The sequence below is a fragment of the Nonomuraea sp. NPDC003707 genome, assembly GCF_053587055.1.
Window position 1 is genome coordinate 224,300 of the sequence record NZ_JBSFNK010000015.1, and the last position, 50,130, is coordinate 274,429.

Annotated in this window: 48 protein-coding genes and 1 tRNA gene; 22 read left to right on the forward strand and 27 right to left on the reverse strand. The window is 69.3% G+C overall.

Going from position 1 to position 50,130, the window contains the following annotated elements; translation table 11 throughout:
- Positions 1 to 2 precede the first annotated feature (2 nt).
- Positions 3 to 671, reverse strand: coding sequence for a response regulator transcription factor (locus ACWDRB_RS34830; RefSeq protein ID WP_449900907.1), 669 nt, complete (start codon positions 669 to 671; stop codon positions 3 to 5).
- The gene (locus ACWDRB_RS34835; protein WP_449900909.1) at positions 668 to 2,071 is read right to left on the reverse strand and encodes a sensor histidine kinase; all 1,404 of its coding nucleotides are present in this window, start codon (positions 2,069 to 2,071) and stop codon (positions 668 to 670) included. Before ACWDRB_RS34835 ends, ACWDRB_RS34830 begins: the two co-directional genes overlap by 4 nt.
- Before the next feature lie 205 nt (positions 2,072 to 2,276).
- On the opposite strand from ACWDRB_RS34835, the gene ACWDRB_RS34840 reads away from it, so the two are divergent.
- Complete coding sequence (locus tag ACWDRB_RS34840; RefSeq protein WP_449900912.1) at positions 2,277 to 2,801, forward strand: hypothetical protein; 525 nt, start codon at positions 2,277 to 2,279, stop codon at positions 2,799 to 2,801.
- A 305-nt stretch (positions 2,802 to 3,106) separates the two neighbouring features.
- Positions 3,107 to 3,895: an SDR family oxidoreductase gene (locus ACWDRB_RS34845; protein ID WP_449900915.1), complete on the forward strand. Its 789-nt coding sequence runs from the start codon at positions 3,107 to 3,109 to the stop codon at positions 3,893 to 3,895.
- Between the two features lie 293 nt (positions 3,896 to 4,188).
- On the opposite strand, the gene ACWDRB_RS34850 is transcribed toward ACWDRB_RS34845, so the two are convergent.
- Entirely contained in the window at positions 4,189 to 4,854 is a 666-nt protein-coding gene (locus ACWDRB_RS34850; protein ID WP_449900917.1) for an alpha/beta fold hydrolase, read from the reverse strand.
- Positions 4,855 to 4,890: 36 nt separating this feature from the next.
- The gene (locus tag ACWDRB_RS34855; protein WP_449900919.1) at positions 4,891 to 5,841 is read right to left on the reverse strand and encodes a quinone oxidoreductase family protein; all 951 of its coding nucleotides are present in this window, start codon (positions 5,839 to 5,841) and stop codon (positions 4,891 to 4,893) included.
- Between the two features lie 80 nt (positions 5,842 to 5,921).
- Here ACWDRB_RS34855 and ACWDRB_RS34860 point away from each other — a divergent pair, with 80 nt between their 5' ends.
- From ACWDRB_RS34860 to ACWDRB_RS34870, 3 genes are all read left to right on the forward strand, one after another.
- Positions 5,922 to 6,527 (forward strand): TetR/AcrR family transcriptional regulator, encoded by a 606-nt coding sequence (locus tag ACWDRB_RS34860; protein WP_449900921.1) that lies wholly within the window; start codon positions 5,922 to 5,924, stop codon positions 6,525 to 6,527.
- A 176-nt stretch (positions 6,528 to 6,703) separates the two neighbouring features.
- Complete coding sequence (locus ACWDRB_RS34865; protein WP_449900923.1) at positions 6,704 to 7,648, forward strand: hypothetical protein; 945 nt, start codon at positions 6,704 to 6,706, stop codon at positions 7,646 to 7,648.
- A 149-nt stretch (positions 7,649 to 7,797) separates the two neighbouring features.
- Complete coding sequence (locus ACWDRB_RS34870; RefSeq protein ID WP_449900926.1) at positions 7,798 to 8,634, forward strand: hypothetical protein; 837 nt, start codon at positions 7,798 to 7,800, stop codon at positions 8,632 to 8,634.
- A 16-nt stretch (positions 8,635 to 8,650) separates the two neighbouring features.
- Here the strand turns inward: ACWDRB_RS34870 and ACWDRB_RS34875 are convergent, their stop codons facing one another.
- Positions 8,651 to 9,352, reverse strand: coding sequence for a TetR/AcrR family transcriptional regulator (locus ACWDRB_RS34875; protein WP_449900928.1), 702 nt, complete (start codon positions 9,350 to 9,352; stop codon positions 8,651 to 8,653).
- A gap of 114 nt (positions 9,353 to 9,466) precedes the next feature.
- Between ACWDRB_RS34875 and ACWDRB_RS34880 the strand changes: the two genes are divergently transcribed.
- Positions 9,467 to 10,624, forward strand: coding sequence for an FAD-dependent monooxygenase (locus ACWDRB_RS34880; protein WP_449900931.1), 1,158 nt, complete (start codon positions 9,467 to 9,469; stop codon positions 10,622 to 10,624).
- Between the two features lie 18 nt (positions 10,625 to 10,642).
- Here ACWDRB_RS34880 and ACWDRB_RS34885 read toward each other — a convergent pair whose 3' ends face one another.
- On the reverse strand, positions 10,643 to 11,338 hold the full coding sequence (locus ACWDRB_RS34885; RefSeq protein ID WP_449900933.1) for a class I SAM-dependent methyltransferase: 696 nt from the start codon (positions 11,336 to 11,338) through the stop codon (positions 10,643 to 10,645).
- A gap of 84 nt (positions 11,339 to 11,422) precedes the next feature.
- On the opposite strand from ACWDRB_RS34885, the gene ACWDRB_RS34890 reads away from it, so the two are divergent.
- From ACWDRB_RS34890 to ACWDRB_RS34905, 4 genes are all read left to right on the forward strand, one after another.
- Positions 11,423 to 11,617: a hypothetical protein gene (locus tag ACWDRB_RS34890; RefSeq protein WP_185079465.1), complete on the forward strand. Its 195-nt coding sequence runs from the start codon at positions 11,423 to 11,425 to the stop codon at positions 11,615 to 11,617.
- 3 nt (positions 11,618 to 11,620) lie between these two features.
- Positions 11,621 to 12,721: a sensor histidine kinase gene (locus tag ACWDRB_RS34895; RefSeq protein WP_397373443.1), complete on the forward strand. Its 1,101-nt coding sequence runs from the start codon at positions 11,621 to 11,623 to the stop codon at positions 12,719 to 12,721.
- On the forward strand, positions 12,718 to 13,350 hold the full coding sequence (locus tag ACWDRB_RS34900; RefSeq protein WP_449900937.1) for a response regulator: 633 nt from the start codon (positions 12,718 to 12,720) through the stop codon (positions 13,348 to 13,350). Before ACWDRB_RS34895 ends, ACWDRB_RS34900 begins: the two co-directional genes overlap by 4 nt.
- Positions 13,351 to 13,434: 84 nt before the next feature.
- Complete coding sequence (locus ACWDRB_RS34905; RefSeq protein ID WP_449900939.1) at positions 13,435 to 15,981, forward strand: ATP-binding protein; 2,547 nt, start codon at positions 13,435 to 13,437, stop codon at positions 15,979 to 15,981.
- On the opposite strand, the gene ACWDRB_RS34910 is transcribed toward ACWDRB_RS34905, so the two are convergent.
- Complete coding sequence (locus ACWDRB_RS34910; RefSeq protein WP_449900941.1) at positions 15,957 to 16,325, reverse strand: hypothetical protein; 369 nt, start codon at positions 16,323 to 16,325, stop codon at positions 15,957 to 15,959. The genes ACWDRB_RS34905 and ACWDRB_RS34910 overlap by 25 nt on opposite strands.
- 148 nt (positions 16,326 to 16,473) lie before the next feature.
- On the opposite strand from ACWDRB_RS34910, the gene ACWDRB_RS34915 reads away from it, so the two are divergent.
- A complete protein-coding gene (locus tag ACWDRB_RS34915; protein ID WP_449900943.1) occupies positions 16,474 to 17,187 on the forward strand; it encodes an expansin EXLX1 family cellulose-binding protein in 714 nt (237 codons plus the stop codon).
- A gap of 6 nt (positions 17,188 to 17,193) precedes the next feature.
- Here the strand turns inward: ACWDRB_RS34915 and ACWDRB_RS34920 are convergent, their stop codons facing one another.
- Positions 17,194 to 18,183: a GlxA family transcriptional regulator gene (locus tag ACWDRB_RS34920; RefSeq protein ID WP_449900945.1), complete on the reverse strand. Its 990-nt coding sequence runs from the start codon at positions 18,181 to 18,183 to the stop codon at positions 17,194 to 17,196.
- Positions 18,184 to 18,314: 131 nt separating this feature from the next.
- Between ACWDRB_RS34920 and ACWDRB_RS34925 the strand changes: the two genes are divergently transcribed.
- Positions 18,315 to 18,956 (forward strand): DUF2238 domain-containing protein, encoded by a 642-nt coding sequence (locus ACWDRB_RS34925; protein ID WP_449900948.1) that lies wholly within the window; start codon positions 18,315 to 18,317, stop codon positions 18,954 to 18,956.
- A 59-nt stretch (positions 18,957 to 19,015) separates the two neighbouring features.
- Here ACWDRB_RS34925 and ACWDRB_RS34930 read toward each other — a convergent pair whose 3' ends face one another.
- The 3 genes from ACWDRB_RS34930 to ACWDRB_RS34940 form a co-directional block, all read right to left on the reverse strand.
- Entirely contained in the window at positions 19,016 to 19,846 is an 831-nt protein-coding gene (locus tag ACWDRB_RS34930; protein WP_449900950.1) for a maleylpyruvate isomerase family mycothiol-dependent enzyme, read from the reverse strand.
- Between the two features lie 59 nt (positions 19,847 to 19,905).
- Positions 19,906 to 20,814 carry an MBL fold metallo-hydrolase gene (locus tag ACWDRB_RS34935; RefSeq protein WP_449900953.1) on the reverse strand — a complete coding sequence of 303 codons (909 nt, stop codon included), beginning with the start codon at positions 20,812 to 20,814 and terminating at the stop codon, positions 19,906 to 19,908.
- Between the two features lie 99 nt (positions 20,815 to 20,913).
- Complete coding sequence (locus tag ACWDRB_RS34940) at positions 20,914 to 21,801, reverse strand: helix-turn-helix transcriptional regulator (protein ID WP_449900956.1); 888 nt, start codon at positions 21,799 to 21,801, stop codon at positions 20,914 to 20,916.
- 59 nt (positions 21,802 to 21,860) lie between these two features.
- Here ACWDRB_RS34940 and ACWDRB_RS34945 point away from each other — a divergent pair, with 59 nt between their 5' ends.
- Complete coding sequence (locus tag ACWDRB_RS34945; protein ID WP_449900958.1) at positions 21,861 to 23,432, forward strand: FAD-dependent oxidoreductase; 1,572 nt, start codon at positions 21,861 to 21,863, stop codon at positions 23,430 to 23,432.
- A gap of 12 nt (positions 23,433 to 23,444) precedes the next feature.
- Here the strand turns inward: ACWDRB_RS34945 and ACWDRB_RS34950 are convergent, their stop codons facing one another.
- The 9 genes from ACWDRB_RS34950 to ACWDRB_RS34990 form a co-directional block, all read right to left on the reverse strand.
- Positions 23,445 to 25,058, reverse strand: a complete 1,614-nt coding sequence (locus ACWDRB_RS34950; RefSeq protein ID WP_449900960.1) for an FAD-dependent oxidoreductase — start codon at positions 25,056 to 25,058, stop codon at positions 23,445 to 23,447.
- A complete protein-coding gene (locus tag ACWDRB_RS34955; RefSeq protein ID WP_449900962.1) occupies positions 25,058 to 26,170 on the reverse strand; it encodes a hypothetical protein in 1,113 nt (370 codons plus the stop codon). The genes ACWDRB_RS34950 and ACWDRB_RS34955 overlap by 1 nt, the downstream gene beginning before the upstream one ends.
- Complete coding sequence (locus ACWDRB_RS34960; protein ID WP_449900964.1) at positions 26,167 to 27,135, reverse strand: acetylxylan esterase; 969 nt, start codon at positions 27,133 to 27,135, stop codon at positions 26,167 to 26,169. The genes ACWDRB_RS34955 and ACWDRB_RS34960 overlap by 4 nt, the downstream gene beginning before the upstream one ends.
- 36 nt (positions 27,136 to 27,171) lie before the next feature.
- Positions 27,172 to 28,068: a carbohydrate ABC transporter permease gene (locus ACWDRB_RS34965; protein ID WP_449900967.1), complete on the reverse strand. Its 897-nt coding sequence runs from the start codon at positions 28,066 to 28,068 to the stop codon at positions 27,172 to 27,174.
- A complete protein-coding gene (locus tag ACWDRB_RS34970) occupies positions 28,065 to 28,904 on the reverse strand; it encodes a carbohydrate ABC transporter permease (RefSeq protein ID WP_449900969.1) in 840 nt (279 codons plus the stop codon). Before ACWDRB_RS34970 ends, ACWDRB_RS34965 begins: the two co-directional genes overlap by 4 nt.
- Before the next feature lie 147 nt (positions 28,905 to 29,051).
- Positions 29,052 to 30,416: an ABC transporter substrate-binding protein gene (locus ACWDRB_RS34975; protein WP_449900971.1), complete on the reverse strand. Its 1,365-nt coding sequence runs from the start codon at positions 30,414 to 30,416 to the stop codon at positions 29,052 to 29,054.
- A gap of 44 nt (positions 30,417 to 30,460) precedes the next feature.
- Positions 30,461 to 31,726 carry an enolase C-terminal domain-like protein gene (locus ACWDRB_RS34980; RefSeq protein ID WP_449900973.1) on the reverse strand — a complete coding sequence of 422 codons (1,266 nt, stop codon included), beginning with the start codon at positions 31,724 to 31,726 and terminating at the stop codon, positions 30,461 to 30,463.
- Positions 31,723 to 32,640 carry an NAD-dependent epimerase/dehydratase family protein gene (locus ACWDRB_RS34985; protein WP_449900975.1) on the reverse strand — a complete coding sequence of 306 codons (918 nt, stop codon included), beginning with the start codon at positions 32,638 to 32,640 and terminating at the stop codon, positions 31,723 to 31,725. Before ACWDRB_RS34985 ends, ACWDRB_RS34980 begins: the two co-directional genes overlap by 4 nt.
- 183 nt (positions 32,641 to 32,823) lie before the next feature.
- A complete protein-coding gene (locus ACWDRB_RS34990) occupies positions 32,824 to 36,369 on the reverse strand; it encodes a hypothetical protein (protein ID WP_449900977.1) in 3,546 nt (1,181 codons plus the stop codon).
- 198 nt (positions 36,370 to 36,567) lie between these two features.
- Between ACWDRB_RS34990 and ACWDRB_RS34995 the strand changes: the two genes are divergently transcribed.
- Positions 36,568 to 37,572, forward strand: a complete 1,005-nt coding sequence (locus ACWDRB_RS34995; protein WP_449900980.1) for a LacI family DNA-binding transcriptional regulator — start codon at positions 36,568 to 36,570, stop codon at positions 37,570 to 37,572.
- A 63-nt stretch (positions 37,573 to 37,635) separates the two neighbouring features.
- On the opposite strand, the gene ACWDRB_RS35000 is transcribed toward ACWDRB_RS34995, so the two are convergent.
- The gene (locus ACWDRB_RS35000; RefSeq protein ID WP_350728579.1) at positions 37,636 to 38,016 is read right to left on the reverse strand and encodes a winged helix-turn-helix transcriptional regulator; all 381 of its coding nucleotides are present in this window, start codon (positions 38,014 to 38,016) and stop codon (positions 37,636 to 37,638) included.
- Positions 38,017 to 38,162: 146 nt separating this feature from the next.
- Here ACWDRB_RS35000 and ACWDRB_RS35005 point away from each other — a divergent pair, with 146 nt between their 5' ends.
- The gene (locus ACWDRB_RS35005; protein WP_449900982.1) at positions 38,163 to 38,606 is read left to right on the forward strand and encodes a RidA family protein; all 444 of its coding nucleotides are present in this window, start codon (positions 38,163 to 38,165) and stop codon (positions 38,604 to 38,606) included.
- 63 nt (positions 38,607 to 38,669) lie between these two features.
- On the opposite strand, the gene ACWDRB_RS35010 is transcribed toward ACWDRB_RS35005, so the two are convergent.
- The gene (locus ACWDRB_RS35010; RefSeq protein WP_449900984.1) at positions 38,670 to 39,707 is read right to left on the reverse strand and encodes an RNA-binding protein; all 1,038 of its coding nucleotides are present in this window, start codon (positions 39,705 to 39,707) and stop codon (positions 38,670 to 38,672) included.
- Between the two features lie 594 nt (positions 39,708 to 40,301).
- Here ACWDRB_RS35010 and ACWDRB_RS35015 point away from each other — a divergent pair.
- Positions 40,302 to 41,126 (forward strand): phosphotransferase enzyme family protein, encoded by an 825-nt coding sequence (locus ACWDRB_RS35015; protein ID WP_449900986.1) that lies wholly within the window; start codon positions 40,302 to 40,304, stop codon positions 41,124 to 41,126.
- Between the two features lie 669 nt (positions 41,127 to 41,795).
- On the opposite strand, the gene ACWDRB_RS35020 is transcribed toward ACWDRB_RS35015, so the two are convergent.
- On the reverse strand, positions 41,796 to 42,221 hold the full coding sequence (locus ACWDRB_RS35020; RefSeq protein WP_350728571.1) for a MarR family winged helix-turn-helix transcriptional regulator: 426 nt from the start codon (positions 42,219 to 42,221) through the stop codon (positions 41,796 to 41,798).
- A 91-nt stretch (positions 42,222 to 42,312) separates the two neighbouring features.
- Between ACWDRB_RS35020 and ACWDRB_RS35025 the strand changes: the two genes are divergently transcribed.
- Entirely contained in the window at positions 42,313 to 43,044 is a 732-nt protein-coding gene (locus tag ACWDRB_RS35025) for an SDR family NAD(P)-dependent oxidoreductase (protein ID WP_449900988.1), read from the forward strand.
- Positions 43,045 to 43,357: 313 nt separating this feature from the next.
- On the opposite strand, the gene ACWDRB_RS35030 is transcribed toward ACWDRB_RS35025, so the two are convergent.
- From ACWDRB_RS35030 to ACWDRB_RS35045, 4 genes are all read right to left on the reverse strand, one after another.
- Complete coding sequence (locus ACWDRB_RS35030) at positions 43,358 to 45,184, reverse strand: tyrosine-type recombinase/integrase (RefSeq protein ID WP_449900990.1); 1,827 nt, start codon at positions 45,182 to 45,184, stop codon at positions 43,358 to 43,360.
- The gene (locus tag ACWDRB_RS35035) at positions 45,184 to 46,215 is read right to left on the reverse strand and encodes a tyrosine-type recombinase/integrase (RefSeq protein WP_449900991.1); all 1,032 of its coding nucleotides are present in this window, start codon (positions 46,213 to 46,215) and stop codon (positions 45,184 to 45,186) included. The genes ACWDRB_RS35030 and ACWDRB_RS35035 overlap by 1 nt, the downstream gene beginning before the upstream one ends.
- A gap of 62 nt (positions 46,216 to 46,277) precedes the next feature.
- Positions 46,278 to 47,033, reverse strand: coding sequence for an IS3 family transposase (locus ACWDRB_RS35040; protein ID WP_449900993.1), 756 nt, complete (start codon positions 47,031 to 47,033; stop codon positions 46,278 to 46,280).
- A gap of 188 nt (positions 47,034 to 47,221) precedes the next feature.
- Positions 47,222 to 47,293: transfer RNA gene (locus ACWDRB_RS35045), tRNA-Arg, on the reverse strand.
- Between the two features lie 116 nt (positions 47,294 to 47,409).
- Here ACWDRB_RS35045 and ACWDRB_RS35050 point away from each other — a divergent pair.
- From ACWDRB_RS35050 to ACWDRB_RS35070, 5 genes are all read left to right on the forward strand, one after another.
- Complete coding sequence (locus tag ACWDRB_RS35050; protein WP_350728568.1) at positions 47,410 to 47,799, forward strand: response regulator transcription factor; 390 nt, start codon at positions 47,410 to 47,412, stop codon at positions 47,797 to 47,799.
- A gap of 48 nt (positions 47,800 to 47,847) precedes the next feature.
- Positions 47,848 to 48,486, forward strand: a complete 639-nt coding sequence (locus tag ACWDRB_RS35055) for a hypothetical protein (RefSeq protein ID WP_449900996.1) — start codon at positions 47,848 to 47,850, stop codon at positions 48,484 to 48,486.
- Between the two features lie 75 nt (positions 48,487 to 48,561).
- A complete protein-coding gene (locus ACWDRB_RS35060) occupies positions 48,562 to 49,224 on the forward strand; it encodes an AIM24 family protein (protein WP_363962621.1) in 663 nt (220 codons plus the stop codon).
- A gap of 36 nt (positions 49,225 to 49,260) precedes the next feature.
- A complete protein-coding gene (locus ACWDRB_RS35065) occupies positions 49,261 to 49,563 on the forward strand; it encodes an ArsR/SmtB family transcription factor (RefSeq protein WP_185071156.1) in 303 nt (100 codons plus the stop codon).
- A complete protein-coding gene (locus ACWDRB_RS35070; RefSeq protein WP_449901000.1) occupies positions 49,553 to 50,038 on the forward strand; it encodes a YbaK/prolyl-tRNA synthetase associated domain-containing protein in 486 nt (161 codons plus the stop codon). The genes ACWDRB_RS35065 and ACWDRB_RS35070 overlap by 11 nt, the downstream gene beginning before the upstream one ends.
- Positions 50,039 to 50,130: the final 92 nt, after the last annotated feature.

Below are 50,130 nucleotides of genomic sequence, written 5' to 3' on the forward strand. Positions count from 1 at the left end.
GATTAGGCGGCTCTCATGCGGTAGCCGGTGCCACGGACGGTCTCGATGCGGTCGGCGCCGATCTTGCGGCGTAGGTAGCGTACGTAGACGTCCACCACGTTGGAGCCGGGGTCGAAGTCGAAGCCCCACACGTGGCTGAGGAGCTGTTCGCGCGTCAGGACCTGGTCGGGGTGCCGGCAGAAGATCTCCGCCAGCGCGAACTCCCTGGTCGACAGGTCCACCGCCCGGTCCCCGACGTACGCCCGTCGCGTACGCAGATCCAGCGACAGATCCGACACCCGCAGCACGGTCACCTCCGGTGTGCGGTCGGCGCGCACGCGCAGCCGCAGCCGCACCCTCGCCAGGAGCTCCTCGAAGGCGAACGGCTTGGCGATGTAGTCGTCCGCGCCGCCCTCGAGCCCCGCCACGGTGTCGCTCACGCTGTCGCGGGCGGTCAAGATGATCACCGGCATGGCCACCCTGGACTGCCGCAGCCTGCGCAACACCGTGAACCCGTCGCTCAACGGCAGCCCGATGTCCAGGATGAGCAGGTCGAACCCGCCCGCGCAGGCCAGGTCGTACGCCGCGACCCCGTCCGTCACCACGGCGGTCACGAAGCCGTTGGCCCGCAGCCCCTTCTCCACGAACGACGCGATCCTGACCTCGTCCTCGGCGATCAGTATCCGGTTCATCCCAGCCTCCAGAGCTCCCACAGCGGGATGGACATGACGAAACGGGCTCCGCCGCCCTGGGCCTCCGTCACCTTGACGTTGCCGCCGTGGGCCTCCGCGATCGATCTGACGATGGCCAGGCCCAGACCGGCGCCTTCGTACGTCACGGTGCGGCCCGCGCCGCGCACGAACCGTCCGAAGATCCGCTCGCGCTCGGCGGGCGCCACCCCGGGGCCGCTGTCGCGTACCCACAGCTCGACCCACCCGTCGCGGACGGCGGAGCCGACGGCGATCAGGTCGTCGTCGGTGGTGTGGCGGACGGCGTTGGCCACGAGCTGCATGAGCGCCTGCGTGAGCCGCTGGCGGTCGGCGGGCACGCGGGCCTCGGCCACCTCGTCGACCCGCCAGCGCCGGGTGCCGAGCGCTCGGGCCTTGGCGACGACGCTGACCGTGAGGTCGGCCACCTCGACGTCGTGTATGTCGAGAAAGCCCGGCTGCTCCGCTCTGGCGAGGGTGAGGAGGTCTTCGACGATGCGGTTCATCCGGTCGAGCTCGTCGGTGACCAGGGCGAGCGTCTCCGCGCGGTCGCGCGGATCGTCGCCCATGAGCTCCAGGTGGCCGCGGATGACGGTGATCGGCGTACGCAGCTCGTGGCCGGCGTCGTCCATGAAGTGCCGCTGCACGACGAAGGCGTTCTCGAGCCGGTCGAGCATGTGGTTGAACGTCGCGGCCAGCGCGGCCACGTCGTCGTCGCCCGGCACGTCGAGCCGGCGCGTGAGATCGGTGGAGTCGCTGATCTGCTCGGCCGTCTGGCTGATCAGCCGGACCGGCGCCAGCACCCGCCCCGCCACGAACCACCCGGCCGCCCCCGCTAACGCCAGCGCCGCCAGCGCGGACAGCCCGAGGACCCGAACCGCGTCCACGATCTCGTCGCGGTGGCGATCGTAGAGGATCGCCACGACGAGGTGGCCCGGGCGGGGGTCGGGCTTCACCGTCACCGGGATCACCGCATAATGGACCGTTCCTTTCGGGCTCTCGATCTCACCGCCGCCGGGCTTGATGGCCGTGGCCAGCCGCGCGACCAGCGCGTCGTCGATGTCGAGGCGTACGGGTGGCGGGATCGCGGTGATCTTGTGAGCCTTGCCGTCGACGATGCTGAAGAACGTCTCCCACCTGTCAGGCGCGTTGAGCGCCAGGTATCCCGTGAGCAGCTCTCCCACGTCGGTGATCGTGCGGCCGGTCTCCGGGTCGCGCGCGGTCGCGGCGTACCGGCGCAGCTTCTCCGCCTCGTTGCTGAGCTCGAGGTTCGTACGGTCGTCGAGCCGAGCCAGCAGGATGGTCCAGGTCGCGAAGATCGAGACCGCGAGGGCGAGGCCGACGACGGCGAGCATCCAGCCCACGATCCGGGCACGGGCGCTCACCCGCATTCGATCGCCTGGTCAGTCGTCGCCGTCATCGTCATCTCCACCGCCACCGTCGTCGTCATCGTCACCGCCACCTGGTCTCGGCGCCGGCGGTCTGACCGGCTCGGCCCTGGTCTGGCGCGGGGCGGGCCGCACGGCGGCCCCGTGCGCCGCGGCCTCGTCGCCGTCGCGCGACCCGGTGGCCCTGGCTGGTCTCGGGCCGGTGCTCGTGCCGACCTTCGGTCTGGCGCTCGCGGTGGGTTTCGGTTTCACGCCTGCGGTGGGCTGCGGCCTCACCCCGGCAGCGGGCTGGGACCCGACGTCGGCGGCCGGCCGGGATCCGGCATTAGCGGCAGGCCCGGACCTGGCATCGGCGGCAGGCTGTGATGCCGTGTCCGTGGCGGGCGGTGGCGTCGTGCCCTTAGTGGGCTCCTGTTTCGTGCCTGGGGTGAGCTCCGGTCTCGCGCCCGGGGTGAGGCCTGGTTTCGCGCCCGGGGTCGGCGGGCCGGAGCCCGGCCCGGGGGCGCCGCTCCCCGCGGGGGCCGACATGCCGGCCTCGCCAAGCGCGGGCGTGTGTGACACCACGACGGCCTCGCCCAGATCGGGCTCGCTGTCGGCCGCGCGCACCAGCCCCACCGACATGAACCCCGCCATCGCCGCGGCCAAGGCGAAGAGGACCAACGTTCCCCGATGCTTCATGACCTTGACCTTGACGCCCTTCGAGGAGACCACGCTGAAGCCCAGATGAGAAACCTCTCATCTGATCACGCTGAGCCGCAGTAGAATCACGCTCTAATTGCTGGGGTTCGCCGCCCATACCGCCTCTTCTCGGGCGGGGGGTCCGACGGGAGGCGTTCAGGGTGGGTTCGCCTTCTCAGGCGGGGGTTCCCGACCGGAGGCAGTCAGGGTGGATTCTGCCTGGGAGGTCGGGCTTCGGCCGAAGCGGCCAGAGGCGGTCGAGATACGCAAGGGCGGAGTCGTTCCCGGCAAGGGCGAGGCGGTGGAAGTGCCTGCCCGGCAGGGCGGACGCGCTCGGGACCGGAAGGAGTGCAGATGCGGGTACGGGACAAGGTCGTCGTCGTCACGGGTGCGGCCGGCGGGATCGGGAGGGCGATGGCGCTCAGGTTCGCCGCCGAAGGAGCGGCCGGGGTCGTCGTCGCGGACCTCGACGAGGCCGGAGCGGTCGCGGTGGCCAAGGAGATCGGTGACCGCGCCACCGCAGTGCGCGTGGACGTGTCCTCGGAGCCGGAGGTGGCCGCCCTGGCCGAGACGCCGTTCGGGCCGGTCGACCTGTTCTGCTCCAACGCCGGCATCATCGGCGGCCACGGCCTGGACGCCCCCGACCAGGAGTGGAGCCGCCTGTACGCGGTGAACGTGCTGGCCCACGTGTACGCCGCCCGCGCCGTCGTACCCTCCATGATCGCCCGAGGCGGCGGCTACCTGCTGAACACCTGCTCCGCCGCGGGCCTGATCAGCTGCCCCGGCGACGCCCCGTACGCGGTGACGAAGGCGGCGGCGATCGCGTTCGCCGAGTGGGTGGCCATCCACTACGGCTCGCGGGGCATCAAGATCAGCGTCCTGTGCCCGCAGGGCGTGCGTACCGGCATGCTGGAGCAGGGCCTGGAGGAGGACCATCTGACCGCGAGGGCCGTGGCCGCCTCGGGCACCATCCTCGATCCGTCGGACGTGGCCACCGCGGTCGTCGAGGGCCTCGAAGCCGAGCGCTTCCACATCTTCCCGCACCCGGAGGTGGCCGAGTTCGTCCACCGCAAGGCCGAGAACCCGGACCGATGGCTGGCCGGAATGTCGCGCTTCGTGGACTCCCTGACCTCGACCCCCTGACCTCGGCCCGCTGATCTCGACTCCCCAACCTCGACTCCCCAACCTCGACTCTCCGACATCGGATTGCCGAGTCGCGAATGCCTGGCACCGATCGCGCATGGAGCGCCCGGCTGCGGTCGACGGTTCGGCGATTCGGCTGTGGGGGTCGGCCGTCAGCGGGTCGGCCATCGGTGGTTCGGCGGTCGGTGGTTCGGCGGTCGGTGGCTTTCGTTGGAGGAGTTCGAGCAGCGGACGAACAGGGTGCTTGGTCATCGCACGTTCGACGAGGCCGCGCCGACGGTCCGGTGGACGTGCTAGGCGACGTCGAGCAGGATCTCCAGCAGGTCCTGCGGCGCGTCGCGCATGAGGTTGTGCGCGCTGGCCACCGCGTGCGTAGTCCACGCGGGATCGCGGCGCAGCCGCTCGTAGACGGACGTGAACGGCGACTCCCCCTCCCACTCCGCCGCGTACACGTACTCCCTGCGGCGCACGTGCGCGAGGTCTCCGGTGAGCCGTAGCGGCTGGAGCAGCGAGGCGATCGGATGGGCCGTGGCGCGCGGGTCGAAGAACGGCAGCGGCCGGGTCGCGTAGCCGCTGTCCACCACGTCCACGTACCATCGCCGCTCCTGATCGGTGACGAGGCTCCAGCAGGAGTCCCCGTGGCCGGGCACGACGGCGTCGAGGTAGACCAGGTCGCGCACCCGCTCGGGCGCGCGGTCGGCGGCCCCGGTGATCACCATCCCGCCGTAGCTGTGGCCGACCAGGATCGCTTCGGTGAGGTTCTCGGCGGCCAGGACGCCGGTCACGTCCTGGATGTGCGTGTCGAGGTTCACCCCGCCGGTAAGCAGGTGGCCGCGCTCGGCGATGCCGGTCAGGGTCAGCGGGTACGCGCGATGCCCCCGGCTCCGCAACTGCTCGGCGAGCTCGTCGAAGCACCAGCCGCCATGACACATACCGGGGATCAAGACAAATATCGCCACAAGTCCGGATACTAACAGAGATCGAACCGATCGGTTCTATCTTGTCGGGTCGAGGACGAGCTTGCCGACGGTCCGGCGGCCGCGCAGGTCCGCGTGCACGCGCCGCACCTCCGACATCGGGTGGTCGCCGCCGTGGACCACGCGCAGCTCCCCTGCCGCGACCTGCCCGGACATCTCCATGTACCCCTTGCCGAGGACCTCCGGGTGCGCGAGGGCGTTCATGAGCCAGAAGCCGCTGACCGTGGCCGAACGGCGCTGCAGGTCACGCGGCGACACCGGAGCGGGCTCGACCCCGCCCGCCATCCCGTAGTAGGCGAGCCTGCCGAACGGGGCCAGCGCGGCAAGGCTCTGGTCGGTGACGCGGCCGCCCGTCATCTCCAGGACCACGTCGACGGGTTCGCCGTGGTTCGCCGCCCGCAACGCCCCGGTGAGGTCGTCCGCCGCGGGGTCCACGGCGGCGTCCGCGCCGAGGGACAGTGCGAATTCGCGCTTGTCCGGCGTGCCGGCCGTGGCGATGACGCGGGCGCCGCGCAGCTTGGCCAGCTGTACGGCCAGCGAGCCGACGCCGCCCGCCGCCGCGTGGACGACCACGCTCTCCCCCGGCTGCACCCGAGCGGTGCGATCGATCAGCCACCAGGCGGTCAGCCCCTGGACGAGCAGCGCGATGGCGGTCACGTCGTCCACCCCGTCGGGCACCGGGAAGGCGCCGTCCTCCGCCACCACGGCCTTCTCGGCATATCCGCCGTCGGAGATCATCGCGGCCAGCCGTCGCCCGTCCGCGGTCCGGCCGACGACCTCGATCCCGGGGATCAGCGGCAGCGTGACGGCGGCGATGTAGCGGTTCTCGCGCAGGAGCGCGTCGGCGAAGTTCACCCCGCATCGCGCCACGTCGATGAGAACCTGACCGGCTCCCGGCCGGGGCTCGGGCACCTCTCGCACGGCCACGACCTCGGGCCCGCCGAACTCGGTGATCTGCACCGCTCGCATGTCCAGCTCCTTGGAATGGAGTACCTAAGTGGTACTCCGTACCATAATGGATCGAAGTACAGAACGACTAGACTGGGGCGGTGCCCCGATCCACCCTCCGCGCCCGCAACCAGCAGCGAGCCCGTGACGAGATCGTCGCGGCCGCCTACGAGCTGTTCGCCGAACGCGACTACGCCGGCGTGACGGTCGCGGACATCGCCGACCGGGCCGGGGTCGGCCGCACCACGTTCTTCCGCTACTTCGGCGACAAGCAGGAGGTCGTCTTCGCCGGCGAGGAGGAACTGCTGGACAACGTCGCCCGGCGACACCGCGAGTTGCGGCTCGAGCGTCCGCCGTCGCTGCCGGAGGCGCTCGCGCTGCTGCGCGACACCGTGGCGGCGGTCTGCGCATGGGCGACGCGGGACACCGACCGCTACGTCCTGCGCGAACGGCTGATCGCGGCGAACCCCGAGCTGGACGACCGCGCGGCTCGCAAACAGCGACGCCTCGTCGAGCTGGCCGGGGAGCTCCTGAGGCAGCAGGGCGCCCCGGCGGAGACCGCCGCACTGGCCCCGCAGGTGGCGCTGGCCTGCTACAAGGCCGGCCACGAGGTCGCGGCGGGCGACCCGGCCGCGCTGTGGCCGAGCGTCGGCGCGGCCTTCGACCAGCTCGGCGTCACCTCAGACGCCGGGCCGGACCAGACCTGAGCGCTCGGCATCCCCTCGGGCGCCGAGCGGGACCCGACCTGAGGGCTGGAGACGGTGACCGTCACGCCGCCCTCCGAGGAACGTCGCTTTGAGTAAGGGGGTACTCATGCGATCCCAGCCGGAGGAGCCGATTCTGGAGCTTGATGAGGGATCGGCGACGCACTCCAGGAGGATCCATGACGCCATCGCGGGCACGCATGCTCATCATGGCCGGAATCCTCGGCCTCGTGGCGGTCCTCGGGATCGCCTGGCTGGCCGGCATCGCCACCGGCAACGGCGCGGAGCCGATGGCCGGCACCGGGACGAACGCCACCGCGGACGCCCCGGACGGCTCGGCGGACGCACCCGACGCCGACGGCTCGGCGAGCGACGCACCTGACGCCGACGGTACGACGAGCGGCGCGCCCGACGACGACAGCTCGGCGACCGGAGCGCCCGACGGCTCGACCGGTCAGGGCAAGGATGCCGACGGGCAACCGACCGGCGACAGGTCCACGCCTCCGGGGACGCGCAACAACCGCCGCAGCGTCCACTGGAACGGCGTGCACCTCGACGGCTCCCCCGGCGACGACGGTTGCGTCACCATCATCAACAAGACCTCCACCGTCGGGACGATCGAGTCCGTCTCCTTCACCGTGCAGTCGGGCCCCGGCCGCGCCACGGCCCGATCGGCCCCCGGCCACTGCGACCCCACCGGCGACCCCTTGTGCCAGGGGGTCCAGCTGAGAGCCGGTTCGCAGTGCCTCGCGGGCGCGATCATCACGGGCGACGCCTCTGACCGCCCGTACGTCATCCAGGCGGTGGTCCGCTTCCGCTACCTGTGCGTCAACGTCGAGGACGCGCCCTGCGACCAGGTCCGCGACTGGGGCGGCCCGCCGCCGACGGCGGAGGCGCCGGTGGAGGTGACCGGCCAGACATCCAACAACGTTCCGCAGTTCTCGTACTACATCGGCGATTCGGGCACCTCCTCCGAGGAGTCCCCGACGCCGTCGCCGGACGACGACACCGGCACCTCCACCGACGACTCGGGCACCTCTCAGGAGGACTCGGACTCCGGATCGCAGGACGACGGGCCGGATACGGCGGATGACGGCACGACCACGGCTCCGGAGGGAGAGTGACCACCACGCACGAGCCCGCGGGCAAAACCGCAACCGGACAGGAGCCGGCGACCAAGCGGGGGACGGCACCCGATCAGGAGACGGCAAGCGCGCAAGAGACTGCACCCGGGCAAGAGGCAGCGAGCGGGCAGGAGGCGGTTTCGGCGCGGGTGCGGCAACTCGCCGAGGCCGTAGGCCCCACCACGCTGGCGACCGCGCTGCTGATCTACTTCGGCTACGTGGCAACCCGCGCCCGCTTCGACTACTTCGGCATATCCCTCGACATGACCGGCCTGTCCAACCAGAGCCTGCTCCTCGACGGCCTCGAAGTCGTGTACGTCCCGGCCGCCCTGATCTGCCTGGGCACGCTGCTGGTCATCGCCGTCCACGCCACCGTCTCCTGGCAGCTCGCCCGCCGCCCCGGCGACACCGTCAACCCCTTCCTGGCCGCCGGCTTCACGCTCGTCGGACTGCTCCTGATCGGCCGCGCGATGATCGGCATCTTCCTCGGGGACGCCGACACCAGCGTCGTCATCGGCGCCACGCCGCTCGCGCTGGCGTCCGGCCCGGCCATGGTGGCGTACGGGATCCACATCCACGGCAAGAACCGCGGCCGCCCGCTCATGTCACCCCGCCTGGCCAGGAACGGCGTGCTGAGCGTGCTGGGCCTGGCCGTCGCCGGCCTGTTCTGGGCCTCGACCACGGTCGCGTGGGCCTACGGCACCGGCCGGGGCGAGCAGGACGCGCACGACCTGCCCCAACGCGCCGAGGTCATCCTCGACATGAAGGAGCCGCTGCAGGACGTACCTCCCGGCATCACCCACATCCGGCTGAAGACCACCGGCAAGGACCCGAGCTACGCGCACCGCTACCGCGGCTTCCGGCTCCTGCTCGCCTCCGGCGGCCGGCTGTTCCTGGTCAATCCGGAGTGGAAGCTCGGCCGCGACCAGACGATCGTGGTCCCGTACGACAACGGCATCCGCGTCCAGCTCATCTCCCAGCCCTGACCAGCGCGCCGGCGCTCTACCCCTCGGGGATGCCGGACTCGGCGCGGTCGGCGTCGATCACGTCGCCGAGCAAGGTGACCACGGCCGCGGCGACGTCCCGCAACGTGGCGTCGGGGACCGCGGACTCGGTCTCGAACGCCCGCCGGACGGTACGAGCGAGCAGGTCCGCCCGCTGCTCCCGGCCGTCCGAGGCGCCCCCCGCCCGCAGGAACCCCTCGAACGTCGCCTGGTAGGCGAACCCGAGCTCATCGACGCTCATGTCCTCGCGGAGCAGGCCGTGCTCGGCGAGCAGCCCCAGGTAGTCGCGGGCCATGGCGCCGTGCCGCTCGTCGCGGGCCGGGTCGGGGGAGCTGGTCAGCTTGCCGACCAGGTCGGGATCGGCCAGGAGGAAGCTGAGCAGCAGCGGCCGGTTCGCGATGGCCAGGAAGTAGGCCCGCGCGAACCGGTGCAGCAGGCATGCCCGCGGATCCTCCCGGAGCGCCTGGCGCAGCTCGTCCATCGCCCGGAGCACCTCGCGCGCGAAGACCGCGCCGAACAGCTGCTCCCGGGTCTTCCAGTGCAGGTAGACGGTCCCCTTGCCGATGCCGGCCCCGGCGGCCACGTCGTCGATGGTCACCCGCCGGTAGCCGTGGCGCAGCAGCAGGTCCGCCGCCACGTCGAGGATCCGTGCGGCCCGCTCGGCTCGCTGCCGCGGGTCTCGGAGTCGTTCGGCGCTCACCCGCAGACCATATGACCAAATGCGAAATCTGGTCAACTCATCAACTAGCGATTGACTAACTTTCAAATCTCGTCATATCGTCACGTCGAACCACGGCAACCCGAGGAGTGAGTCATGAAGACAGTCCTGATCTCCGGAGCCGGCATCGGCGGCACCACGCTGGCGTACTGGCTGGCGCGGCACGGCTTCCGGCCCACCGTCGTCGAACGCGCCGCCGGCCTGCGCTCCAGCGGCAACCCCGTGGACGTCCGCGGCCCCGCCGTGACCGTGGCCGACCGCATGGGCGTGATGCCGCGGCTGCGCGAGGCGGCCACGCAGGTGACGGCGCTGAGCTTCGTCAACGCCTCCGGCCGGCAGGTCGGGCGGGTCAACATGCGGGCGCTGCGGCAGGCGTCCGGCAGCCGGGAGGTGGAGGTGACGCGTACCGACCTGGCGGCCATCCTGTACGAGGCGAGCCGCGACTCGGCCGAGGTCCTGTTCGGCGACACGATGACCGCGCTGAGCCAGGACGGCGACGGCGTGGACGTCACCTTCGAGAAGGCGGCGCCGCGCCGGTTCGACCTCGTCATCGGAGCCGACGGGCTCCACTCGACGACCCGGCGGCTGGCCTTCGGGCCCGAGTCCGCGTTCGTCCGCCACCTGGGCCTCTACGTCGCGACGATGCAGCTCGACGGCCCGGCCGACAACCAGCAGGACGTCGTCCTGCACAACGCCCCCGGCCGGCTGGCCTCCGTCCACCCCGTACACGGCCGCGCCCTGGCGGCCTTCATCTTCCGTCACCCGGAGGTGCGGGGCTTCAACCACCGCGACCTCGCGCAGCACAAGCGGATCCTGACCGACGCCTACGCCGGCGACGGGTGGCGCGTGCCGGAGCTGCTGGACCAGGTCCGCGCCACCGACGACCTCTGGTTCGACTCCGTCAGCCAGGTGCGCCTCGACTCCTGGGCCGAAGGGCGTATAGCGCTGCTGGGCGACGCGGCCTCGTCGGTGTCGCTGTTCGGCGACGGTTCCACCCTGGCCATGGCCGGCGCCTACACCCTCGCCGAGGAGCTGGCCGCCACCCCCGCCGACCCGCGATCGGCCTTCGCGCGGTACGAGGCCGAGCACCGCACCCTGGTGGACCCGCGCCAGGGGAACGTCGCGACGGCCGCGGCCATGATGGTCCCCGCCACCCGCGCCGGGATCGCCGCACGCAACCTGGCGAGCCGGTTCTGGCCGACCGCGGCAGCCGCCTCATGGGTCCGCAACCGGCTCACCCCGGTGGCCGTCTGAAGAACCCCGCGGCCGCGGTCAGGGGCGTACGAGCCTGACGGCGAGGAAGGACGGCCGCTCGTTCAGCTTGTCGTAGGCGGCCTCGTCGATCTCCCGCAGGGCGGCCACCGGGCGCGGCTCGACGATCCGTTCCAGGACGAACCCGGCGGCCAGCAGCTCCCCCAGGAAGACCTCCAGCGACATCCGCTGGAAGTGGATCGAGAACGGGCCGTCGCCCACGGGAAGCTCGACCCAGTCGCCGGCGTGGTACGAGCCCCCGAAGTGCTGCCAGTCGGCGGTCGGATGGCCGGTCGAGACCACGAGCCACCCTCCCGGCCGCAGCACCCGGCGCAGCTCGCCCAGCAACTGCGCGCGGCGGGTGACGTGGGGATACACCAGCGCGCACACGGCCCCGTCGAACGACGCGTCGTCGGCGAAGTCCAGCGGCTCCTCCAGATCGCGCAGAAGGAGCTCGGCCCGCTCCCCCACCCGCGCCCGCGCGTGGCCCAGCAGCGTGGCGCTCCCGTCGACACCGACCACCTCGGCCCCGCGGGCCAGCAGCTCGGCCGCGTAGTGCCCGGCTCCGCACCCGACGTCGAGAACCCTCGTCCCGGCGAGGTCACCGGCGAGCTCCAGCATCGCGGGCCGGTCGACGTAGGCGTTGTACGGGCTCGTGGTGGCATGCTCGGCGAACTGGTCTCCGAGCACGCCGTGGTAAGCGGTCTCCGGGGGCATCAGCCCATCATGACAGCGCCTCCACCCTGCTCTCCACCCTTCGGAGGTGCCGCTCCACCCCGCCCCGTCCCTACCGTCCCAGGCATGGACAAGCACTCTGGACGGCCGGGCAGCCTCTGGCTCGAACTGCTGCACCGGCTCCTGGACGCCAACGGGGGAAAGATGAACGGCAAGTTCCTGCTCGCGATCGTCGTCGTGGCGCTGCTGGTGGTCGTCGGTTTCGTGGCCTTCCGGCTTATCTTGGTGGACATGATTCTGACCTTGAAGGACTCGCGCTAGGCGATGCGAGAGGTGTGGGGGCGGGTCGTACGGCTCCTGGCGGCCGACGACCCCGAGACGGGGCGCCTGGTCAGGCTGCTGTTGAGCCTGGTCCTCGCCTGGTCGCTGGCGGCCGCCGAACCCGATCGCGTCCCCGCGCTGCTGTGGTCCGCGCTCGGCGTGTCGATGGCGTGCTGGCTCGCCTTCGTCCTGCTCGACGGCCGGTTCCCGCGCGTGGCCGTGGCCGCGCTGGCGGCGGGTTCGGCGGTCGCGGCGTCGGTGTCGGGGTCGGTCGAGCCGGCGCCCACGGTGTTCGTGTTCGCGATGTTGCTGCTGTTCGCGGCGCACATGACGCCGAGCATGGCAGCGATCGCCGCGGTCACCGCGACCGACCTGGTGCTCATGGTCGGCAGCCTGCTGTGGTGGGAGCAGCCGCGATCGGCGATCGTGGTCCGCGGGACGGTCGTGATGCTCACCGTGCTCTTCGCGTTGCAGCGGCGCCAGTACCGGCAGGCCCAGCACGACCGGGCCAGGGCCATGGCGCTCGACGAGCGGACCCGCATCGCCAGGGAGCTGCACGACGTGCTCGCGCACTCCCTCGGCGCCCTGGGGGTGCAGCTGGAGGTCGCCGAGGCCATGCTCACCGAGCGGGGCGACGTGGAGGGGGCGGTGGCGCGCGTCCGCAGAGCGCGGGCGCTGGCCAGGGAAGGGCTGGTCGAGGCCCGTTCGGCGGTGGCGGCGCTGCGCGAGGACGTGCCGCCGCTGCCCGACGCGCTGAGCCTGCTGGTCACCGAGCACCGCAGGGACCACGAGGTGCCGGCCGAGCTGCGTACGACGGGCACGCGGCGGCCGATCACCCCGGCGGCGGAGGTCTGCCTGCTGCGTACGGCACGCGAGGCGCTCACCAACGCCGCCAAGCACGCGCCGGGCGAGCCGGTCACGGTGGAGATCGGCTACGGTGAGGGCGCCGTCCGGCTGGTGGTGCGCAATCCGTACGCGGCCGCGGCGCCGTCATCCGGGCACGGGCTGCAGGGCATGCGCGAGCGGCTGGCGCTCGCGGGCGGGACGCTGAGCGCGGGACCGTCGGGGGGCCTGTGGGAGGTACGGGCGGAGGTGCCGGAATGAAGGTCCTGGTCGTGGACGACCAGCAGCTCATGCGCGAGGGCCTGGTGGCGCTGCTGGACCTGGTCGACGACGTGGACGTGGTGGGCGACGCCGGGGACGGCGAACAGGCCCTGCGCCTGGTGGCCGAGCTGCGCCCCGACGTCGTGCTGATGGACCTGCGCATGCCCGTGATGGACGGCGTCGAGGCCACGCGGCGGATCGCCCGCGCGCATCCGGAGGTGGCCGTCGTGGTGCTGACGACGTACGACGACGACCGGTCCGTGGACTCCGCCCTGCTGGCCGGGGCCTGCGGCTACCTCACCAAGGACGCCGGGCGCGCGGAGATCGCCGCCGCCCTGCGCTCGGCCGCCGCCGGGCAGTCGACGTTCTCGGGGGCGGTGTCCCGCCGGCTGGTGGACGCGCTGTCCCGTGCCGCGCCGCCGCCGGTCTCGGCGTGTCCCGACGGGCTGACCGTACGGGAGGTCGAGGTGCTGAGGCTCGTCGCCCGGGGGATGAGCAACGCGGAGATCGGCTCGGCGCTCTTCATCGCGGAGACGACGGTCAAGACGCACATCAACAACGCCTTCGCCAAGATCGGCGTACGCAACCGCACGGAGGCCGCCGCCTACGCGCGCGACAGCCTCCTGTAGCGCCTGCGCCAGGGCCAGCGGGCCGATGGAGAATGACATAGGCTCGTTCTTGATCCGGACAGCTGACCACGGGGAGATGGGTTCATGCCGTCAGGAGTACACGACGGCGCCGAGGCGGGCCGTCCGGTCGGGGGGCCGGGCCTGGGCGCGTTGTTACGGAGCTGGCGTGAGCGGGCGCTGCTGACCCAGGAGCAGGTGGCGGCGCGGGCGGGGCTCAACGTCCGCACGGTTCGCCGGTTGGAGGCGGACGAGCTGCGGCGGCCGCGCAGCGCGTCGGTGCGCTCGCTGGCCGTGGCGCTGGGCCTGGACGCCGCGGAGGTGTCCGTTCTGACGCGTGCCGCGAACGGCCTGCCAGAAGGCGCGCGGCCGACACCGCGGCAGCTGCCCGCCGACGCGGCGGCGTTCATCGGCCGGGCACGGGAGCTGGCCGTTCTCGACGACGTCGGTGACGCCGCCACGGTGGTGGTCACCGCCATCGACGGCATGGCGGGGGTGGGCAAGACCGCGCTGGCCGTGCACGCCGCGTACCAGCTGGCTCCGCGCTTTCCCGACGGTGATCTGTTCGTCGACCTGCACGGCTACACGCGGGGCATGCCCGCGGCGGACCCGGCCGACGCGCTCGCCCGCGTGCTGGAGGTGCTGGGCGTGCCCGGGGAGACGATTCCGCAGCACCTCGACGACCGGGCCGCGCTCTATCGCAGCGTGCTGGCCGACCGGAAGATGCTGATCGTCCTGGACAACGCCGCCGACGAGGCCCAGGTGCGGCCCCTGCTGCCGGGTGCGGGCGGCTGCCTGGTGCTGGTGACGAGCCGGCGGCGGCTGGTCGGGCTGGACGACGCCCGTACGGTGTCGGTCGACGTGCTGCCGCTCGCGGACGCGATCGCGCTGTTCACCGGCACCGCCGGCGAGGAGCGGGTCGCGGGGGTGCCGCGGGAGGTGCTGGCCGCGGTGGTACGGCGGTGCGGGCTGTTACCGCTGGCCATCCGCCTGGCCGCGGCCCGGCTGAAGGCCCATCCGGCCTGGAGCGTGCGGCACCTGTTGCAGCGGCTGGAGGAGCACCAGCACCCGCTGAGCGAGCTGCGCGCCGGGCAGCACAGCGTCACCGCCGCGCTCGACCTGTCCTACCAGGAGCTCACGGACGCCGAGCGGCGGGCGTACCGGCTGCTGGGGTTGCACCCCGGCATGGATCTCGCGCCCGACGCGGCCGCCGCGCTGCTGGCCACCACCGTCAAGCGGGCCGCGACGCTGCTGGACCGGCTGCTGGAGGTCCACCTGCTGCAGGAGCCGATCCCCTGCCGCTACCGATTCCACGACCTGATCAGGACACACGCCGCCGAACGGGCCGCCGGAGAAGAGCCCGAGTCCGACCGGCGCGCCGCCTCGGCGCGGCTGCTGAACCACTACAGCCGCGCGGCCTCGGCGGCGATGGACCTCCTCTATCCCTACGAGGCGGACATGCGGCCGCGTATCGCGCCGGGCGAGGTGGCGCCGCCCGCGGTGGCCGACGCCGCCGCGTGGCTCGAGGCCGAGCTGTCCAACCTGCTCAGCCTCGCGCAGCTGGCCGCCGAGCACGGCTTCTCCGAACACGTCCGGCACCTGTCGGCCACCCTGCACCGGTGCCTGCGCACCCGCGGCCGGTATGCCGAGGCCGAGACGCTCCTGGAGCGGGCGCTGTCGGCGGCCCGGGCCGCCGAATACCGTACGGGCGAGCTGGAGGCCCTCCTCGGGCTCGGCGAGATCCGTCAGATGCAGTGCCGGTACGAGGCGGCTCTGGAGGATTCCTCCCGCGCCCTGGCCATCGCCTGCGCCATCGGTCATCGAGCGGGCGAGTTACGGGCGCTCAACGGCATCGGCATGGTCCGCGGGTTCCAGGGAGAGTACGCGCGGGCCGCCGAGCACTTCGAGCAGGCGCTGGACATCGCCCGGGCAATCGGTCACCGTACGGGTGAGCTGGACGCGTTGATCGCCGCCGGCAACGTCCACCGGATCATGGGGTGGTACGACACGAGCGCCGACGAGCTGGCGCGGGCGCTCGTCATCGCCCGCTCGATCGGCCACCGCACCGGCGAGTTACGGGCGCTGCTCGGCATCGGTTTCATCCACCTCGGGCAGGGCGCGCACGGCCCGGCCACCGACTACTTCACGCGGGCCCTGGGGCTGGCCCGCGCCACCGGGCACCGGCTCGGCGAGCTCGACAGCCTCAACGGCCTCGGCCACCTGCACCGCTTCCAGGGGCGGTACGAGGAGGCGTACGACTGCTACGAGCAGGCCCTGCGCCTGGCGTGCGAGATCGGCAACAGCAACTGGCAGTTCGAGGCCCTCCACGGCATGGGCCGGCTGCAGCATGCCCGCGGCCAGTCCGACCAGGCGCTCGACTGCCATCGCCAGGCGCTGGACCTCGCCTCGGACCTTCACCAGCCGAGCGACCAGGCCCGCGCCCACGACGGCCTCGCCCACGCCCACGACGCGCTCGGCCGGCCCGATCACGCCCGGCGCCACTGGACCGAGGCCCTGACCATCATGTCCGCCCTCGGCATCGACCGGACCGAAGAGACGGGGGTGGACGCCGAGAGCATCCGCGCCCACCTGGAGTCAGCCGATTCGCATCAGCTGCCCGCCGTCGGCCCGTAGGCGCAGGGCGGGGCCGTGCCCGGCTGCATCCGGACGCGAAGCACCTGGCGGAGCTCGGGCGGCAGGCTTCCGCGCCCCACGCAGAGCACCTGGCTCGCGCCCGTCCGGCCGGTGAGCACGACCTGGCAGCCGGGAACCGGCTGGTTGTCGAACGTGTCGACCTCGTACAGCTCCACCGGCTGATCCCGGGGCGGCTGGCAGGTCGTGTAGCTGAAACTGACGCCGGCGGTCCCGCTGATCAACGTCAGCCGTCCGATGGCCGCGTGCGCCGTGCCCGTCGTGCCCGCCACCGCCAGGCAGGCCAGCGCCGACCCGGCGAGCAGTGCTTTCGTCATCGATTTCATGACGCGAGTGTCGATTGCCGCTGCCCGAACATCCAGGGCAATAACCGGCTATTTCCCGGACATATCACGGAAGATCTGCAGCTTTACCGTACCGAGATATACCGATTTCGCTACTGTCGCATCCATCACATATGAGAGGAAAACCTGGATGCGCCGCTTACCCACTGTTCTCGCCGCCGCGCTCGCCGCGACCTCGCTCCTCCCTGCCTCCGCCCTGGCCCAATCCGGCCGGAGCAAGGAGAGCACCGCGGCCGCCGGCGCGTCGGCGAAAGCGACCAGCGGTAAGGCGACCTTCTACGAACTCCGGTCCGGGGGCGGCAACTGCTCCTATCCGTCGCCTCCCGCCGGCGATCTCTACGTCGCGCTCTCCCGCGGCGAGTACCGCGCCGCGGCCGCCTGCGGCGGCTACCTGACCGTCACCGGGCCGAAGGGCTCCGTGCAGGTCAAGGTCGTCGACCAGTGCCCGGAGTGCCCCGCCGGGCACATCGACCTCAGCCGCAAGGCCTTCGCCCGCGTCGCGGACCCCGGCAGGGGCCTGGTCGGGGTCACCTACAGGCCGGCCGCCAACCCGAAGATCGGCAAACCGCTCTCCTTCCGCGTCAAGGAGGGGTCGTCGCAGTGGTGGCTGGCCCTGCTGGTCAACAACCACGGCAACCCGCTCACCTCGGTCGAGGTGAAGACCGCCGGCGGCGCGTGGCGCAAGCTGGCCAGGGCCGACTACAACTACTGGATCGCCGAGTCCGGCGCGGGCCAGGGCCCCTTCTCCGTACGGGTCACCGACACCCGCGGCCACCGGGTCACCGCCAACCGCGTCCGCCTGGCTCCCTCCGCCGTCCAGCACACCACCACGAAGATGTACTGAACGCCGTCAGCCTTGGGTCTGAGGATCCGCCACGGGCCGGTGGCCGGCCAGCCGGAACCGATTCCGGTACGCCGACGGCGCCACACCGAGCACCCGCAGGAACGCCTGGCGCATCGTCTCCTGCGAGCCGAAGCCGCACGCCTTGGCGATCTCCCGCACGATGGCGTCCCCGGACTCCAGCCGGGCCTGCGCCGCTTCGACCCGGAGCCGCTCCACGAACTGGGCCGGCGTCGACCCCAGCTCGCGGCGGAACAGGCGGGTCAGGTGACGCTCGCTGACGGCGAGGCCGGCGGCCATCGTGGCGAGGCGATGGTCAGCGGACAGGTCCGCGGCGACCAGGTCGAGCGCGCGGCGTACGGTCGGGTTGCGGGGCGCGGGAGCGGCGTCCGGGACGCTGAACTGGCGCTGCCCGCCGGGACGCTGCAGGAACACGACGAGGTGCTTGGCCACCGCACGGGCCCGGTCCTCGCCCTGGTCCTCCCCGACGAGCGCCAGCGCGAGGTCGATCCCGGCGGTGACACCCGCTGACGTGACGATCGAGCCGTCGCGTACGTAGATGGCGTTCGGCTCCACCGTGACGCCCGGGAACCGCGCCGCGAACTCGGCGCAGGCGTCCCAATGGGTCGTGACCCGCCGCCCGTCGAGCAGCCCGGCCTCGGCGAGCAGGAACGCGCCCGTACACACGGACACCACCCGCCGGGCCCGCGGCGCCAGCTCCCGCAGCCTGTCGACCAGCGCGGACCCGAGAACCCCTGACGACCTCCTCGGATAGCCCGGCACGACCAGCGTGTCCACGTCGAGGTCCGGATCCGACAGCGCGAGGTCCACGCTCAGCGAGATGCCGACATCGCTGCGAACGGGCTGCCCGTCCGGCGAAGCCAACCGCACCCGATAACCACCGGCGTCGTTGAAGACCTGAACGGGGCCGGCCACGTCGAGCAGCAACACTCCGTCGGACACGGCGAAGATCACTTCGTCGGACCGATTCGTCGTCATACGGATAGTCTGTGGGCGCACGACGGATGTCCGCAAGGACGCCTGTCCCAAGGATCCGGACATCAGGCGGTCGATGAAGATGACCTGCTCCCCTCGCTTCTCTCACCCCCACCGCTTTCGAGGCTGATCGCATGACTCCTGCTTCCGCCGACCGGCGGCTGCCCTTGGTGCTGGCCGCCGTGGTGCTCCTCGCTCTGGTCGTCTCGGGTTTGCGTCCCTACGACCGGCTCACCTGGCTCCTGGAGACCTTCTGGGTGATCGGCGGCCTGCCGCTCCTGGTGGTGCTCTGGCGGCGCTTCCCGCTCACCACGCTGCTGTGCTGCCTGCTGGCCGTACACGCGCTGGTGCTGATCGTCGGGGGGCACTACACCTATGCGCGGGTTCCGTTCGGGCACTGGCTGCAGGACGTGCTGGCGCTGTCGCGCAACCCTTATGACCGGGTCGGCCATCTGGTGCAGGGGTTCGTGCCCGCGATCCTGGTCCGTGAGGTGCTGGTGCGGACCTCCCCTCTGCGCGGCAGCACGTGGCTGGCCCCGCTGACCGTCTGCGTCTGCCTGGCCTTCAGTGCCTTCTTCGAGATGCTGGAGTGGTGGTCGGCGCTCGCGGCCGGGTCGGCGGCCGACGCCTTCCTCGCCGTCCAGGGCGACCAGTGGGACACCCAGTGGGACATGGCCTGCGCCCTCATCGGCGCCGTCGCGTCCCTCCTGCTCCTCACCCGCCTGCACGACCGGCAGCTCGCGCGCCTGCACGCCGACCGGCGTCAGTGCATGTGACGGGTGAAGCGGTCCTGTGTCGCAGGTGCGGAAGTGGTCGCGGGCTGCGGTAGCTGATTTCAGGCGACGACGGCGAGCAAGGTCGTCATGGCCGCGGTGAGCTCCGGGTCGCCGCTCGGGTTCGAGCGTGCGCGGGCCTCCTCGACGCTGATTCCCCTGGTCGCCAGCCGCCAGAAGGTGTCCTGGTCCATCGAGACCCGCGCGGCCGGGCGGTCGCCGGGCATCCCCGGCTGCCATCGGCCGCCCTGCCAGGCCACGCTCCACTGCCCGCCGGCCGGCCCGAGCACCTCCAGGTGAGCCGCTGTGCCGTCGGGGCGTTCGTACGTCCTCAGGGTGTGCGGCAGGGCGCGTGCGAAGAGGTCCAGCACCGGCGCCATGAGATCGGGCTGGGTGGCTCCGGGCCGGGAAACCGCGTCGCGGACCTGCTGCTGGTGAACCCAGAACTCGGTGTATTCGCGGCCGATGTCGAGCCAGGCGGGGCTGTCGAGGTCCGTGGCGGCCCAGGACACGTTCAGGTCGGCGGGCGCCTGCGGGTCGCGTGCCGCCCAGAGGGCGTCCAACTGCGGCCCCAGGTGCTCCAGCAGGTCGATCAGCAGTTGCGGGCTGAGCTGGCGGCCGGCCCGGACGAACTCGTCGTTGGTCCGCGCGAGGTAGGCGGGAAGCGTCTCGTCGTCGGCGAAGACGGCGCCCCCGTACCCGTCGCGGCTGCCCGACAGGCGCCGCATGTAGTCGTTGAGGACGTGACAGACCACGTCGTGCACGTCCCACCCTGGGCAGATCGTCGGTCTGGCCCAGTCCGCCGGGTCCAGGGCACGCAGCAGGTCCAGCATGGCCTGCCGCTCACGCGGGAACAGGGGGCGTACGTCGATGACCGAACCGAAGAGCGTCATGACGTGACCCTATTGAACCGCCACATCCAGGGAGAACTCGTTTTCGAGCCGCCATCCGGTCAGTCCATGAAGGCGCTCCATGCGACGACGCTGAGGTTGTCGGCGAGGAAGATGTCGGTCCCGCCGAGGCGCTTGTCCCACGACGCCGGCATGAGCTCCGCCGCACGTGCGACGACCGCGTCCATCCAGACCTTGAGCCGGGCCTGCCGATTGTCGTCCGGCACACCGGCAGCGGCGGCGGCCTCCCTCAGGTCCACCTCGCGCAGCGCCTCGGTGGCGGAGGTGCGCAGGTCGCGGATGTACTCGCGATGCGTCTGGACGTCCTCAGGAGTGCCGAAGAGGGCCATGTGACCCGAGACGACGGTTTCGAAGTCGTATTCGAGCATGAGGTCCATCGCGGCGAAATACGTGGGGACATGAGGAGTGAAGAGAAGACGGAAGAACGGCGCGTTCTTGACGGTGAAGCTGTCGATCGCCGTCAGGATGCGATGTTCCGGAAGGTGGATGAACAGATTGCCCGGCAGGTGCCAGTCTCCTTTGTACTCGAGGACGAACCGCTCTCCGTCGAGGTCCAGCTCGCTTCTCGTTCCGCCGAAGGTTTCGTTGGGCAGAGGCCGGTTGTCATCGTGCGCCTCCTTGATGAATGCGGCGGTACGGTCGTGGGCGATGATCTTCAGATCGTCGCGGGCCAGCAGGTGCGCGGAGCCGATGTGGTCGGCGTGCGCGTGACTGTAGATCAGGTGAGTGATCGGCTTCGGCGTGACCTCCTCGATCCCCGCCGGCAGGTTTCCGCCCAGGTCCAGCGGGGCGTCCACGACGACCACGCCGTTCTTGGTCACCAGGAACATGGTGTTCACCATCCCGCTGGTGATGCCGTAGGCACCGCCACCCAACTCCGTGACGAGATAGCCGGCATCAGGGATTTCCGGTCCTCGCGCGAACTCCGGCACAGGTGCGAATTCGTTCATGGAAACCTCCTGATGAGCAGAGCCCCCCGTAAGCCACCTATCCAGGAGAGGGCCATGCAGTCACCGACCTACCCGCACGACCTGCTGGTCTCGACCCTTTCACCGAGGGGCTCGACGGATCCCGCTGGGTGGCCGAGGCCAACGGCTGATGGACGGGCTCCCCGCGCGATATTCAGAAGGCGACTGACCGGTGGTGGCTTTGAAGATTCGGCTGAGGTAGAACGCGCTGCGATATCCGCACCGTTCGGCGATGGTCTGCAGGGTGAAGTCGGTCCCGGTCAACAGCTCCCGCGCTTTCTGCAACCTGACGCCACGAAGGTATTGGCCCGGTGTGACACCTCGAACGTCCCGGAAGCGTCGCGAGAGCAGCGAAGAACTGACGCCCAGCGTCCTCGCGAGGTCGCCGAGCGAAAGATCCGGCGAGGTGAAGCACTCCAGGATGAAGGCGATCGCCTTCCGCACCAGAACGTCTTCACGCACGTCTCCCCGCGTCCGCTCCCAAAGTAGGGTGATGAGTACGTCGTCGACCACATGCGCCGCGACCATCTCCGCATCCAGCCTTTGATGACCTTCATCGGAAGCGGATTGCGTGGATTCGAGAAGTGCGAGGTCGGCGCGCAGGCGATCGACGTCGCGCAATCGACTGCAGCCGATCGGCGGCTCCAGAGCGGTCAGGAATCGCGCGAAGAAGAACGATGTCGGCGTTTTCATCTGCCGCCGTAGCGTGCTGCCCGGCGGGCTGATGACGACATCGCCGAAATGCGCCTCGCCCCGAAGCCCGGCCTCACCCACCGCTCTGGTTCTGTGCGCCGCTTCATCCTCGACCTCATAGGAGAACGTTCCGTTCCTCGGCAGCAGCATGCACCACCCCTCGTACGTGTCGGAACCGAGGCTGAACTGCGGGCGCCGGGGCGCCAGCAGGTAACCATCAAGACCCATCCCATGGCCTCTCATCAAAATGTGCATGATCTCCACCAAAATCGCCATTCCGTGGTCCTGCGCAGTCCGAAAAAATATGAGGACCAATCTCGAACAGGACGGAATCGATGACGCTGAGGGCCGATATCTGCGTGTACGGAGGAACGCCCGCAGGCTGTGTCGCCGCCATCACGGCACACCAGGAGGGCAACTCCGTAATACTCGTCGAGCCAGGTCGTTGGCTCGGAGGAATGCTGGGCTCGGGAATCAAACCGCTCCAGGACTGCCCCCTTCCCGAGGCTGTCGGAGGACTGACGAACGACGTGATCTTCCGCTTCGGGGACCATCCCCCGGACATCGTGCGCGGGTTCCACGAGTGGCTTTCCGAGGCCGGCATCAAAGTGATCTTCGAGCACCGCATCCGCTCGGCGACGCGAAACGGCGACCATATCGACACCATCCAGCTTGAGCCTTCACCGCCGAGCAAATGGGGAGTGCCGCCGCCGGCATCCGAATCGGGAGAGCCTTTCAGCATATCGGCGTCGATTTTCGTCGACGCTTCTTACGAAGGTGACCTGATGGCTCTCGCAGAGGTTCCCTATCGAACCGGACGCGAATCACGCCAGGCGTTCGGCGAAGCACCGGCCGGCGTCGGTCACATCACGAACTGGACGCCGATCGACCCCTACGTCGTACCGGGCGATCCCACCAGTGGGCTCATCCCGCTCATCGACGAGGACCACGGATTGCCGATCGGCTCGGCGGACGGCTACACCCAGGCATACAACTTCCGTTTCTATCTGACGTCGGACAAGCGTCACAGGGCTGAGATCACCGCCCCGGACGACTACTCACCTGGCACATTCGAGTTGGTCCGCCGCTACGTCGAGCACATCAAGTCCGTGAGCACGAGCACCGGCGACCAACTGGACAGACTCCGAGCCGTGTTTCCCGGATGGCTCAATTCAGGTGAATACAACTACCAGCGCGCCTCCCTTGTCACGAATGCGCCCGTCGGCGTGAGCCACGACTACCAGGACGGCGACTGGAACGTCCGGTCGCGGATCTGGCGCCACCACATCGACTACCTCCGCGGCCTGCACCACTTCCTCTCGACCCACCCTGAGGTGCCCGAGGAGTTCCGGCGAGAGACGGCCGCGTACGGCTTGGACGCCGGCGTCTTCCCGGAGACCGACGGGTGGCCGCACCAGCTCTATGTACGGGTATCCCGGCGCCTCAAGGGCCGGTACACCCTTACCCACGCGGATGTGTCGAACCAGACCGATCCCGCCGATGCCATCGGGCTCGCCCTCTTCGGCGTGGACGTGTACCCCGCCCGGCGCATCGCCCATCGCGATTGCGAAACAGGGCGACTCGGGGTGGCGACCGAGGGCGACATGTTCATCGGCGGACACCTGGGAACGGGCCGGCCGTACCCCGTTCCCTACCGCGTCATCACGCCGCACAAGAGCGACTGCGCGAATCTGCTCGTGCCCGTGTGCCTGTCGGCGACGCACATCGCGTACGCGGCCACCCGCATGGAACCGGTCTTCTGCGTTCTCGCGGAGTCGGCTGCCGTCGCGGCGACGCTGGCGATCCGGAACCAGGTCGCCGTTCAGGACATCGACCCCGAGCAGCTTCGGAAACGCATCACCGAAAGAGGCCAGATCATCGCCTGGAGCCCTCAGGAATCCGGGTGAGAAACAGCCGGCTCAGCTCGCGGACCGACCGGTGCGGATGTCATCGGGCCACTCGAGAGTGACACCGAGGTCATCACGAAGACGTCGCTGCAGGCGGCGGAGGCTCGCCGGATCGGCCCGGAGCTGCGCCGGCGTCTGGGCCGTCCCGGCGACCTGGGCCGCCAGAGCGCCGACCGCCTCGCCGATGGACCATTCGACCGGATGCAACCGGTACGCGCCGTTGGCGACATGGGTGGTGCCGATGTTCTTGTTCGCGGCGACGAGGTTGTCGACGTCGACCGGGATGAGGGCTCCGAGCGGTATCTGGAACGGGAAGCAGTCGATGTCGACATAGCCTCGGCCGGAGGTGCTGGGATGCAGGTCGATGCGGTAGTGGCCGATGCCGACGCTGTCCTCGAAAAGGGCGCTTCCCTCGCCGGGCCCCCGCATTTCCACCCCGATGTGCGCCTCGGTCACCCGGAACAGGGGACGGATCCGGCGTGACTCGCGAATGTACACCTCCTTCGCCAAGCCATCCGAGGTGCCCGTGACATCGCCCCTGGGGCGCAGCTCGGGATAGCCGGTGCCGCCGTCATGGCGAGGGGCCTCGGTCTGCATCCAGTGGACGAAGCTGCGGGTGAGGGAGCGCGCCTCCGCCAGCGCCTGCTCGCGCTCCTCCGCGCTCACACCGAGCAGCGGACGCTCCCAGTAGTCGATCTGCGGCCAGTTCACCAGCGTGATCTCGCCTCCGGGAAAGCTCGGGTCGAGGTTCTGCCGCGACAGGATCCGGCGGTAGTGCCACAGGTCGTCGGCGCCTGTGTGGACGGCCTGCTCGGGCGAGTGGACGAACAGCGGCCGCCACCGCACCTCACCCGTATCGGGCACGATGTCCTTCCAGGACAGCTGCGGGCCGGGCCAGCGGGGGTCTACGGTGTCGCGCCAGCGCTCATAGTCGCCGGGCCTGTCGATGGTGTGGTCTTCACCCTCGCGATATTCGAGTGCCACGCACCAGGTGACCGCCTGCTGATCCCGGGGATCCGGCTCCGGCGGTGCGTGGAGTTCGCCGGTGTCGTCGTGCGACTCCGCCCCGATCGTGAAGAACATACCGGCCTGCTCCAGGAGGTCGCCTTCTTCGGTGGCGTCGGCCACGAGGCGGGCGGTCACCTCGACGAGGTCGCCTTCCCGGCTGCGCAGCCGTACGTTGGCGATCTGCCGGTCGCGGCGGTCCACGTTCACCACGTCGTGTTCCCGCAACAAGGTGATCGCGCCCGAGGCGAGGTGCGGAGACAGCAGTTCCTCGATCGCCAGCGCGCCCACCCTCGGCTCGTGACACAGCCGCGAGACGTTGCCCCGACCCGGATTCAGCTGCGGGTCCGCGTCCGCGTCCGGCGCAAGCGGATAGAGGCGGCGATAGTGGGCGCGGACGGTCTCGCGGAGCTCGCGGTACGAGGTCGATCCGAGCTCGGTCTCGATCCACCGGTGCTCGTCCGGCGGAACCGCCTGCGTGGTCAGCTGGCCGCCGAGCCAGTCCGACCGCTCGGCGAGCACCACCCGGATGCCGAGGCGCGCCGCCGTCAACGCGGCGGCGACTCCCCCGAGCCCTCCTCCGACGACCAGCAGATCCGTGTGAAGCGTACGCTCGCTCATCACATGCCCCTTTCATGAACGATTGCGGGTCCGACGGTCGCCTCCATGCGCGCGAACCAGCCTTCGGCGAAGTCGATGTCGGGCGCCCGTCCAGCGGGCAGGACGATCGTCGACTCCGCTGCCGCCTGTCCGCGTGGCCGGTCACGCAGTTCCGCGACCACCTCGGCCACCCGCGATCCGATCGGTTTCACCCGTCCTTCTGCGTCGATGAGGCCCAGGCCGTACTCGAGCTCGTCGAAGCCGGTGAAGCGGCGGCTGATGTCGTGGGACGCCCACCAGGTGACAGCGCCTAGTCCGGGGATCGCAGCGGCACGCCGCAACATCCGCTCGGCGAAGTCCTCCACGGCCATGTCCGTGAGCCAGAGCGGGGAAACCCCGAGCTCCTGGATCCACACCGACTTGCCCGCGGCGCCAGGGGTCGCGCGGGCGACCTGCGCGAGATAGTCGGGGATGGCCCAGGCGCGCTCCTCCCCGACCCTGGCCAGAGCACCGGTGAAGAACGGCCACGCGTGCACCGGAACGAGATCGCACGCGCCGGCCACGAACGCCCGCCCGATCGGGGCGTCATCGCTCATCCACGGAACATGGTCGACTCCCACGGTGACCGGCACGGAGGCCGCACGAGCGGCGTGGAGCATCCTCGCGGCCCAGGCCTCGCCTTCACCTGGCTTGAGATGACGCATGAGGACGTTGGGCTCGTTCGCGACGTCGACGCACCAGAGTGCCGGGTGGCCTTCGACCGCTCGCGAGACGGCGCCGACGAGCAGTTCCGCGGCGCTGACGGCCGCGGCGTCGGTGAAGGGATCGACGTCCTTCAACCAGGACGGCCGGAAGTCGAAGCCGCTCAGCCAGCCGTTCAGCACGGTCACGCAGACGTCGAGCCCGCTCTCCGCCGCACGGTCGAGCAGGCGGACGAGGCGGCGCAGCGCGCGTGGCGACACCCAGGACGGGTTGGGCTGGAAGAGCGGCCACAGGCACTGCACACGCACGTGGTCGAACCCGAGCGAGGCGATCTGGTGGAGATCCTCCGCGAACGCGTCGTCATCGTCCTCTGCCCAGGCGTACCACCAGTTCTCCCGCGGCAGGTAGTTGACCCCGAAGCGCGCGCTCATGCCCGTGCCGTCCCCGTCAGGAGGGCGACCTGCCGCGGCCATTGAGCCGCGGCTCCGCCTTCGTGGCCGTTGAACGAGTACACGGTGATCTCCTTGGGACCCGCGTAGGCGTTGAACGCGGCGAAAACCGTCGACGGAGGGCAGGTCTGGTCCATGAGCGCGACCGAGAACAGGGCGGGAGCGGTGGCCAGAGCCGCGAGATTCACGCAGTCGAAATACGAGAGCGTGTCGAAGACCCGGTCGGCGCTCTCGCGGTGCACGGAGAGATAGCGCGTGATCTCCGCGTACGGCTCGCGGTCGGTCAGGCCGACGGCGCGCTCGAAATGGCACAGGAACGGCACGTCGACGAAGACGCCCACGAGGTCCTCCGACAAGCCCGCGGCGGCGAGCGCGATGCCGCCTCCTTGGCTCCCGCCGGACACCGCCACACGGGCGGCGTCCACGGACGGGTGCCGGCGCACCGCGTCGACCGCACGGACGGCGTCGGTGAACAGCCGCCGGTAGTAGTACGTCCCGGGATCCTCGATGCCGCGGGTCATGACACCGTTCGCCGCCGGTCCGGACCCGTGCGGGTCGGGAGTGGCCCCGCCGACTCCCCAGGTGGAGCCCTGGCCACGCGAGTCCATCACGAAGCACGCGTATCCGGCTGCGACCCACGGAAGGTACTCGTGTGGCAGTCCGCGGCCCGCCCCGTAACCCAGGAACTGCACGACGGCGGGGTGGGGCCCGTCGCCGGGCGGCAGGAGCAGCCAGCCGGCGATCGGGTCGCCGGCGAACCCCGGGAAACGCACGTCGAGGACGTGGCACCCGACGAGCGGCGTCGTGGCCGGGGTGAAGCGCGGATCTCCGCCCGCCTTCCGGGCGTCGGCGAGCGTCTGCCGCCAGAAGGTGTCGAAGCCGGCGGGGACCCGGACCTCTGGCCGGTACGCGCGGAGCTGGTCGATGTGCAGGTCGAAGTGGGGCATCGGTGTCCTTGGTGCGGGTGCGGACGAGGCGTCGGCTCAGCCCTTGAGCGCGCCGGCGTTGCCTGCCGCCTGCAGGAACTGGCGCTGGAGAGCGAGGAAAAGACCGACGGGGATGATGACCGAGATGAAGAGCGCGGCCATGAACTGCGAGAAGTCGATGGAGCTCTGCAGCCTCGGCAGCGCGACCGAGATCGGCTGGTCCTGCGGGTTCGGCAGGACGAGCAGCGGCCAGAGGAACTCCTTGTAGGAGCCGACGAGCGTGAGGAGGCTGACGACGCCGAGAATCGGGCGTGACATCGGCAGGACGATGGAGAAGAACATCCTGAAGGGTCCTGCTCCGTCGATGCGGGCCGCGTTGAAGAGCTCCCGGGGGATGTTGGCGAAGAATCGCTGCATGAGCAGCACGTTGACGGCGCTGGCCGAGGACGGGAGCCACACCGCCCACATCGAGCCCAGCAGGCTGACATGGACGAGCGGAATGTCGATGACGGTCAGGTAGAGCGCCACAAGGGAGATCACGCCGGGAATGAACAGGGTGGCGAGGAGCGCCGCGAACACGGCCTTGGCGTACTTCGGCCGGAGAACCGCCAGACCGTAGCCGCCGGTCGTCGCGACGAGGAGCCCCAGGAACAGGGACCCGGCCATGAGCGCGAGCGTGTTCCAGAAATATCGGCCGAAGTCGACGCGTGTCCACACCTGAACGAACGAGTCCCAGTGGATGCCGCTGGGCCACAGGGAGAACGGCGCCGACAGCGTCTCGGTGGTGGTCGACGTGGCGGCCTTGAAGAGCCAGAAGAGCGGGCCCGCGCAGAGGATCACGAGGCCGGCGATGACGAGCGTGCCGATCGCCGCGACCGAGACGCGGACGACAGGTCTGCGACGATCGAGGAAGGAGAGGATGCTACGTTCGGACGTAGCGGTTTCGGTGGTCATGAGGTGCTCCAGCGTCTGGTCGCCCAGAGGTACACGGCGGACAGGGCCGAGAGGACGACTGCCAGCAGGACGCTCAACGCGGTGGCTCGGCCGTAGTCGCCGGAGATGAAGGCATAACGATAGATGAGCATCAAGATCGTGACGGTGCGGTTCTCCGGACCGCCGTTCGTCATGATGTACGGCTCGGTGAAGACCTGGAACGTGCCGATGACCTGGAGCAGGAACATCACCAGAAGGACGCCGCGCATCTGGGGCAGGGTGATGTGCCAGAACCGGCGCGACACCGCTGCTCCGTCGGCCTCGGCGGCGTCGTACAACTCGGTCTGGATGCTCATCAGCGTCGCCAGGTAGATGATCGTGGCGGTGCCGAACGACGCCCACGTCGCCTGCAGCACGATCGACGGCATGGCCAGATCGCCGTCGTTCAGCCAGGGGACGGGGCCGAGGCCGAACCAGCCCAGCACGGTGTTGAACACCCCCTTGGGGCTGGGGTCGAAGAACGCCTTCCACAGCAGCACGGCGACGACCGGCGGGAAGATCACCGGCAGGTAGACGAGGGCGGACGCGATCCTCCGCGCGCGCCGCAACTCGCCGATGAACACCGCCAGAAGCACCGGGACCGGGAACCCGATCACGAAGGCCAGGATCGAGAACCACAGGGTGTTCCAGGTCGCCGTCAGCAGAAGGGGGTCCTTCAGGACGCGGGCGAAGTTGTCGAGCCCGACCCACTCGGAGGTGAGAAAGTTCGTGCGCTGCAGGCTGAGCAGCAGGGAGCGGAGAATCGGCCACCAGGAGAACAGCCCGAATGACGCGAGAAGGGGGATGAAGAAGATCAATGTCGAGAGTCCGCCGCGGCGGACCCAGCGCACGACACCGCGCGAACGCTCTGTCGTAGGGGGAATGGTTGCGTCCGTCATCGTTCCGGAGGCGCCTTTCTGGACTGTCGCCCCCGTCGCACCGGCCGGCGTGACGGGGGCGACGGTTCAGCCCGCGTCGATCGCGGACTGGACCTTCTTCTGAGCGTCGTCGAGCAGGGCGGTGATGTCGGCGTCCCGCCGGGTCAACACCGCCTGCACGACGTTGTCGAGGATTCCGTACGTCTCCTGCGCCTTCGCCGCCGGTTCGGGCACGAGCGGCAGCGTCTTGGCCGAGTCGAAGTACGCCGCGAAGTGCTCGCGCGGCACGTTCACGTAATCCTTCACCCACGTCAGATACCGGTCGGTGGTGGCCTGGTCGAAGAGCGGGAGCACCGGTGCGCCCACCGGCAGCTTGTCGGCGGCGGCGGCCTTGGCGCCCGTGACGGCCGCCTGTTCGTTGTTGTACTTGTTGAACTCGGCGAACTCGATCCACTTGAGCGCGGCCTTGATCTCCTCCGCCGAGGCCCGCGGATTGATGATGGCCACGGACCCGCCGCCCAGAGTGCCGAGGCCTCCGGGCGCCTGCGGCATCGGGGCGAGGCCGAAGTCGTCCGGCTTCATCCCGAGAGACTGAACAACCGGGGTGTACGTGTCCGCACCCTGCACGATCATGCCGACCTTGCCGCTGGCCAGGGCGTTCGTGATGTCCTTGTACCCGATGAGGAAGTCGGACCCGAAGGTGTCGTCGTCCCAGCGCAGGGAGCGGTAGAACTCCAGCGCGGCGCGGGTGGCGTTGTTGTTGATGTTCGCCTGCTTGCCGTCATCCGACTGGATCTTGCTCCCGAAGGCGTAGCTCATGGTCGTGAGCACCCAGCCTCCGGTGTTGTCCTTGGTCATGGCGCCGAAGCCCTGCACGCCGGTCTTGGCATGGATGGCCTTCGCGGCGGCCCGCACCTCGTCCCAGGTCTTCGGCGGCGCGTCGGGGTCGAGCCCGGCCTTGGTGAACAGGGCACGGTTGTACAGCAGCCCCATGCTGTAGGCCTGGACGGGAACGCCGTGGACATGGCTGTCCGGGCTCGTGGCGACCTTCAGGATCGACGGGTTGACCCGCTTGACGGCGGCGTCCGCGCCGACGTAGCCGGTGATGTCCGCGGCCTGCTGCCGGGCGATGATCCCCTGCATCTCCGTGAAGGGCACGTAGAACACCGTGGGCAGCTTCCCGCCCGCGACCAGCGCCTGGAAGGTGTTCACGTCGAACGAGGACTCGTCACCGGTGACCGTGATGCCGGGGTTGGCCTTGGTGAAGTCGGTGATCTTGCGCTTGAACGCCTTGAGCTGATCGGGGTTTTCCTGGGTGGGCTGACCGGCGACGGTGATGGAAACGGAGCCGGACTGCGACGGGCTCTCGGCGCCACAGCCCGTAGTGAGAGCGAACGCTGCAGCACTGGCACTGAGGGCGGCAGCAAACTTCCGGACATTTGTGGGGGGCATGGGTCTCCTCAGTACTTTGTGCTGGTGTTGTCGCGGTGCTGCGGTCAGGGGGCGATGAGTCCTCCGTCCAGGCCTCGGACGCGGGCAGCCCAGGCATCGTGTCCCGACAGCCCTGCGGGGTGGCGGGCGGCGGCGGACTCGTCGAGATCGATGCCCCAGCCGGGAGCTTCGTTCGGGCGCAACCAGCCGTGCTCGATGCGCAAGGTACCTGGGAACACTTCGTGCACAGGCTCGCCGTACACGTGCCCTTCCTGGATGCCGAAGGCCGGGCTCGTCACGTCGAGCGCGACGTTGGCGGCGGCGCCGATCGGCGAGGTGTCGCCTGGACCGTGCCAGGCCGTACGGACGCCGACGAGCTCCGCGGCTGCGGCGATCTTGCGCGCGGCGGTCAGCCCGCCGATGTCCGACACATGGGAGCGGATGAAGTCCACGCCGCCCCCGAGGACCAGGCGTGCGGCATCCGTCACCGAGGTCGTCAGCTCGCCGACCGCGATCGGCACGGGCGAGGCGGCGCGCACCTCCGGCAGGCGATCCCAATGCTCGGGGGCGATGACGTCCTCGAGGAAGAAGAGCCGATAAGGCTCGAGCGCGCGGGCGAGAACGACCGCCTGCTTCGGGCTCAGCCGGGAGTGCACGTCGTGGAGCAGCTCGATCTCCTCGCCGAAGCGCTCACGGGCGGCGGCGAACAGCTCCCGCGTACGCCGCAGGTACTCCGGCACGCTCCACCCGCCCGGGTACGGCGCGGACGCCTCGGTGACCTCAGCCGTCGGAGGAGCGCCGTAGGTGCCAGGGCCCGACTGGCCGACCTGGAGCCGGATGTGCCGCAGCCCGGCTTCGCGGAGGCGTTCGGCCTGGTCGAGCGTCTCCGCGATCGACGACCCGCCCGCGTGCAGGTACGTGTCGGCGGCGGCGCGTACCTTGCCTCCCAGCAGCTCGTGAACGGGTCTTCCCGCTCGCTTGCCGGCGATGTCCCACAGAGCCTGGTCGAGCCCGGAGATCGCGTTGTTGCCCACCGGCCCCTCACGCCAGTAGCCGGAGAAGCGGGCCAGCCGCACCAGGTCTTCGATGTCACCGGGGTATCGCCCGACGACGAGCCTGGCGAGATGCTCCTCGACGTACGAGGCGACCGCGCGCCACCGCTGCGTGTACGTGGCGCAGCCGAGCCCGTAAAGGCCGTCGTCGCTGGTGGTCACCTTCACGACCAGCAGCGGGATGCCCTCGGGGGCGGTGGCGATCGCCCGGACGCCCGTGATGCGCACGTCGTCGGGCGCGTCCCACGGCTGTGCGAATGCCGTCGTGTCGTCGCTCATGCCGGCGTCTCCTGAAAGGTCGCGTTGATCGGGCCGCTCGGGTCGCCGAGCCGGTGCCGCGGCACCCATCCGAGGACGCGGCGGGCGGCAGAGGTGTCGATGGGGGCGGTGCGGCCCGGGAAGTCGCGGCGGCGTTCGCTCGCGGGGGCGAAGCGATCGAGCAGGAGGTCCGTCGGCTCCCCCACGATGGTGTCCTCCGCCGCCAGGAGCAAGGTGTGCATCCCGGAGACCGGGTGCGTCAGCCCGCGCAGCACCGCGTCCAGTGCGTCGGCCATCGCCAGGTACGCCCATCCTTCCCGGGCGAGACGCACCTGCTCGACCGGGTTCCGGCTCAACCGCGCGGCGATCTCCCGCAGTTCGGGAAGATCTCTCACCAGCGGGAAGCGCAGCGCCACCACCGTGATCCCCCAGCGGCTGTGCGCCCAGGCCCCGGTCTGCTCATCGACCCACTTGGACAGCGAGTACGCGTCGTCATGCGCGACCGGCGACAACTCGTCGAGCGGGTAGTAGGCGGGAGTGAGATCGTGCCGGTTGAAGGGCACGCCGAACGCGTTGATCGAGCTCGCGATGACGGCGCGGCGCACGCCGGCCTCGCCGGCGACGTTCAGCACGGTGAAGGTGGCCGAGGTGTTGCCCACGAACACCTCGCGCGCGGTCCCCAGGCCGGGGTGCGGTATGGCGGCGAGGTGCACGACGGCGTCCGCGTCCTCGAGCGCCTGCCGGACCAGAGTCTCGTCAGCGGCGTCACCGGTGAACACCCGGTCGGCCGGCGACGGCCCTGACCATGCGGTCGAGAGTGCCGTCACGGAGATGCCCGCACTCAGCAGTGCCTCCACGACCGGCCGGCCGATGGTGCCGTCCGCACCGGTGACCAGCACGCGCGCGGGCTTCACGGGCGAGGCGGAATCAGTCAAGAGCAGTCCTAAAGATCTCAGCAAAGTCAGTTGCGAAACCGCTTTCGCATCAGACCATAAGATCGCGGAGCGTGTCAATCACCGCGTTATCCCGTATCGGCCGCCGAATTCGCGGTTTTCAGGGCGTGCGCCATCCCGGGTTCGCCTTTCTGGGGCGAACCCGGAACGGCCCGGCCTAGGCGTTCAGACGCGGCACGTGACTCGCCGGTAGTCGAGCGCACGGTCCTGATAGGCGAAGTTCCCGCCGGCGTCCAGGTACGACGCGGAAACCACCGCGGTTCCGCCGGCGAGTTCCTTGCCCGTGCCGGAGAACGTGTGCAGGACCGCACGGCCCGGCGCGACCCGCGGGTACGCCTTCTCGCCGAGCGGCGTCACGAGGCGGAGGTCGACCGGCACCTTCTCCTGGTTCATCGCCACGACCGTGAGACGCGGCGGGGACGACAAGCAGGACGACAGCGCCGTGGCCTTCACCCTGACGTTGCCCGCGGGGGCCGCCAGCAGGCGCAACGGCCGGAACTTCGCGGGGTCCTTCGACTCCGCCACGCCCTTGCCCCACGTGCTCCATCCGCGCCGGCCGGCGCCGTCGTTCTCGTTGACGGCGACGGTCGCCGAAAGGATCCCGTTGCCGGGTTTCACCCCGATCGCGCCGAACGGGACCGACAACTCGTACGTGGTCGTCTTCGCGGCTTCGTCACGTGTCACCGCCGACGCGAGCCCTTCGGTCGTCGCGTTCGCGGGCAACCAGCGCGCGAGATCCACCGGGCCGGCGCCGGTGAGCGCCGTGCCGATCTCACTGACCGGTACGGCGCCTTCGCCGGGCCATCCCGGCGTCGTACCGAGCTGGACGCTGTCGCCCTGCCAGATGTTCATGGCCCGAGCGGGCTGGGCGTGCGCGTTGTCGGTGATCACGGCGGTCAGGTACAGGCGTTCGGTGTCGTGGGTGAGCCAGAGACGGCCGCTGTGGTCCTCATCGCCCGCCCAGCCGCTGATCACCTGCTCGGCCGCACCGAGCGTCTGCGCAGGAAGGACCGCTACGGCATCGTCGACCTTGCCGTCCACCTGCACCGGGCGGAACGCCACATCGACCGGATCCGCGCCGACGAGGGTCCCGCGCGCGGTGGCGGTCGCGTCACCGGTGGCGGTGGCGGTCCAGGCACCGAGCTCGGACAGCGGCACGTCGACGGAGACGCTGTCGTCGCCGGCGACAGTGGCGCCGGGCAGCGCCCGGCCGCTCGACGAGCCCACGGTCCAGTCGATCCCGTCGATCTTGACAGGTTCGGCGCCGCGGTTCGCGAGGGTGAGGCGCAGCAGGCCGGCCCCGGTGGCGTTGAGCGCGTGCGTACCGGTGAGCCCGAGCCGGGCCACCACGTCGGCGGTCGCCGCGAGAAGCCCGACCGTGCGATCACCCTCGCGGACCTCGGCGGTCCAGGTACGCGTCCCCACGCCCGCCGACGGCAGCGTGACGGCGACCGACCGGGTCTCACCCTTCGCCACCTGCGCCGACGTCGTGCCTTCCTCGGTTCGCAGGGACACGTCCAGCGCCCGGTCCCCCGCGGTGACCGTCCACTTCGCCGCGGGCGCGAGACCCTCGATGGCCTGGTCGACCGTGAGTGCGTACGGCGACTGCGCGGACACCTCTCCCACTTCTCCGGTGAGATACACCGGGTCCTTGCCGACGGCGACGTGAACCCGGCCGTCTGCGTCCGGCCGCAGCGTCGCCTCGGCGCCGTAGAGGTCGGTCACCTTGACCTCGCCCGCCGCCTTGATGCTCCAGGTCTCCGGCTTCAGCGCCCACAGGGCCTGCATGCGCGTGGCGGCGGGCTCGCCGGGGCGGGCGCCGAACTCCACGCCGTAGCGCCCGCTGCCGAGCGCCGGCACCTGCCGGACCGAGCGGTCGTCGGTCTGGCGCGTCAGGATGCCCTGCGCGACGAAGGCCGGCTTCGGGGTGTACGCGCCTCGGGGGTCGTTCTCGTTGCGGATGATGCCGAAGCGGTGCTCGGGATTCTTCGGGTCGGTGCCGTCGTCCTTGAAGTCGTAGACGGTGTACTTGCCGATCCCCTTGCCGAGGGCCAGCAGTTCCGCACGGGACAGATTGCGGGCCTGCGACTTCTCGTCGGCGCCGAGCGGCGTGTCGGAGGTGTGCCATCCGTGCTCGCTGAGCCAGATCGGCATGTCGCGGTGCCCGGCAGCGTCGAGTTTCGCCCGGATCACCCCCACGTGATCCATGAACGACTCCGGCTCGGCGGCGAAGTCGTAAGGGTGCGTGGTGAACGCGTCGAGGTCGTCCAGGCCGCCGGCGGCGATGAAGTCGTCCACCCACTTGGACCATTCGTCCATCGGGGCCAGCGCCGGGCCGGCCAGCTTCGCGCCGGGATGAGCCGCGCGGACCCGATCGGCGGTCGTCGCCAGCAGCGCCGCGTAGTTCGCCGCGGTCGCGCCGGCGGGCCCGGTCCGGTCGCGCAGATTCCACTCGTTCCACACCTCGTAGAAGGTGTCGTCCGTCCCGAACGTGGCGACCGAGACGTCGGCGTAATTCGCGAACGCGTCCCGCCCGGCCTGCGTGGCCGGCGCCTCGCCCTCGTGGTAGAGGCTGTTGCCGTACGCGAGGATGTCGAAGAACCGGAGGTTGTTGCTCGACAGCGCGGCGGTGTACGCGTCCACCTTCGCGGGGAAGTCGATCGTGCCCTTGACCTTCTCCGCCTGGGCCCAATAGGCCTCGTCCCGGGCGAAACCGGCTCCCGCGTCGGCGATGAGCGGGATCGTGTCGGTGGACCAGGCCTGCCCGTAATGCGTCGCGACTCCGATGCGCTCCTCGCGCGCGTCGGACGCGGGGAGCACCGACACGTCGGTGCCGCCCGCGACGCGCCGACCGTCCGGCTGCACGGCCACGAGATCGACCGAGTACCAGCCCGTGGGCAGTTCGCCGAGCGTCAGCGTGCCCCCCAGCTGTGAGGTCTCCTTCGCACCGGAGGTCACCACGGCGTTGTCGATGTCGCGTACGGTCCACTCCAGGGACTTCGCCGCGGTGTGGATGCCGAACGACACCTCCTGCCCGGTGGTGAACGCGTTACCCGTCGTCGTCGGAACGATCGCGAGGTCGGGCGCGGGGCCCCGCACGGTCACGTCGTCCACGTCGATCGTCGCGGCCGGGCCGTTGACGACGCGGAACGCGTCTACCAGGAGCGACAGGTGCTTGAGCGGCCCGTGCCAGACGCCGTCGTTCGCACCGCCCCAGTGGATGTACTCCGCCGCGCCGGCCGGGGCGAAATCACTCACGGTGACGGTCTGCCACTGCGGTCCGGGAGTGAGCGGGCGAGTCTGCTGGTGTGCCTGCCCGGTGCTGTCGATCATCCGGACGACGATGCCCTTCAGCTGGGTGCTGCGCAGGGCGAAGGTCAGCGAGCGAGCGTCGACCGAGGGGATGCCGCGCGCCAGCTCCGCGGTCCCGCTGGGCGCGTTCACCTGGAGACGGGCGGCGCCGCTGCCGCCGGCCGGCGCGTCCGAGGTCACGGTCAGCGACACGGTCGTGCTGCCGCTGGTCGCCGTGAACCAGGGGGTGACGCCGTTCTCGAAGTCTCCGAGTACGACGTCGCCCGGTGCGGCCTGGGCCGGTGTGGCCGGTGCGACGAGTGTCGCGACGGCGACGCCGAGCGCGACCAGCCCGGAGACGATCGCTCGGCGTAATGGACTCCCTGTCAATCGGCGGGCGGGGGTGGGGCCAATCGACATGCTCACTCTCCTCGCTGGACGGCGACATGACCATGGTTGCGAAACCGATTTCGCACTGGCCGAAGTGTGAGCGGCGGCCAAGGTCACTGTCAAGGCACACTTTCCGGACGACGCGCCACGCCCGCGGGACGCCGCCCGGTCTCCCTCCGCGCCTCCAACCGGAGCGGGTCATTGACGCGCCTTCGGTACAATCGGCCGGTGCCGTCCAACCGCAAGGGCAGTGTTCGGCTGAGTGATGTGGCTGCGATTGCAGGAGTGTCGCTCTCGACTGCCTCGAAAGTGCTCAACGGAACGGACCGGATTTCCGAGGCGACGCGCGCGCGGGTGCTCGCCGTCGCCGAACGCCTCGACTTCAGGCCAAATGCGCTCGCGCGTTCCTTCGCGCTGGGCCGCAGCCGCACGGTCGGCGTGCTCACCCACCGCGCGGACAGCACGTTTTCCGGGCCCGTGGTCATAGGCGCGGTTCTGCAACTCGGCAGGCTCCAACAAGCCGCCCTCGTCTTCGACGAAGACGTTCTCGTCCATCGCGAGATAACCGAAAGCATCCGCCAGTTCCAGGCTCGCCAAATTGACGGACTCATCGTCATCGGGGACGGGCACGAGCGCCGATCACCGTCGATCACGCACCATTTCACCGTGCCGGTGACATACGCCTTCGCGGCCTCCGATCACCCCGAAGACGTCGTCTTCCTGCCGGACAACGAGGGCGCGGGAGCTCTCGCCACCCGCCATTTGATCGAACGCGGGCGCACACATATCGCCCACCTCACCGGCGATCCGTCGAGTATCGCCGTAGGCCTGCGGGAGCGCGGCATGCTCAGCGCGCTGAATGAGGCCGGGCTCCGCCCTGCCGCTCCGACGCGTTATGGCGCCTGGACCGAGGGGTCGGGAGTCAAGGCCATGCAGGAATTGCTCGAGTCCGGCGCGAAGGTCGACGCGGTGTTCTGCGGCAATGACCACATCGCCCGTGGCGTACTCGATGTCTGTGAGGCCAAGGGTCTACGCGTACCTCAGGATCTGGCAGTTGTCGGGGTCGACAACTGGGAGGGAATCATCGTCGACCAAGGGGTCCGGCGGCTGACGACAATTGACCTGGAGCTCAGGTCCATGGGACAACTCGCCGCCGCGAACGTTCTCGCCGACGACCGCACTCCGGGGGAACATTACGTCCCTCCCACACTCGTGCTCGGCCCGTCGTCTTAATCAGGTATTTTTCCGCCCCTGATCCGGTTGATCGGGCTGCCTACCGCCGGCCTACGTGAGCAGTCAGGCGTCGAAGCCGCGGCGAGCAGCCTCGATGTGACCGAAGTACTGGTGGGTCCAGCCGCAGATCAGGTCGACCGTCGCCCGCAGGGCCTGGCCCGGCTCGGTGAGGGTGTACTCCACCCGCGGCGGCACGGTGGGGTACACCTTTCGCTCGGCCAGGCCGTTGCGCTCCAGCATGCGCAGGTTCTGGGTGAGCATCTTGTGGCTGATGCCCTCAACCTCGTCCCGCAGCTCGCTGAAGCGCAGGGTGCGCTCGCCGAGCGCCTCGATGATCAGCAACGCCCACTTGTTGGCGACATCCGAGAAGATCTCCCGCGCCAGGGAGTCCGCGCGCCTCAGATCCGCCTCATCGGACGAGCCCATGAACTGCTTGGTCACCATCTGGTTCCCCAGTCACTGAAAAGTTCGTTCTTCCACGTCAACGAACACTCTCCTATGGTTTCCCAGTAACCGCAAGAGACCACGAAGTCAGGTCGTCCGCCGCCTTGCGCTCACCTGACGTAACGAAAAGACCGAGGGGAAATCTCATGGCCGTCTCGCTCATCAACCCTGACCAGCATGTCCGAGTCCCGATCTACCACCACGTCGCGGTGGCGACGGGTAGCAAGCAGGTCCACATCGCCGGACAAGTCGCCTGGGACGAGAACGGCGAGCTCGTGGCACCGGGCGACCTCGCCGGACAGGTCGCCCAGGTCTACCGCAACGTCGCCAAGGCGCTGGACGCGGCGGGAGCGACGTTCCACGACGTCGTCCGCTTCACGTGGTACGCCGCAGGCTGGAAGAGAGAGATGTACGACGCCTTCAACGCGGGAATCGAACAGGCGGCCCTCGAGTTCGATCTCGCCACGCCGCCACTCGCGCTGATCGGGGTCGACATCCTCTTCGAGCCCGGCATTCTCATCGAGGCCGAGGTCACCGCGATCATCGATCAAGGCGCCCGGCCCGGCAGCACCGCTCCTTCGCTGACGTAGCCCGGATCCTGGCGGCAGCCGAAGCGTCATTGCCGTACAAGCGTCATGCGGGGCGTGTCGGCATCAGGGTGTCCAGCGTGCGCGAAGCACTCCGTCACGGTCGGGTAACACGCCGGCCATCAGCGGTAGGCGCTCGTCCTCATGACAGGGAAGGACCAGTATGGCGCGTGTGCCGGTCAGTACAGCCGGCAGTTCCCGACAGTGAGTTTCATCGACTGTCAGGGTGGTGATGTGCCCTTGCGCGCTCTGCCAGACAATTTCGCCGAGGCCGTCGTCGGGTAGATCGGCAAGGGCGGCGTCCACGTCTGTTGATAGATCGGGCCAGACCAGCAGCCTGGATCTGGGGGCGAGCCGGGCCTGTATCGCGGCAACCTCATCGATGGTTGTGATCCGATGCCAACGTGAGGCGTTGTGTACGTAGCCTTCCTCCAGCACCACTGCGTCGCGCTGCCTGATGAGGCCTTCCAGATCGGCCCAGAACGCCGCGTCGGCCAGGCGCCGTGGCGCAAGATCGTCCTCGTCGAACTCCGGGTCGTACGGTGACCGGCTGATGGGCTCGGCGAAGAGCCCGCGCTCGCGGGTGAACGTCACCGCACGCGAGCACGGTAGCGCGCTGCCGACATAGACGTACTGGTCGTAACCGACGTGGATGAAGAATCGATCCTCGACCTCCAGGCGACACCAGGCACCGTTGTCGCGCAGCATCGCCCGGACCAACTCCAGGGCGACGGCGACGGGCACCTGCGCGCCGTCGTGGTAGCCGGTGAGATCGGGCGGGAACAGCCCCGCCAGGCCGTGGCCCTCGATCGGGGGTTCGACACCGAAGTTGACGAAGCCGCTTACCGCTGGTTCCCGGATCGTGAGGCAGGTGACGCTGGTCTCTTGGGCGAAAGCGGCCACAGATGCCAGGTAGGCTGCTTCGACCGGGCCGTGATCGCTGTTCACGTCCTCAGGACCGACGTAGTGACCATGCTCGTTGCGGTCTGAGGGGTCATACTTCGTGATTTGGTAGGCGTGAAGCCTTGCGTCGCTTCCGCCCTCCTCAAAGACAGCCAGGGGTGCGGATGCAGATGCGTCAGAACCAGCCGCGGAGACGTCCATCGCCCCATCCTGGCGCTGGCCTGATGGCCCGGCCAGTGTTTATTGCCTTGTCAGGGTCGCTGCTCAAACGGGTTTCGAAGCTTCGAATCATGTGGGAAAGGCCACGAGTTCGTCGCAGGGCACCCCTTTGTGCAGGCAGTGATACAGGCAGCCGTGCCTCCGGTTGAGGGTGTCGCACAGGGCGGTCGTAGTGCGTGCGCTCGCGGACCTGGCGCTCACAAGGAGGCGAAGGCCCAGGCGTAGTCGGCGGTGGCGGTCGTCGCTGATCTCGGCAAGCACGCGAGCGCCCGTCAGATCGGCCAGGCCGGGAAACTGGTGATGATGGCGGCGTCAGGGTTCTGGTGAAAGGCCCGCTGGTGGCTTCGGCGAGGTCGTCGGCGGCACGGCACGCGGCGTCGAGTTGCAGCAGGAGGGCCTGCAGTTGGCGACCGAACGCTTCCTCGACCATAGGGAGCTTCGCGCCTGCCCGTCGCGCCACCGCGGCTCTATCGACAACTTGGTAGGGTGCGCAGGTTGCACCACTTTGGAGAGTACGGCAGCACTCAAGGGAGAGGACACCAGGCGACGATGCAGGCGTCAGAGGTACCGCGTGCGGTGGCCGCGGCCATGTCGACCGCCTCCTCACTCGGCCTGACAGCCGACGACGCGATCGTTCTTCATGACTCGAACAAGCTCACTCTGCGTCTGCTGCCTTGTGACGTCCTGGCCCGGGTGGCACCTGTAGCGCATCAGGTCGCACAGTTCGAAGTCGACCTTGCTCAGCGGCTCGCCGACTCCGGGTGCCCTGTGGCTGCTCTCGAGCCTCGAGTGGAGCCACGCGTCTATGAGCGTGATGGCTTTGCAATCACGCTGTGGACCTACTACGAACCAGTGGCACCTCAAGAGGTCTCACCAGCCGACTATGCCAATGCGCTCAAGCGGCTGCATGCCGGCATGCGCGAACTCGATGTCCCGACGCCGCACTTCACGGATCGAGTCGAGCAGGCGCAACAACTCCTGGCGAACCGCGACCAAACTCCGGCGCTCGCCGACGCGGACCGGGAACTGCTCGGCGACACGTTACGAAGCCTGAGACGAGTGATCGGCGAGCGCGGCGGCGCCGAGCAACTGCTGCACGGCGAGCCGCACCCGGGCAACGTGCTCACCACGAAGAACGGGCTGCTGTTCATAGATTTCGAGACATGCTGCCGTGGGCCTGTCGAATTCGACCTCGCCCATGCGCCCGAAGAAGTCAGCGAGCACTATCCGGGTGTCGATCAAGACTTGCTGCGCGAGTGCCGGATCCTCATACTGGCGATGATCACAACATGGCGCTGGGATCGAGGCGACCAACTCCCCAACGGGCGCCGGCTGGGCACAGAGTGGCTCAGCCAGATCCGAGCAGCGCTCGACCGCAAAGGGCTGGATACCCCTCGCTGATCGCGGGCCTTTGAGCTGATTCCGGCCTTGGCCGGTCGTGGTCGAGATCCAGTCGCATGTCGGCGGCTCGATCACCGATTCGGACTCCGTCCAGACAAGGCGAACGTCGCCGGTCGCCCGACCGGGGCCGGCGTCAAGGAGATCACGGAGGGGATCATCGCCGCCCCGGTGTCACTTGCTGCTGCACAGCCCAAGATCGGTACGCTCCTCATACGTGATCATGGGATCGGCTGCAGCGGATGGCGCGCCCGAAACGCAGAAGAACCTGCGTTTCCGCAGGTCCTTACCCATCTTTCGATGGAGATCGCGAGCACCCCCTGCAGGATTCAAACCTGCCCACCCGGCTCCGGAGACCGGTCGAAAGCTGCCGAGACCGGCGAATCACTCCCCCTATCACCTGACATTCGGAGCCGCCGACTCCCCGCTCCATGTGCACTTCAGCAGCCCCGTGTTGGCGCGATGCGACTGTCTGATCAGGGGACGGCTGTCCTTGCTTGCCGAAGTTGACGGTTACTCACGCTTGTTGTCCCGAAGGTGGCGTCCGGAGGCCGGTGTAAATCGGGGGGCGTGGTTCCGGCTTCATAGTGAGGTTACGCGGTGCGGTGGCGGTTCGGTGTGATCGGCTTTGCGGGGCTGGTGGCGTGTTGGGGTCGGAGGTGGCCGCTGAGATCAGGGACGTAGTGCTGTTCTGGCGGATTGGAGCAGGTGGACGAGGCTGTCGCGTTGGGTGGTGGGCCAGGAACTGAAGCGGGTGGTCAGGGTGGTGTTGATGGCCTGCTGGAATTGGCCGGTGACCGCCTCGCCCTGGGGGGTGAGGTGGACGCGGCTCATCCGGCGATCGTTGGGGTCGGGTTGGCGGGTGAGCAGGCCGCGTCGCTGAAGCCGGTCGACCAGGCCGGTGATGTTGGTCTTGTCACAGTGCAGCAGGGCCGCGAGCTCGCCGAAGGACGGCTGCAGATGTTGGGCGAAGCACAGCAGTTGCGCTTGCTGGGGGGTTAGTCCCAGCCGGCGGCTCGCCGTACTGAACAGGCCGTCGATCTCCATGAAGACGCCGATCAGCGTCTCGACGAGTTCGTCATCGGGTGCGGCGGCCATGGCAGGCAGTCTACTACCTGGACAGTTGACACCCTCTACCAAATTAGTCGATGCTGTGGACTATCCATAGGATCGACCAATTGGAGGGGTTATGCGTATCGAGGATCGGGTCGCAGTCGTCACCGGCGGATCGCGTGGCATCGGACGGGCGATCAGCGACCGGCTCGCCGCGTCGGGGATGCGCGTCCTCATCGGCTCCCGCGACCAGGAGACGGCCGCGCAGGCGGTGGACCAGATCAAGGACGCGGGCGGGCTGGCCACCGCGGTCCGCACTGACATCACCCGCCCCGAGGCGGTCAAGGAGTTGTTCGACGCGGCCGAGAGCCAGTACGGCCGGGTGGACGTGTGGGTGAACAACGCGGCCACGGCGACCGCTGGGCCGCTGGCCCGCGCCACCGATGAGGACTTCGACCAGTATCTGCACGCCAACGTGCGGTCCGCGTTCGTGGCGCTGCGCGAGGCCGCGCAGCGCATCAGCGACCACGGCCGGATCATCTTGATCTCTTCCGCGCTGACCGTGTCGCCGCTGCCCGGCATGGCGCTGCTGGCCGCAAGCAAGGCCGCCGGCGACCAGCTCGCCCGCACGCTGGCCTGGGAGGTGGGCTCCAGATCCGTCACGGTCAACAGCGTCCTGCCCGGCCTGACCCGTACCGACGTCATCGACACCGTGCCCCCGCACGTCATTGACGACGCCAAGACCCGCACACCGCTGGGCCGCCTGGGCGAACCAGCCGACATTGCCGACGTCGTCGCGTTCCTGGCCTCCGATGCCGCCCGCTGGATCACCGGCCAGACCATCAACGCCGCCGGAGGCATGATCTGACGAGTTGGCGCTGGGCCAGGGCCGGATGACGCACAATCCTAAAGACCTTGGCCACGATCACCTGACCGTCCGCAAGCTGGTCGCGCGGTCGCGGTGATGGTCTGGTGATCGGCAGGGTGGAGTGGGGCGGCGTGTCCGGGGCGAAGCCGGCAAGGCAGGTTGAGGGGCCACGGTGATTCCGGACAGCCGTCTTATGGCGTAGAGCCTATGCGGCTGCTTGGAGCGAGAGGGACTCGTTAAGCACCTCAAGGGGAAGCCGGTAGCCGAGCGCCGAGTGCAGGCGCCGGTGGTTGTAGTTATGCAGGTGATCGAGTCAAGTGCCCGTTGAGTCGAGTCTGTTGAGCAGGCCGTCGAAGATTTTCTGACGTCCGATCTGTCCTTTCTCCTTGGCGTCGTCGCGCTGAGCCTGCAGTCGAGGGCGGAACTCGATCGTGGTGACGAAGAACTGGCAGGACTCGCAGATCGACTCGAAGTGGCAGTCCATCTCGACCGGTCGGGCGCAGTAGCCGTTGCCGAGCATGCGGCGATGCATCTCCGCGCGTAGGCGGCGCATCTGGTGGCCCTCGTCAGTGGCGGGAAGCTGGGCAGGTTGAGCGTAGAGTGCCTCGACCTTCTCGGTCACCGAGAAGTACTCCTCGGCGACGGTGCGGTCGGCGATGCGGGCGTAGACCATGGTCATGGCGAGGGTCTTGTGGCCGAGCAGGGCGGCGATGGCCTCCAGGGACATGCCGCGGTTGATGGCCTGGGTGGCCAGGGTATGGCGCAGTTGATGAGCGGTGATGTGGCCAATACCGGCCGCGCCAGCGACCTTGGCCAGGGCGTGGTCGACGTGGCGGGGCAGGATGGGTCGGCCGCCTCGGCGCAGGAACATCTTGTCCGAGCGCAGGTCTGTGGGTCGGTCACGGAGCCAGGCGTCCAGCAGGCTCTTCAGTTCCGGGTGGAGCGGGATGTAGCGGTCGTTGTGGAGTTTCCCGATCGGGATGCGCAGCCAGTAGGCCGAGCCGATCTGGACGACGGCGTCAACGGTCAGAGCGAGCAGTTCGCCCTTGCGCATGCCGGTTCGGGCGAGAAGTTCGACGACCAGACGGGCGAAGGCATCGGGTTCGGCGCGGGCGGCGCGCAGCAGTTTGGTGGCTGCGGCGTCGTCGAGGAAACGGGGCAGTGGCCGGTCGATGATGGGCAAGTCCGCGTCGAAGATCAGCGGCCGGGGTGGGACGTCGGGGTAGTCCCATTCGGTGATCCGGGTGAAGAAGCAGCGCAGGTTGATCAGCGTGTTCTTGATGCTGGGCTTGGCCAGCGGCGTTCCCGAGGGCCGCGGGTTGCAGGCGAGGTGGCGCTTGTAGTCCTCGATGTGGCTGCGGTTGAGCTGGGCCAAGGTGGTGACGTCGGGATGTCGGTCGGCCAGGTGGTGGCCGAACTGGCGCAGATCCCGTTCGATGGCTTTGACGGTGGAAGGACGAAGGCTGAGGGCGACCTGCTCGACGTAGCGGCGGGCGGCCAGGGCGTATGAGGTGGCGACGCCGTTCCAGCCGGCAATGCTGACCGGGATGCGGCCGGGCCGCTCCAGGGTGTCGATCACTTGGTCATGGAACAGAGTCGCCTGCAGGCGGTGAAGGATGGCGGCTGGGTTGCGGCCTGAGTCAGGGTGTCCGCGCTGACGATAGGCGGCCAGGAGCAGCTCACGGCCAGCGAGGAAGATCTGGGTGTCGATGCGGTCGAGGGTGGTGGCAGTGGCCGCGGCCAGCAAGGCGAGCATGTGCCACTGCAACCGCCTGTCGGCCGGAGTGATCGACAGGCGGTCCGTGGCCTGCTCGAACCGTAGTTGGGCCAAGGGCTGATAGCGGGAAGCAGCCTCCCCGAGCCGCAGCCCGGCCGTGACCAGGAAGGAGGCGTCCACGACGCACCGACCGGTGACGATCAGCCAGCTGACGAACGGCCCGGTCCGCATCTGCTCGCGGGTGGCGGCCAGCCGCTCGGTCAGGTCCATGCCCGCCCATCCTCCGCAGGCAGCGACGCGGCGCAGGAACGTCTCGGCCGCGAGCCGGTTCGACGGCCAGATCTTCACCTCCGCCTGCTGAGCGTCATGGCAGTAGTGCTCGACCAGGTCAGGCTCGGCCGCCCGCGATGCCTTCGCCTCCATCACCGCTCCTGGACGGTCTGGGCGTCGATCGCCTCCATGGCGCGCCGGTATTCCTCCGCGAGCCAGCCTCCTGCCAGATGGAGGTAGATCCGGGTGGATTCGATCGAGCGGTGACCGGCTTGGGCCTGCAACGCCTCCAGCGCCATACCCGCCTCACGCAGCCGGGTCAGGCACGTGTGACGCAGTTGATGGCAGGTCAGTCGGATGATTCCGGCACGGTCACGGGCACCGGTGACAATCTCATCCAGGCCGGATGCCGACAGTGGCTGGCCGCGACGTGGTCCCTTCAGCACGACGAACAGCCGATCGGTGGTGCTGGTCTGCGGCCGTTCGGTGGCCAGATAGTCGGCCACGGTGGCGAAGAACAGGGCCGAGACCGGGACGATCCTCTGGTGTCCGCCCTTGCCTTCAGCGATGAACACGCGATGCTCTCCGGGCCGCAGATCACCAACGCGCAGGCCAAGCACCTCGCAGCGGCGCAGCCCGCCCAGCAGCATGGCCTCGGCCATCGCTCGGTCGCGACGAGTGCGCAGCGCGGCCAGGAAAGCCGACACCTCGCCGGGCTCGAGTACCCGGGGAAGTGTCCGAGGCGTACGAATCAGCGGGACCTGCCGGATCGCGCGTTGGCCAGAACGGCGGACGGCCAGTCCCTGAGGAACCGGGTTAGCCCGCACGTCGCCGCGCACCACCAGGAAGTTGAACAGCCCAGAGATGCTCGCCAGCCGACGTTTGATCGTCCGGGCCGACAGCCCGGCCTCCCCGTCCTCCAGGCGGACCACCTTGGCATCGATGCGCGGGGAACGCTGCATCTTGATGAAGGCCAGCACATCCACGGTGGTGACCTCGGCCGGATCCTTGCGGATCTGGCTGAAGAACACCTTCAGGTCATACGCCGTCGCGATCAACGTGTTGGGCCGGGCTCGGGCCGCCACCAACTCCAGATAGTCATCCAGCGCCGGATGCCCCAGGCGCACCACACCAGGATCGGCAGGGTCGGGACGGCCGTTGAGCAGACAGGGATCGAACGACATCGGAGGAGACTCCCGTCACTGGGGTAACTCCAGCATCAACCACTGTCACCCAGCGCCAGCCGTCAATGGCCACTCATCTCTGACCTGCAGGCCAGCACAGGATCACCTGCATATCGTGACAACCCTTCGATGTAGCGGATGACCTGCCGTCCTGCCTTGGCTTGGGTGGAGAAGACGAAGCGGTGCAGCCATTCGTTCTTGAGCGCACTGAAGAACGACTCGGCCATCGCGTCGTCGTAGCAGACCCCGGTGCGGCCGACCGAGCGGCGGATCTGCCGAGCGGTCAGGAAGCGGCCGAACTCGTCGCTGGTGTAGTTCGAGTCGCGGTCGGCGTGGAAGACGGTGCCCGGTTGGAGCAGGCCGGTGTCGGCCGCCATCCGGATCACGTCCTTGATCAGGTCGGTGCGGTAGTGGTCGGCCATCGCCCAGCCCAGGACCGCCTTGCTGTGGCAGTCGATCACGGTGGCGAGGTAGAGGAAGCCTTCCCAGGTGCGGATGTAGGTGACGTCGCCGACCAGCTCGGTGCCGGGCCGTTCGGCGGTGAAGTCGCGGCCGACCAGGTCGGGGATGCCGCGGTAGTCGCCTTGCACGGTGGTGGCCGACCGGAACGCCCACGCCCGGGCCGGGGTCAGGCCCTGCTCGCGCATCAAGGCACGCACCAGCTCGGCTGAGCAGTGCTCGCCGCGGCGCAGCAGGGCGGCGTGCACGCGCCGGTAGCCGTAGGTCTCGTGCGAGTCGGCGAAGATCTCGACCAGAGCGGCCAGCAGCGTTCGGCGTTGCGTACCGCGAAACTTCTCAGACCTGAAGGGATATGCCATCGGGACAGTGCGAGAGCCCTCCTAGAAGCCTGAAGAGCATAGATCTGCCTCGTGTGTGGTGGACCGTGAAGACGGTCCACCACCTGCGAGCGTCAACGAGAACGGGCGGGACTCCGTGAGACTGGAGGCCCGCCCGTACCTGCGATGTTCGCCCTGGTCAGCGGCCGAAACCGCTGATCAAGATCGAGTGCCCCCTGTAGGATTCGAACCTACGCACCCGGCTCCGGAGGCCGGTGCTCTATCCCCTGAGCTAAGGGGGCTCGACGAGTGATAAGGCTATCAGCATCCCGGCACCACTCGGCACACGATAAAGGTCCTTGAACACATCCAGCGAAAACCACCCGTGACGACCCCACTACAGGTTACCTTGGCGCCCGTGGGCGAGGTTCTTGGGAAAGTACTGGTCGTGGACGACGACGAGGTCATCCGGCAGCTCATCGCGGTCAACCTGAACCTGGAGGGGTTCGAGGTCGCGACCGCCACCGATGGGCAGGACTGCCTTGATCGTGTGCTCGACGTCATGCCGGACGTCATCACGTTGGACGTGATGATGCCGTGCCTGGATGGATGGACGACGGCGCAGAGGTTGCGGACCGAGGAGGCCACCAGTCACATCAAGGTGGTGTTGATCACGGCGCGGGCGCAGGACGATGATAGGCGGCGGGGGTTGGGGATCGGGGTCGACGCTTATCTGACCAAGCCGTTCGATCCGGCCGAGTTGATTCAGGTCGTACGGGATCTGGCGACGGCGGCCGGCAAGGGATAGGGGCGGCCCGATTCCCTCGCTCCCCCGGATCTGATGGGAGTGGTGGGCATGGACGGGCGGCTTGAGCGGGCCAAGGAGCTCTATGAGCGGGCCGTTTTCGGCGGGGATGTGGCCGGGCTGGAGGCCGCCGATCGGGGGCTGGACGGCGTGGAGGCCGATCTGGCGCTGGTTCGAGGGCGGATCATGCACGGCCGGTTTCTCGATGGGCAGGGCGAGCAGGGCGACGAAGAGCTGAGGCTGTTCGAGAGGGCCGCAGAGCTTTACCGGGCGCTTGGGGATGTCCGGGGTGAGGGTGAGGCGCTGCTCTGGGTGGGGACCTTCCATCAGGTCGTCCGCGGGGACGAGGCGCCCGCGGCGGCAGCTCTGGAGCGGGCCCATGAGCTGGCGACGCAGGCCGGCGACAAGCTGACCCTCTCGTACGTCCTGCGCCACCTGGGCATCGCCGAGCACATGGCCGGACGGCTGCCGGCGGCGCGCGAACGGCTGGAGGAGTCCGTACGGCTGCGCCGGGAGCTCGGGTTCATGGCCGGGGTGGCGGCCAATCTGGTGGGGCTGGCGTATATCGCTGCCGCGGAGGGGCGGCGTGAGGACGCCGTGGCGGTGCTGGACGAGGCCGCTGAGATCGCCGGCGCCGAGGAAGCGGCAACCGTGCTGGCATGGGTGGAAGAGGCCCGAGGGCAGTTCTAGCCGGCGGCTTCTTTTGTGAAAAGTTTGCGTACGGTGGGCCGTAGCGTCCCCTCCCGAGCCTAGGAAGGTCCAACCGTGCGTAGCTCCATTTTCGGCAATCTCGAGTCCCAGCAGCTGCCACCCGGCTTCGCGCTCCAGAACGGCAAGATGCTGCGCGTGCAGCTGCCGCACGAGGTCCTGGCCAAGCAGGGCTCCATGGTCGCCTTCCAGGGGAAGATGGACTTCGACTACGAGGGCGGCGGGCTCGGCAAGCTCTTCAAGAAGGCCGTGACGGGCGAGGGCGCGTCCCTCATGCGCGTACGCGGCGAGGGGCTGCTCTACCTCGCCGACAACGCCGACGACATCCACCTGTTCTACCTGGAGAACGAGGGGATCACCGTCAACGGGCGCAACCTGCTGGCGTTCCAGCCACAGCTCACCTGGGACATCCAGCGCGTGCAGGGGGCCGGGATCGCGGCGGGCGGGCTGTTCAACACGACGGTCACCGGGACCGGGTGGGTGGCGGTGACCACGCACGGCACGCCGGTGCTGCTCGATGCCGCCCGCATGCCCACGTACGCCGACGGCCAGTCCGCCGTGTGCTGGAGCACGGGGCTGCACGTCGGCGTCAACCGGACGATGAAGGTGGGGGCGCTGATCGGGCGGGGCAGCGGGGAGGCCATGCAGCTGGCGTTCAGCGGGCAGGGGTTCGTGCTGGTGCAGGCCAGCGAAGGGGCGCCCGTCGTGACCCAGTCCTAGGTAGACAGGTAATTAGCTAATTGCCATAATACCTTTGTGCTGGACGTCGACCTGGTCAAGGCACTGGCCAATGACAAGCGGCTGCTGATCCTCGATTGGCTGCGCGATCCCGAGCGACACTTCCCGCCGCAACGCGACGGCGACCTCGTACGCGACGGAGTCTGCTCGCTCTTCATCGCCGAGAAGCTCGGCGTGAGCCAGCCCACCTGCGGCGAGCACCTCAAGGTGCTCGCCAAGGCGGGCCTGATCCGCGGCAAGAAGATCAAGCAGTGGGTGTTCTACCAGCGCGACGAGGACCGGATCGCCGCGGCGAAGGAGTTGTTGAGCAGTGGCTGGTGAGCTGTACGAGCGGCTGATCTCCGACATGGACGCCGCCGGCGCCCGCTACCGGGTGATCGAGCACGCGCCGGAGGGGCGGACCGACGAGGTCAGCGCCCTGCGCGGGCACGACGTCGCGCAGGCCGCCAAATGCCTCGTCGTGATGGTCAAGATCGGCAAGAAGCAGACCCGGCACGTGCTGGCCGTCGTGCCCGGCAACGCCCGGCTCGACCTGCAGGCGGTCAAGTCGCTGCTGGACGGCACGTACGTGGCCTTCGCCGCCAAGGACAAAGCCGAGGAACTGGCCGGCAGCATGAGCGGGACCGTGCTCCCGTTCAGCTACGACCCCCGGCTCGAGCTGATCGCGGACCCGGCGCTGCTCGACCAGCCCGAGCTGTACTTCAACGCCGCCAGGCTCGACCGGTCCGTCGCGCTGGCCACCGACGACTACGTGCGGCTGGCCGAGCCCAGAATGGCCACCATCACAGCGAACTAGACGAGTAAGTCCGATCTCCGGTCAGTGGTCGTAGGCGGTCAGTGACCGGGTGATCGGGGCGTTGGTTGCGTGGTTGTGCCAGATCGCGGCGG

Bases quoted from the DNA above. Each gene is read 5' to 3' on its own strand.
- ACWDRB_RS34830 (WP_449900907.1), bottom strand. From the start codon at position 671: ATGAACCGGATACTGATCGCCGAGGACGAGGTCAGGATCGCGTCGTTC.
- ACWDRB_RS34845 (WP_449900915.1), top strand. From the start codon at position 3,107: ATGCGGGTACGGGACAAGGTCGTCGTCGTCACGGGTGCGGCCGGCGGG.
- ACWDRB_RS34855 (WP_449900919.1), bottom strand. From the start codon at position 5,841: ATGCGAGCGGTGCAGATCACCGAGTTCGGCGGGCCCGAGGTCGTGGCC.
- ACWDRB_RS34865 (WP_449900923.1), top strand. From the start codon at position 6,704: ATGACGCCATCGCGGGCACGCATGCTCATCATGGCCGGAATCCTCGGC.
- ACWDRB_RS34880 (WP_449900931.1), top strand. From the start codon at position 9,467: ATGAAGACAGTCCTGATCTCCGGAGCCGGCATCGGCGGCACCACGCTG.
- ACWDRB_RS34885 (WP_449900933.1), bottom strand. From the start codon at position 11,338: ATGCCCCCGGAGACCGCTTACCACGGCGTGCTCGGAGACCAGTTCGCC.
- ACWDRB_RS34890 (WP_185079465.1), top strand. From the start codon at position 11,423: ATGGACAAGCACTCTGGACGGCCGGGCAGCCTCTGGCTCGAACTGCTG.
- ACWDRB_RS34895 (WP_397373443.1), top strand. From the start codon at position 11,621: ATGCGAGAGGTGTGGGGGCGGGTCGTACGGCTCCTGGCGGCCGACGAC.
- ACWDRB_RS34900 (WP_449900937.1), top strand. From the start codon at position 12,718: ATGAAGGTCCTGGTCGTGGACGACCAGCAGCTCATGCGCGAGGGCCTG.
- ACWDRB_RS34905 (WP_449900939.1), top strand. From the start codon at position 13,435: ATGCCGTCAGGAGTACACGACGGCGCCGAGGCGGGCCGTCCGGTCGGG.
- ACWDRB_RS34910 (WP_449900941.1), bottom strand. From the start codon at position 16,325: ATGAAATCGATGACGAAAGCACTGCTCGCCGGGTCGGCGCTGGCCTGC.
- ACWDRB_RS34915 (WP_449900943.1), top strand. From the start codon at position 16,474: ATGCGCCGCTTACCCACTGTTCTCGCCGCCGCGCTCGCCGCGACCTCG.
- ACWDRB_RS34920 (WP_449900945.1), bottom strand. From the start codon at position 18,183: ATGACGACGAATCGGTCCGACGAAGTGATCTTCGCCGTGTCCGACGGA.
- ACWDRB_RS34925 (WP_449900948.1), top strand. From the start codon at position 18,315: ATGACTCCTGCTTCCGCCGACCGGCGGCTGCCCTTGGTGCTGGCCGCC.
- ACWDRB_RS34930 (WP_449900950.1), bottom strand. From the start codon at position 19,846: ATGACGCTCTTCGGTTCGGTCATCGACGTACGCCCCCTGTTCCCGCGT.
- ACWDRB_RS34935 (WP_449900953.1), bottom strand. From the start codon at position 20,814: ATGAACGAATTCGCACCTGTGCCGGAGTTCGCGCGAGGACCGGAAATC.
- ACWDRB_RS34940 (WP_449900956.1), bottom strand. From the start codon at position 21,801: ATGGCGATTTTGGTGGAGATCATGCACATTTTGATGAGAGGCCATGGG.
- ACWDRB_RS34945 (WP_449900958.1), top strand. From the start codon at position 21,861: ATGACGCTGAGGGCCGATATCTGCGTGTACGGAGGAACGCCCGCAGGC.
- ACWDRB_RS34950 (WP_449900960.1), bottom strand. From the start codon at position 25,058: ATGAGCGAGCGTACGCTTCACACGGATCTGCTGGTCGTCGGAGGAGGG.
- ACWDRB_RS34955 (WP_449900962.1), bottom strand. From the start codon at position 26,170: ATGAGCGCGCGCTTCGGGGTCAACTACCTGCCGCGGGAGAACTGGTGG.
- ACWDRB_RS34960 (WP_449900964.1), bottom strand. From the start codon at position 27,135: ATGCCCCACTTCGACCTGCACATCGACCAGCTCCGCGCGTACCGGCCA.
- ACWDRB_RS34965 (WP_449900967.1), bottom strand. From the start codon at position 28,068: ATGACCACCGAAACCGCTACGTCCGAACGTAGCATCCTCTCCTTCCTC.
- ACWDRB_RS34975 (WP_449900971.1), bottom strand. From the start codon at position 30,416: ATGCCCCCCACAAATGTCCGGAAGTTTGCTGCCGCCCTCAGTGCCAGT.
- ACWDRB_RS34980 (WP_449900973.1), bottom strand. From the start codon at position 31,726: ATGAGCGACGACACGACGGCATTCGCACAGCCGTGGGACGCGCCCGAC.
- ACWDRB_RS34990 (WP_449900977.1), bottom strand. From the start codon at position 36,369: ATGTCGATTGGCCCCACCCCCGCCCGCCGATTGACAGGGAGTCCATTA.
- ACWDRB_RS35000 (WP_350728579.1), bottom strand. From the start codon at position 38,016: ATGGTGACCAAGCAGTTCATGGGCTCGTCCGATGAGGCGGATCTGAGG.
- ACWDRB_RS35005 (WP_449900982.1), top strand. From the start codon at position 38,163: ATGGCCGTCTCGCTCATCAACCCTGACCAGCATGTCCGAGTCCCGATC.
- ACWDRB_RS35010 (WP_449900984.1), bottom strand. From the start codon at position 39,707: ATGGACGTCTCCGCGGCTGGTTCTGACGCATCTGCATCCGCACCCCTG.
- ACWDRB_RS35020 (WP_350728571.1), bottom strand. From the start codon at position 42,221: ATGGCCGCCGCACCCGATGACGAACTCGTCGAGACGCTGATCGGCGTC.
- ACWDRB_RS35025 (WP_449900988.1), top strand. From the start codon at position 42,313: ATGCGTATCGAGGATCGGGTCGCAGTCGTCACCGGCGGATCGCGTGGC.
- ACWDRB_RS35030 (WP_449900990.1), bottom strand. From the start codon at position 45,184: ATGGAGGCGAAGGCATCGCGGGCGGCCGAGCCTGACCTGGTCGAGCAC.
- ACWDRB_RS35035 (WP_449900991.1), bottom strand. From the start codon at position 46,215: ATGTCGTTCGATCCCTGTCTGCTCAACGGCCGTCCCGACCCTGCCGAT.
- ACWDRB_RS35040 (WP_449900993.1), bottom strand. From the start codon at position 47,033: ATGGCATATCCCTTCAGGTCTGAGAAGTTTCGCGGTACGCAACGCCGA.
- ACWDRB_RS35055 (WP_449900996.1), top strand. From the start codon at position 47,848: ATGGACGGGCGGCTTGAGCGGGCCAAGGAGCTCTATGAGCGGGCCGTT.